At 59.1% G+C, this 57,671-nt stretch carries 52 protein-coding genes and 1 pseudogene (2 of these 53 only partly in view); 32 read left to right on the top strand and 21 right to left on the bottom strand.

Going from position 1 to position 57,671, the window contains the following annotated elements; translation table 11 throughout:
• The 5 genes in view from arsH to BLU24_RS03915 are tightly spaced (at most 47 nt apart) and all read right to left on the bottom strand, a layout consistent with a single transcriptional unit that may run on beyond the window.
• Positions 1 to 691 carry the 5' portion of an arsenical resistance protein ArsH gene (gene arsH / locus BLU24_RS03935; RefSeq protein ID WP_093097711.1) on the bottom strand. Its footprint begins 23 nt before the window's first position, so only the first 691 of its 714 coding nucleotides appear in the window; it begins with the start codon at positions 689 to 691; the stop codon falls past the left edge of the window.
• 47 nt (positions 692 to 738) lie between these two features.
• Complete coding sequence (locus BLU24_RS03930; RefSeq protein WP_093097709.1) at positions 739 to 1,209, bottom strand: arsenate reductase ArsC; 471 nt, start codon at positions 1,207 to 1,209, stop codon at positions 739 to 741.
• 16 nt (positions 1,210 to 1,225) lie between these two features.
• On the bottom strand, positions 1,226 to 2,509 hold the full coding sequence (locus BLU24_RS03925; protein WP_093097706.1) for an arsenic transporter: 1,284 nt from the start codon (positions 2,507 to 2,509) through the stop codon (positions 1,226 to 1,228).
• 24 nt (positions 2,510 to 2,533) lie between these two features.
• Complete coding sequence (locus tag BLU24_RS03920; RefSeq protein ID WP_074848706.1) at positions 2,534 to 2,890, bottom strand: metalloregulator ArsR/SmtB family transcription factor; 357 nt, start codon at positions 2,888 to 2,890, stop codon at positions 2,534 to 2,536.
• Complete coding sequence (locus BLU24_RS03915) at positions 2,887 to 3,309, bottom strand: arsenate reductase ArsC (RefSeq protein ID WP_093097704.1); 423 nt, start codon at positions 3,307 to 3,309, stop codon at positions 2,887 to 2,889. Before BLU24_RS03915 ends, BLU24_RS03920 begins: the two co-directional genes overlap by 4 nt.
• A gap of 141 nt (positions 3,310 to 3,450) precedes the next feature.
• Here BLU24_RS03915 and arsN2 point away from each other — a divergent pair, with 141 nt between their 5' ends.
• The 4 genes from arsN2 (at position 3,451) to BLU24_RS03895 (ending at position 6,107) form a co-directional block, all read left to right on the top strand.
• On the top strand, positions 3,451 to 3,903 hold the full coding sequence (gene arsN2, locus BLU24_RS03910; protein WP_231990189.1) for an arsenic resistance N-acetyltransferase ArsN2: 453 nt from the start codon (positions 3,451 to 3,453) through the stop codon (positions 3,901 to 3,903).
• Between the two features lie 72 nt (positions 3,904 to 3,975).
• Positions 3,976 to 4,344, top strand: coding sequence for a hypothetical protein (locus BLU24_RS03905; protein ID WP_003395050.1), 369 nt, complete (start codon positions 3,976 to 3,978; stop codon positions 4,342 to 4,344).
• 61 nt (positions 4,345 to 4,405) lie between these two features.
• On the top strand, positions 4,406 to 5,578 hold the full coding sequence (locus BLU24_RS03900; RefSeq protein ID WP_093097699.1) for a DUF3800 domain-containing protein: 1,173 nt from the start codon (positions 4,406 to 4,408) through the stop codon (positions 5,576 to 5,578).
• Complete coding sequence (locus BLU24_RS03895) at positions 5,571 to 6,107, top strand: hypothetical protein (protein ID WP_093097697.1); 537 nt, start codon at positions 5,571 to 5,573, stop codon at positions 6,105 to 6,107. The genes BLU24_RS03900 and BLU24_RS03895 overlap by 8 nt, the downstream gene beginning before the upstream one ends.
• A gap of 265 nt (positions 6,108 to 6,372) precedes the next feature.
• On the opposite strand, the gene BLU24_RS03890 is transcribed toward BLU24_RS03895, so the two are convergent.
• A complete protein-coding gene (locus BLU24_RS03890) occupies positions 6,373 to 7,815 on the bottom strand; it encodes a hypothetical protein (RefSeq protein WP_093097695.1) in 1,443 nt (480 codons plus the stop codon).
• On the bottom strand, positions 7,812 to 8,798 hold the full coding sequence (locus BLU24_RS03885) for a nucleoid-associated protein (RefSeq protein ID WP_038443875.1): 987 nt from the start codon (positions 8,796 to 8,798) through the stop codon (positions 7,812 to 7,814). The genes BLU24_RS03890 and BLU24_RS03885 overlap by 4 nt, the downstream gene beginning before the upstream one ends.
• A gap of 330 nt (positions 8,799 to 9,128) precedes the next feature.
• On the opposite strand from BLU24_RS03885, the gene BLU24_RS03880 reads away from it, so the two are divergent.
• The 13 genes and pseudogenes from BLU24_RS03880 to BLU24_RS03825 all read left to right on the top strand — a co-directional run bounded on the left by BLU24_RS03880 (position 9,129) and on the right by BLU24_RS03825 (position 22,547).
• Complete coding sequence (locus BLU24_RS03880; protein ID WP_086793521.1) at positions 9,129 to 9,758, top strand: hypothetical protein; 630 nt, start codon at positions 9,129 to 9,131, stop codon at positions 9,756 to 9,758.
• A 728-nt stretch (positions 9,759 to 10,486) separates the two neighbouring features.
• Positions 10,487 to 11,140: pseudogene (locus BLU24_RS28125) on the top strand (Abi family protein).
• 29 nt (positions 11,141 to 11,169) lie between these two features.
• Positions 11,170 to 11,481, top strand: a complete 312-nt coding sequence (locus tag BLU24_RS27915; protein WP_442965761.1) for a hypothetical protein — start codon at positions 11,170 to 11,172, stop codon at positions 11,479 to 11,481.
• A 154-nt stretch (positions 11,482 to 11,635) separates the two neighbouring features.
• Complete coding sequence (locus tag BLU24_RS03870; protein WP_090286874.1) at positions 11,636 to 12,094, top strand: Lrp/AsnC family transcriptional regulator; 459 nt, start codon at positions 11,636 to 11,638, stop codon at positions 12,092 to 12,094.
• Positions 12,095 to 12,297: 203 nt separating this feature from the next.
• On the top strand, positions 12,298 to 13,980 hold the full coding sequence (locus tag BLU24_RS03865; RefSeq protein ID WP_090286876.1) for a flavin monoamine oxidase family protein: 1,683 nt from the start codon (positions 12,298 to 12,300) through the stop codon (positions 13,978 to 13,980).
• 12 nt (positions 13,981 to 13,992) lie between these two features.
• Positions 13,993 to 14,787, top strand: a complete 795-nt coding sequence (locus BLU24_RS03860) for a carbon-nitrogen hydrolase family protein (RefSeq protein WP_093097693.1) — start codon at positions 13,993 to 13,995, stop codon at positions 14,785 to 14,787.
• Positions 14,788 to 14,825: 38 nt separating this feature from the next.
• Positions 14,826 to 17,240 carry a pyrroloquinoline quinone biosynthesis protein PqqF gene (gene pqqF, locus BLU24_RS03855; protein WP_093097690.1) on the top strand — a complete coding sequence of 805 codons (2,415 nt, stop codon included), beginning with the start codon at positions 14,826 to 14,828 and terminating at the stop codon, positions 17,238 to 17,240.
• A gap of 156 nt (positions 17,241 to 17,396) precedes the next feature.
• On the top strand, positions 17,397 to 17,471 hold the full coding sequence (gene pqqA / locus BLU24_RS03850) for a pyrroloquinoline quinone precursor peptide PqqA (protein ID WP_003444522.1): 75 nt from the start codon (positions 17,397 to 17,399) through the stop codon (positions 17,469 to 17,471).
• A gap of 82 nt (positions 17,472 to 17,553) precedes the next feature.
• Positions 17,554 to 18,465, top strand: coding sequence for a pyrroloquinoline quinone biosynthesis protein PqqB (pqqB, locus tag BLU24_RS03845; RefSeq protein ID WP_073476540.1), 912 nt, complete (start codon positions 17,554 to 17,556; stop codon positions 18,463 to 18,465).
• Positions 18,466 to 18,613: 148 nt separating this feature from the next.
• Positions 18,614 to 19,366: a pyrroloquinoline-quinone synthase PqqC gene (gene pqqC / locus BLU24_RS03840; RefSeq protein ID WP_090286883.1), complete on the top strand. Its 753-nt coding sequence runs from the start codon at positions 18,614 to 18,616 to the stop codon at positions 19,364 to 19,366.
• On the top strand, positions 19,363 to 19,638 hold the full coding sequence (gene pqqD, locus BLU24_RS03835; RefSeq protein WP_093097688.1) for a pyrroloquinoline quinone biosynthesis peptide chaperone PqqD: 276 nt from the start codon (positions 19,363 to 19,365) through the stop codon (positions 19,636 to 19,638). The genes pqqC and pqqD overlap by 4 nt, the downstream gene beginning before the upstream one ends.
• Positions 19,631 to 20,770, top strand: a complete 1,140-nt coding sequence (pqqE, locus tag BLU24_RS03830; protein WP_172833312.1) for a pyrroloquinoline quinone biosynthesis protein PqqE — start codon at positions 19,631 to 19,633, stop codon at positions 20,768 to 20,770. Before pqqD ends, pqqE begins: the two co-directional genes overlap by 8 nt.
• On the top strand, positions 20,736 to 22,547 hold the full coding sequence (locus tag BLU24_RS03825) for an alpha/beta hydrolase family protein (RefSeq protein WP_093097684.1): 1,812 nt from the start codon (positions 20,736 to 20,738) through the stop codon (positions 22,545 to 22,547). Before pqqE ends, BLU24_RS03825 begins: the two co-directional genes overlap by 35 nt.
• A gap of 117 nt (positions 22,548 to 22,664) precedes the next feature.
• Here the strand turns inward: BLU24_RS03825 and BLU24_RS03820 are convergent, their stop codons facing one another.
• Positions 22,665 to 22,823: a YqaE/Pmp3 family membrane protein gene (locus BLU24_RS03820; RefSeq protein WP_003228885.1), complete on the bottom strand. Its 159-nt coding sequence runs from the start codon at positions 22,821 to 22,823 to the stop codon at positions 22,665 to 22,667.
• Between the two features lie 194 nt (positions 22,824 to 23,017).
• Positions 23,018 to 24,301 carry an aspartate aminotransferase family protein gene (locus BLU24_RS03815; RefSeq protein ID WP_093097682.1) on the bottom strand — a complete coding sequence of 428 codons (1,284 nt, stop codon included), beginning with the start codon at positions 24,299 to 24,301 and terminating at the stop codon, positions 23,018 to 23,020.
• Positions 24,302 to 24,470: 169 nt separating this feature from the next.
• Here BLU24_RS03815 and BLU24_RS03810 point away from each other — a divergent pair, with 169 nt between their 5' ends.
• Positions 24,471 to 25,385, top strand: a complete 915-nt coding sequence (locus tag BLU24_RS03810; protein WP_093097680.1) for a LysR family transcriptional regulator — start codon at positions 24,471 to 24,473, stop codon at positions 25,383 to 25,385.
• Positions 25,386 to 25,612: 227 nt separating this feature from the next.
• Here the strand turns inward: BLU24_RS03810 and BLU24_RS03805 are convergent, their stop codons facing one another.
• The 10 genes from BLU24_RS03805 to bioB form a co-directional block, all read right to left on the bottom strand.
• Positions 25,613 to 27,391: an acyl-CoA dehydrogenase C-terminal domain-containing protein gene (locus BLU24_RS03805; protein ID WP_093097678.1), complete on the bottom strand. Its 1,779-nt coding sequence runs from the start codon at positions 27,389 to 27,391 to the stop codon at positions 25,613 to 25,615.
• Positions 27,392 to 27,573: 182 nt separating this feature from the next.
• A complete protein-coding gene (locus BLU24_RS03800) occupies positions 27,574 to 29,370 on the bottom strand; it encodes an acyl-CoA dehydrogenase C-terminal domain-containing protein (protein WP_093097676.1) in 1,797 nt (598 codons plus the stop codon).
• 90 nt (positions 29,371 to 29,460) lie between these two features.
• The gene (locus BLU24_RS03795; RefSeq protein ID WP_093097674.1) at positions 29,461 to 30,750 is read right to left on the bottom strand and encodes a GGDEF domain-containing protein; all 1,290 of its coding nucleotides are present in this window, start codon (positions 30,748 to 30,750) and stop codon (positions 29,461 to 29,463) included.
• A 191-nt stretch (positions 30,751 to 30,941) separates the two neighbouring features.
• Positions 30,942 to 32,747 carry a phenylacyl-CoA dehydrogenase gene (locus BLU24_RS03790; RefSeq protein WP_093097672.1) on the bottom strand — a complete coding sequence of 602 codons (1,806 nt, stop codon included), beginning with the start codon at positions 32,745 to 32,747 and terminating at the stop codon, positions 30,942 to 30,944.
• Positions 32,748 to 33,021: 274 nt separating this feature from the next.
• Positions 33,022 to 33,318 carry a pyrroloquinoline quinone biosynthesis protein PqqE gene (locus BLU24_RS03785; RefSeq protein ID WP_090286910.1) on the bottom strand — a complete coding sequence of 99 codons (297 nt, stop codon included), beginning with the start codon at positions 33,316 to 33,318 and terminating at the stop codon, positions 33,022 to 33,024.
• A gap of 108 nt (positions 33,319 to 33,426) precedes the next feature.
• Positions 33,427 to 34,107: a dethiobiotin synthase gene (gene bioD / locus BLU24_RS03780; protein ID WP_093097670.1), complete on the bottom strand. Its 681-nt coding sequence runs from the start codon at positions 34,105 to 34,107 to the stop codon at positions 33,427 to 33,429.
• Complete coding sequence (gene bioC, locus BLU24_RS03775) at positions 34,104 to 34,913, bottom strand: malonyl-ACP O-methyltransferase BioC (protein ID WP_093097668.1); 810 nt, start codon at positions 34,911 to 34,913, stop codon at positions 34,104 to 34,106. The genes bioD and bioC overlap by 4 nt, the downstream gene beginning before the upstream one ends.
• Positions 34,906 to 35,637 (bottom strand): alpha/beta fold hydrolase, encoded by a 732-nt coding sequence (locus BLU24_RS03770; protein ID WP_093097666.1) that lies wholly within the window; start codon positions 35,635 to 35,637, stop codon positions 34,906 to 34,908. The genes bioC and BLU24_RS03770 overlap by 8 nt, the downstream gene beginning before the upstream one ends.
• On the bottom strand, positions 35,630 to 36,808 hold the full coding sequence (gene bioF / locus BLU24_RS03765; RefSeq protein WP_093106424.1) for an 8-amino-7-oxononanoate synthase: 1,179 nt from the start codon (positions 36,806 to 36,808) through the stop codon (positions 35,630 to 35,632). Before bioF ends, BLU24_RS03770 begins: the two co-directional genes overlap by 8 nt.
• Before the next feature lie 162 nt (positions 36,809 to 36,970).
• Entirely contained in the window at positions 36,971 to 38,026 is a 1,056-nt protein-coding gene (gene bioB / locus BLU24_RS03760; RefSeq protein WP_093097664.1) for a biotin synthase BioB, read from the bottom strand.
• A 90-nt stretch (positions 38,027 to 38,116) separates the two neighbouring features.
• On the opposite strand from bioB, the gene BLU24_RS03755 reads away from it, so the two are divergent.
• The 5 genes from BLU24_RS03755 to rarD all read left to right on the top strand — a co-directional run bounded on the left by BLU24_RS03755 (position 38,117) and on the right by rarD (position 44,001).
• A complete protein-coding gene (locus tag BLU24_RS03755) occupies positions 38,117 to 38,851 on the top strand; it encodes a ComF family protein (protein ID WP_093097662.1) in 735 nt (244 codons plus the stop codon).
• Between the two features lie 179 nt (positions 38,852 to 39,030).
• The gene (locus BLU24_RS03750; RefSeq protein WP_093097660.1) at positions 39,031 to 39,795 is read left to right on the top strand and encodes a TOBE domain-containing protein; all 765 of its coding nucleotides are present in this window, start codon (positions 39,031 to 39,033) and stop codon (positions 39,793 to 39,795) included.
• Positions 39,796 to 39,865: 70 nt separating this feature from the next.
• On the top strand, positions 39,866 to 41,767 hold the full coding sequence (locus tag BLU24_RS03745) for a PhoX family protein (RefSeq protein WP_093097658.1): 1,902 nt from the start codon (positions 39,866 to 39,868) through the stop codon (positions 41,765 to 41,767).
• A gap of 165 nt (positions 41,768 to 41,932) precedes the next feature.
• Positions 41,933 to 42,907 (top strand): serine/threonine protein kinase, encoded by a 975-nt coding sequence (locus BLU24_RS03740; RefSeq protein WP_093097656.1) that lies wholly within the window; start codon positions 41,933 to 41,935, stop codon positions 42,905 to 42,907.
• 206 nt (positions 42,908 to 43,113) lie between these two features.
• Positions 43,114 to 44,001, top strand: coding sequence for an EamA family transporter RarD (gene rarD / locus BLU24_RS03735; RefSeq protein WP_093097654.1), 888 nt, complete (start codon positions 43,114 to 43,116; stop codon positions 43,999 to 44,001).
• Between the two features lie 221 nt (positions 44,002 to 44,222).
• Here rarD and BLU24_RS03730 read toward each other — a convergent pair whose 3' ends face one another.
• The gene (locus tag BLU24_RS03730) at positions 44,223 to 44,741 is read right to left on the bottom strand and encodes a glycine cleavage system protein R (protein WP_093097652.1); all 519 of its coding nucleotides are present in this window, start codon (positions 44,739 to 44,741) and stop codon (positions 44,223 to 44,225) included.
• Positions 44,742 to 45,230: 489 nt separating this feature from the next.
• On the opposite strand from BLU24_RS03730, the gene BLU24_RS03725 reads away from it, so the two are divergent.
• Positions 45,231 to 47,408 (top strand): malate synthase G, encoded by a 2,178-nt coding sequence (locus BLU24_RS03725; RefSeq protein ID WP_093097649.1) that lies wholly within the window; start codon positions 45,231 to 45,233, stop codon positions 47,406 to 47,408.
• Between the two features lie 278 nt (positions 47,409 to 47,686).
• On the opposite strand, the gene BLU24_RS03720 is transcribed toward BLU24_RS03725, so the two are convergent.
• A complete protein-coding gene (locus BLU24_RS03720; RefSeq protein ID WP_093097647.1) occupies positions 47,687 to 48,133 on the bottom strand; it encodes a response regulator in 447 nt (148 codons plus the stop codon).
• A gap of 253 nt (positions 48,134 to 48,386) precedes the next feature.
• Between BLU24_RS03720 and BLU24_RS03715 the strand changes: the two genes are divergently transcribed.
• The 8 genes from BLU24_RS03715 to BLU24_RS03680 all read left to right on the top strand — a co-directional run.
• On the top strand, positions 48,387 to 50,327 hold the full coding sequence (locus BLU24_RS03715; protein WP_093097644.1) for a putative nucleotidyltransferase substrate binding domain-containing protein: 1,941 nt from the start codon (positions 48,387 to 48,389) through the stop codon (positions 50,325 to 50,327).
• A complete protein-coding gene (locus BLU24_RS03710) occupies positions 50,324 to 51,031 on the top strand; it encodes a 3'-5' exonuclease (protein WP_093097642.1) in 708 nt (235 codons plus the stop codon). The genes BLU24_RS03715 and BLU24_RS03710 overlap by 4 nt, the downstream gene beginning before the upstream one ends.
• Before the next feature lie 324 nt (positions 51,032 to 51,355).
• Positions 51,356 to 51,874, top strand: coding sequence for an RNA polymerase sigma factor (locus BLU24_RS03705; RefSeq protein ID WP_090286942.1), 519 nt, complete (start codon positions 51,356 to 51,358; stop codon positions 51,872 to 51,874).
• A complete protein-coding gene (locus tag BLU24_RS03700; protein WP_093097639.1) occupies positions 51,871 to 52,845 on the top strand; it encodes a FecR domain-containing protein in 975 nt (324 codons plus the stop codon). The genes BLU24_RS03705 and BLU24_RS03700 overlap by 4 nt, the downstream gene beginning before the upstream one ends.
• 231 nt (positions 52,846 to 53,076) lie before the next feature.
• Positions 53,077 to 55,503, top strand: coding sequence for a TonB-dependent siderophore receptor (locus BLU24_RS03695; protein WP_093097637.1), 2,427 nt, complete (start codon positions 53,077 to 53,079; stop codon positions 55,501 to 55,503).
• 74 nt (positions 55,504 to 55,577) lie between these two features.
• On the top strand, positions 55,578 to 56,708 hold the full coding sequence (locus BLU24_RS03690) for a PepSY-associated TM helix domain-containing protein (protein WP_093106419.1): 1,131 nt from the start codon (positions 55,578 to 55,580) through the stop codon (positions 56,706 to 56,708).
• The gene (locus BLU24_RS03685) at positions 56,705 to 56,884 is read left to right on the top strand and encodes a hypothetical protein (protein ID WP_093097635.1); all 180 of its coding nucleotides are present in this window, start codon (positions 56,705 to 56,707) and stop codon (positions 56,882 to 56,884) included. The genes BLU24_RS03690 and BLU24_RS03685 overlap by 4 nt, the downstream gene beginning before the upstream one ends.
• Positions 56,885 to 57,093: 209 nt before the next feature.
• On the top strand, positions 57,094 to 57,671 hold the 5' portion of the coding sequence (locus tag BLU24_RS03680) for a glutathione S-transferase (protein ID WP_093097633.1). The gene runs 52 nt beyond the window's last position; 578 of the gene's 630 nt are visible here — the first part of the coding sequence; its start codon is at positions 57,094 to 57,096; its stop codon lies off the right edge, out of view.

The raw sequence follows: 57,671 nt of genomic DNA, 5'->3' as shown, positions 1-57,671 counted from the left end.
GCTTGGAAAGCTCTTCGGCGGACTCCTTACGCTCGGAGTACCGGTCAACCAAATAATCCTGGCGATCCCGCAACAGCAGCGTGAACTTCATCAACTCCTCCATCACGTCCACCAGTCGGTCGTAGTACGAGGAGGGTTTCATACGACCTGCCTCGTCGAACTCGGTGAACGCCTTTGCCACCGAAGATTGGTTTGGGATGGTGAACATACGCATCCATCGACCCAGTACGCGCAGCTGGTTAACCACGTTGAAAGATTGCGAGCCACCGCAGACCTGCATCACTGCAAGGGTCTTTCCTTGCGTAGGTCGTACAGCACCTATCGCCAGCGGAACCCAGTCAATTTGGGCTTTGAATACTGCACTCAGGGAGCCGTGACGCTCAGGGGAGCACCACACCTGCCCCTCAGACCATTGCATCAGCTCGCGCAGCTCAGCGACCTTGGGATGTGTATCGGCAGCGTCATCCGGAAGCGGCAGACCCGATGGGTCAAAGATCTTGGTTTCAGCGCCAAACTCATTCAGCAGGCGTGCCGCCTCTTGCGTGACTAACCGGCTGAATGAGCGCTCTCGCGTTGATCCATACAGCAGAAGAATGCGAGGTTTATGGAGCGAAGGCGTGCGAGGCGACAGTTGCTCCAGCGACGGAATGTCGATCAGGTCGGCGTGTACGTTCGGCAATGTGTCTTGCATATAAACTCCTACGACGGCGACTGGTTGGGTGCCGCCTCGGTTGATCTTTAAAGCGAACCGATGCGGTTCAGTTCAGCTTTCAACTGTTCAGCGCTGATGGTCTTCAGTGGCAGCGCAAGAAATGCGCTCACGCGCTCGTGAATTTTGGCGAGTGTGGTTTCAAAAGCTGCGGTGATCTCGGCTTCCGAACCGCTAGCGTCAGACGGGTCGGCCAGACCCCAATGCGCCTTCAAAGCTGGCCCAAAGAAGATTGGGCATGCCTCACCCGCAGCCCGGTCACAGACAGTGATCACGATGTCGGGAGGCGAGCCTTCAAAAGCATCCGAAGCCTTGCTGCTCAAGCCCGCCGTGGAGATATCCGCCGCCTCCAGCGTTTGCAATGCCCGTTGATTTACCCGGCCACTGGGAAAGCTTCCTGAGCTGACTGCTTCTACACCCTCGGGCGCCAAGTGGTTGAAAAGCGCCTCGGACAGAATGCTGCGGCAGCTGTTGTGGGTGCACATGAACAAGACTTTCATCAGACGATTCCTTGATTCAGAAACTGAGGCGCAGTGCCAGGGCGGACAATGTGGCGACGAGGATGGGTACGGTCAGCACGATCCCAGTCTTGAAGTAGTAACCCCAGCTGATCGTTATGTTTTTCCGGGCGAGCACGTGCAGCCACAACAGAGTTGCCAAGCTCCCAATTGGGGTGATCTTCGGGCCCAAATCGCAGCCGATGATGTTGGCGTAAACCATCGCTTGCTGGACTACACCATCGACTTCAGCGGCATGAATGGATAAGGCGCCTACCAGAACAGTGGGCATGTTGTTCATGATCGAAGACAGCAACGCTGTTAGCAGCCCTGTACCAAGGGACGCGCCCCAAACGCCATAACCGGCGAACACGTTCAGGATCTGCGCAATGTGGTCGGTCAGGCCGGCGTTCTTCAGGCCATAAACAACCAGGTACATACCCAAAGAAAAGATCACTACCTGCCATGGCGCCTCTTTGAGCACCTTGCTTGTGTTGATGGCGTGACCACGAGCCGCGATGACGTAAAGAATGAATGCACAGACCGCTGCAATGGCGCTGATCGGCACCCCCAATGGCTCAATGACAAAGAAGCCGATCAGGAGTAGTGCCAACACCCACCAGCCGGCTACAAAAGTGGCCCGGTCGTGGATTGCCTCGTCCGGATTGTCCAGTTGGTTGAGGTCATAGGTCTTTGGTAAATCCTTGCGGAAAAACCACAGCAGCATGGCTAACGTTGCCGCCACGCTGACGATGTTTACCGGCACCATGATCGATGCATATTCGTTGAAGCCTATATCGAAGTAGTCGGCAGAAACGATGTTGACCAGGTTGGAAACCACCAGCGGTAAGCTCGCCGTGTCGGCGATAAAACCGGCTGCCATGACGAATGCCAAAGTAGACGCAGGAGAAAAACGCAACGCCAGCAACATCGCGATCACAATGGGCGTAAGGATTAATGCTGCTCCGTCATTGGCGAACAGGGCCGACACCGCTGCGCCTAGAAGGACGATAAATGCGAACAGTTTGCGGGTGCTCCCGCCTCCCCACCGAGCTACATGCAGCGCAGCCCATTTGAAAAAGCCTGCCTCATCAAGCAACAGACTAATGATAATGACCGCGATGAACGTTCCGGTAGCGTTCCAGACTATGCGCCATACCTCCGGTATGTCTGCGAGCGTAACGACACCTGCCAGCAACGCCACGATGGCACCGAACATCGCACTCCAGCCAACCCCAAGCCCCTTGGGTTGCCAGATGACAAGGACGATGGTGGCAATAAAGATCAATACGGCAATCAGCATTTCATTAATCCGGTTGGGCGTGAATCAGCTACACACGGCTTGGTTGATCGGACGGTCGTTCATGCCGCAGAGGCGCTTAGCCTCGGTTTCCAGCCATTGCTGATTGGCGTCTACCACTTCCTTCAAAACTGCCGTCACCCACTCGGGCAAATCAGGATTCAGTCGGTAATACACCCATTGGCCTTGGCGACGATCCAACAGCAAACCGGCGGAGCGCAGCAGCGCCAAATGACGAGAAATCTTCGGCTGACTCAGGTCAAGTGCTGCCGTCAGCTCGCATACACACAGCTCACCTTCACTCACGACAAGCAGCGAAATTTTTGCTCGGGTGTCATCCGCCAGGCACTTGAATAAGGTGGTGGGGTTCATGGGTTCTGTCATAGATCCTCCAGGTGTTTCGTCTTGACCAAAACGAAGAGCTTGATGCGCTCGTGGATGTCGTGGAGCGTGTGGCGAAATGCGCCAGGATCATCGCTAGTTACTGGGTCAGGAAAATCCCAGGCAATGACTTCACCTGCATTGGGCATTGGTAGGCACTCGCTTGCGGATTTATCACAAAGAGTGATTACGTAATCGAATCGATCAGCTTGAAACTCGCTGAGGGACTTGCTGCGCAGGCCCGTTGCATCGACTCCAACTGCCTCCAATGCCTGAGTGGTGCGCGGATCAACCTCAGACGGTTCAGATCCTGCGCTGAAGGCCTCGAAGCGCGGGTCGGTGTGCCGCAGCAAAGCCTCTGCAAGCAGGGAGCGGGCTGAGTTGGCAACGCACACGAAAAGCACTTTGATAGCAGGGCTCATGGTGGAACTCGACGCATATGGAAAATCGAATATACGCTTTGGCGAATATTCGGTAAAGCGAATATAATGCCTGCTATTTAGGCATGTGCCCTAACGCTCCATGCGTGTCGGCATAACGGAGATGAGAGGATGGAGGGGGATATGATGATCCAGGCAACGGAAATAGCCGGAGGGCAGTCCCAGCGCTTTCGTGATGCGCTGAAATTGGCTGACCTTCCAGCAGACGATATTGATCTTCCAGGCCGAACCTTTTTTGAGTTCACACTGGACAGTGAGACGGTCGCATGGGGAGGATTCGAAACGCATGGTACGGACGGGTTGTTGCGTTCTCTGGTCGTAGTGTCGACATTCAGATCGAAGGGGGTCGGTGTCGCGGTGCTTCGGGTCATTGAAGCGAAAGCCGCCGAGCAGGGAATCGCTCGATTTCATTTGCTGACAACAACTGCTTCAGGCTTTTTTAAGCAGCAGGGCTATGCAGTAAATCAACGAGGCTCTGCGCCACCTCTTATTTCTCAGACGGAGCAGTTCAGGGGGCTTTGCCCTGGCTCGGCTTGCTACATGTGCAAGGCATTATCTGCGAATGCACGAAAGTAGCTGATCACCTTGGTGATGGCTTTTAGCCTCGATGCCAGCTAGATTTGGAGCTTTCTACGATCAAGGATGGATATGAAAAAGCTCATCGCAGTAATAGGGATCTGTGTCGCACTTGGCGGTTGTGCTACGTCCCACTACACCGCAGGGCGAGACTTTCCGTCGGCCAGTGTAGCGAGCATCACCAAAGGTAAAACGACGACTACTGAGTTGAAGTCGCTGTTTGGTGAGCCCTACGCTAAGAGCGCAGTCAGCGAGACTGACGAGAAGTGGATCTACACCTACACCAATGGCTCAGCGCATGCCCAAAGCTACGTGGTCACCATGAAGGTGACGACTACGGGCACTCAGAAGACCCTCGACGTCTTGATCCGAAATGACGTGGTCATCAACTACACGTTCAGCGAAGGCCCCGCTCCAGGCACTACCACTGCGACGAACTAAGTTCGCCACCTTGTCATTGGGCGACCCGCCGCGCTCAGTACGTTGTTGATGGAGCAAGCTCATGGACAGAACATATGCCTTCGTGGATGAGTCCGGGAATTCCGACCTAGATACGTCAAAGGGTGGAAGCTCGAGCTTCTTCATCGTCTGCTCCATTCTAGTGGCAGAGAAAGACCTGGAGGCTGCTTATGCCCAAGCTGAAGCACTCCGCGAGCGGCATTTTCAAACGGGCGAGATCAAATCCAGCAATCTTAAGCCCAAGGATTCAGATCGCCGTGCCCGGATCCTAAACGAGCTAGCCGATCTGCCATTCAGGCTCTATTTCACCGTCGTTGATAAGTCCCAAATTCGCAAAGACGGTGGCCTTCGTTTCAAGACCTCATTCATAAAATATGTGAATGGGTTGCTCTATGAACGTTTGTTCCGCGCATACCCAAACCTCCAGATGATCGTAGACGAGCATGGTGGCCAGGAATTTCAGGAGAGCCTCAAAAGCTACGTTTCAGAACGGTTCGTCGATGACCTATTTGGCGATAAAGATGCCTTCCAGACGATGGCCAGTAAGGACAACGTCTTGGTTCAGGTTGCAGATTTTTTTGCTGGCTCAGTCGCTCAGATCTACGAAGAGAAAGCATCGGAAGAAGCAGTTCTTGCCTACAAAAAGATTCTACGAAGCCTGACCCTTGGAATGCTTGAGTGGCCATCCAAGTACCAGTCTCTTCTGCCGCCGCCGGCGGATGAATCTGGGTATGCAGACTACCAGGTACACCAAGAAGCTCTCCGCCAGGCTGACCTTTTTAGCGAAAGGGCTGGTGAGCACCCTAATGAGGATGAGCGCCTGCAGCTGAGCATCTTGCGGTTCCTGAGATTCCAAAGCGAATTCGTCACCAAAGACTACGTGCCAACCGCAGAAATAGTCGGCCACCTAAAAGATAGCGGCTTCGGAGATATCAACGACCAGAGGATCCGCTCCAGCGACATCGCCAAGCTTCGCGATTCGGACGTGATTATCACAAGCGCGGCCAAAGGCTACAAAATTCCTCAGACACGGGCTGACATCAACGAGTTTCTGGAAAGGGCGTCAGGCATAGTCGTCCCTCTGCTGGAACGTGTCAAAAAGGCTCGAGAGGTGTATCGGCTGAGTAGTCGAGGAGAATATGACATCGTGACTGCAGCCAACCTGACTGAGCTTGCCAAGCTGCTCACTGCGCTCGAGGCGTTTGCAGATGACTGAACTCAGTCATGGCAACGAACCTCAGCAGGCTGCATTGATCCAGGATGAAATCCTAGAGATCTTGAAAGAGGCCAAGGTGCTCGCGCGTAGATTCTATCGCCTGACCGGCAAGCCGCTGGGCGTGACAGGCGAGATCGCAGAGTACGAAGCTGCCACTAGACTCGGCCTGTTACTACATCCTGCAAGGCAGGCAGGTTACGACGCTACAGAGACGCTGGAAGTTGGCGTCGCGAGAATCCAGATCAAGGGGCGCTGTATCCTGAACCCGCAAAAGATTACGGGCCGTATGGGTGCAATTGATCTACGACAACCCTTTGATACTGTGCTCTTGGTACTGCTTGATTTTGAGTTCAACGCATTTGCAATGTACGAAGCAAGTCGTGCCAAGGTAGAGGCAGCGCTGACCGTGCCTGGGTCGAAAGCCAGAAATGAACGTGGTGCGTTGGCTATTAGGCAATTCATGTCGATAGCTACCTTGCGCTGGGCTCGCCATGAGGCCCGCGAATCAGAGAATCAATTGCCGTCCTAGGGCGGTGCGATGGTGTACGTGGCTATGACTCGCAACGTTAATGTTCCCAATACGGGACATTAACCATCGTTTTTGGGCTTAATGGCCCTATTTGGGTACATTACGCTGAGCAACGGAATGCGACCAATAATGACTATAGCCCCCAACTTCAGCCAGGCTATCTTCTGATGTTGAGGCAACCCCTTGATGGTTCCTGGAATAGTTTCTAAATATCTGTGTAGTAACACTGCACCATAAAGATTCAGCCGCAGTTTTATTTATATTTTCATAAAGGAAAGACTGTGATGTAACTCCACGCGCAGAAAAAATAATAATCGACGTGGTTCGCCACGAAGCTAGGTGCCGCAAGCGATAGGAAGTAGTGGACAATGGCTGCGTATAGACAGAAGCACACAGTCCAAGCAAGCCAGTAAACGGTGCGTCCGGACGATATAGGTTTTTCAACCAAGCGCTTCCAGTCGTCGGCAGACATAAAGTTGTAGATCTTCTTCCGCCACCCTTCTCTACTGCTGTCAGCTAGACTGTTAAAACGCAAGGTTGATAGAGTGTTGATAACTATGCTCAATATGAGAAGTGCAGAGACACCGAGATACAGAATCGTGGTAGCTGTATCGGCCACGCCTGCAGTCGCTATCGGAGCCTTGAGAGCTAAAACAACACCCGCCACCGCGAAATCACGCCAGAGAGCTGATATTAAATCCCTTGTCGCAGTTTGTGTCTTATTAACCTCGTCCTGCAAACCCTTGCGCAGATCCCCTAAGCTTTTGACAGCCTCCTTGCTTTGATCCTGGAGATGAAAGGCGAACGCTTCCTTGGCCCCCGAGAGGCTATTTTTTAAGAGTGGCGTTGAGCCAGAGGGCCACGTCGTCCCACTGTTCCAGTTGATAGCAATGTGGTTGTTGAAAAGTTGGAATTTCGTTTCACACTCCCTAGGGGTGGAGTAGATCCACTGGCAGGTGTCGTGAAGCGTCTCAAAATTGATATCAGCCCAGTTAATAGGCTGGTCTATAGCTATGGGGAGTGAGCGCCCGCCTCGAAATATTACATGAGTCTCATCATCTTCCTTGCGAATCTCGGCTGGCAAGCAAAAGGAAAGCTTTTCCACCGCCACGCGTTTCCAGGCTGTAAAAGGTTCGCTTTCAGCAATTGGCTCAGCAGTCAGCAGCCATGGCTCAAGCGACGGAGGGGTAAGGGAGTGGGTAAGATCCCGTACCATTTTCCAAGGTTTTTCAGGATATTGGGTGGCGGTCGGTAAATTTTTATCTCCACCCATTTTTTTCACTAGGAACTGATGAGTGGAAAATTCAAAGGTTTCACCTGCAACCCACACGCACATTTTTTTCTGTGAGTTCTGTGCTGAAAATTGGTTTGTCCTCAACCAGTTTTCGAAACCTTTTAAAGTTAGGAAATAACACCAGCCATCATCCGTTGGCTTCTCCAAGATGACTGTCAGTCTGTCATTTTCCACATCCTCCAAATCGAAATCTTTGATCTCGATGCTGTCGGAAACTTCTCCAAAAAGCTCCATCTTTCCGATGCCCACAGAACAAACACGCTGGGCAAGATCTTTCAATTCTCGAACAAACCCTGAAGATGTAACGCTTACTTCATCAATTCGAAAAATATGAGTAGTTTCAACCTGCGCAGAACCACCTGACGCCGTAAGTCGCTCAAAGAAGCTGCGAAGTTCCAGCGCTAGCTGTTTCATGATTCACGCAAGCGACTTGTACGAATAGTAATAACAGTTTCATCCTTTCCATTTTCAATAGTTAAGCTTCCCTTTGCCCGCGCAGGCATATTGATGGTTATGCCTTCACTTGTTACGTATTTCTTTGCCTCATTGGTAGGTAGCTCTTCCTCATCATAGGAGAACACCTCACCAGTCAAATTTAGGCTTTCCAATTCTTTGTCAAAGGTCGCCCTGATTTCATCTTGGCCATTGATGCCAAAAAAATCTGTGAAGAATTCGTCGACTTCAAAGTCTTTACGCTTTTTCGCAATCTCAACGACTTTCTCAGCGACCTTCGATGTGATAGCAGGCGGCAGATCACCCAGGTGTGTCCTTACAGTTTTTTTGATTGCCTTAACCAAATCTACCGTCATTTCCTTTGAGTTCCGGAGGCGCTCTACTCCCAGGAATTCTTTGAAGAAATCACTGATTCCTGAGCGGCTCATTTTATCAATGATCACTACTTCTGAGTCTTTGGAATCCAAATCAATAAGAGCTGATTTCTGCAACGCTTTTGGTGATTCAGTAAAGTTGTTAGTAACTGCCTGAAGTATTGCCTGGGCGCCCTTAGTTTCAAATGTCACGACTTTTTCAGAGTCGTACTTGATTAAGGAATAAAACTTTTTAGCCCCTGTAATTAAACCAATTACAATCAACACGCCTGACTTCATCCGCTTATCACCAAGGCGATGAAATTGCCGCGCCAAGCTCTTGGAGATATCGACAAAATTCGACTCGCCCTTTTCCCAACTATTCAATTTGGCCTTTACTTGAGATATTTCAGCGAAAGAGAATTTATTGCCCTTGAGGGTTTCTTTGATGCGGTCAATGAAGAACGGCTCGAAGGTGCTTAAGGGGGTGTCGTCAAAAAGGATCGGATCATCGGCTCGATGATGCACCACGTGAAAAATGAAATTCTCGATTTTCAGGGCTTCGATTTCTTTATCCGTAAGAGTGGCCAAGTTAAATCCTCATCCTTGCTGGTGGCGACATGACATTAAGCATTGATGTAAGCACCTTTTCAGCGTTATGCCTAGCGTCCCCCGCAGGGCATAGCATACGAATTACTGTATGAATGTACACCTATAGAAAGCGGTTGGCTGCCGTTTGGCCCCCCCCAGGATCACTTGTCCGATGGAAGGCTCACTGGTAAGCGTGTTTAAGCGTGCATGAACGCTGAGCACTGGGTTACATTTTTTGAGATTCTTTTTGGTGCTTTTACAAAAAAGCAATATTTGCTTTTATTTTATTGCCGTGGGATGCTTCTTAGCATCTGACAGGAGATCCATCCCATGAACGACATTATTTCGCTCATCGAAAACGCCGCAAAGACGAAGAGTGACCTGGCGTCCGCATCTATCCGCATGCCCAAGGAGCTCTACTCATTTATCGAAGGTCTGGCTGATCAGCTCGATCTGAGTCGCCAGGAGACAATGCTGAAACTGCTAGAGAAGGGGGTTGAAGCTGCCAAGGCTGCTCTGAAGCTTGATGACAAAGAGCAGGCGGCAGTAGACATCGAGTTACTCGAACCGTCGAGCTTCCACCTTCTGAATACGAACAAGCGTCACTCATTGGAAGACCATGACCGTATGCTGAGCGAGGGTAGCGCAGCAGCTTTTTATGCCCCTTGGAAGTACAACATTGACCGTATAAAGAAAGGTGACGTGGTCTTCTTGTACGAAAATGGCAAGGGGATCGTCGCCTTCGGCCAAGGTACTGGCGAAACTGAAAAACGTGAGCATCACGGCTATCTCGAAGAGTGCCATTTTCAGCGACTGATGGATTTCACCATCTTGGATAAGCCGATTTCGGCTGCGGAGATCAAGAAAGCGGTACAGAAAAATGTCGTCTTCTTGCGCACGATGTCTCCCATGCCCGATGGCCAATTGCTGCTGAATCTGATCCAAAAGCGCTCCGCATGAAGCCTGGTGGGCGTAGTCAAAACAACCATCCCAATAGGGGCTAGGATCGGCTCAGTACGCTGCAGGGGTAGCCAACCGCACAGGCTCAATCTCTCCCTAAGTGCGCTCAGCCCATCTCTAAAGGATGGAATGATAGGGAGTCGTATAAATACAACACTCGGGTTGTATTTATAGAAATATGACACGGCAATCAATGAACGCCTGCTTCCCCCAGTGTCTACTGACGATTGACACGATCAAGACCGGACGGACAGTATCCGGACGAACAATTCACGCACCACATAATGGTTCAAGTCCGTGTGGGCCCACCAAATTGAAAGCCGCGCTATATGCGCGGCTTTTTTGTGGGCGGGTGATCAGGCTGCTACCTCGCAAACGCATGCTCAGAAGACTTCCCCAAGACTGTAGGCAAGTTCCGAAGCTGCGATTTTGAGCTCTTTGAAACCTGTTCGGGTTTCCTTGGCTGGAATATTCTGGACAGGTCGCTGCCAGGCAGCGGTCGGGCTTGGAAGCCCGTTGAAAATCTGCACAGTCTGAGAGCTCAGGCAATCAGGTAGCGAGATCACGCATGGATGCCCTACCGTCTCCACCGACTGCCGGAGCAGCAAAAAACTTGCAAAGCAAAGCGCGTGTACCTAGTCTTGCTCGCAACACACCCGCCATGCCTATGACTGCAATAGCAGCCAAGCACAAATTGAGCGGGTTTTTTTTGCCCGGAGGTTTCGGGCATGAGATTTTTTGACAAACCGGTCATTGATGTTCCCGCTCAAATCGCACTGCTCAAGCAGCGCGGACTGCGAATTCAGAACGAGGCCAGGGCTCATCGCTTTCTGGAGGCCGTAAGCTACTTTCGCCTGACTCCCTATATGCGCACTTTCCAGCAAAAGGAGGATCACGATCATCCGTTTCGCAACGGCGTCGGCTTCAAGGATTTAACCAGACTTTATGAGTTCGACCGCCGGTTGCGCTTGCTTGTCATAGATGCAATCGAGCGAGTGGAAGTCGCCGTCCGGTCGCGGATCAGCGATCACATGGGACCTTTGCACGGTGGGCATTGGTATTTAAATGCTTGACTCTTCCAGCACTCCTACGATCACAAACGCCTGCTCGAGACAATTGGCGTCAAACAGGATAAGGCGAAACGCGATTATGAAAGGGAATGTGAGCGGATCGACCGTTTACAAACCAGTGATCCACGTAAGCATCAACTGAAGCGCCAACGCGCCAGAGAAAGCTACGCACGTCATTATCCAGTCAACTACGACAGCCCGTCCCTCATGCCGGGATGGGCGATGCTTGAAGAGCTGACCTTGGGCGACTTATCCCATCTCTTCAAAGGGCTGGCTAAAGATGCAGACAAAAAGCTATCGCCAGGCATTTAGGACTACCTGCGCCGTTGCTACTGTCCTGGATGCATACGCTGACGACCATCCGGAATCTGTGCGCCCATCATGCACGGCTGTGGAATCGGGAACTCGGTATACGTCCTGAATTGCCCAAAAGGCCCTCGTTTCCCTGGCCTCTCGCATTGGTTCAGGAAAGTCATCATCCAAGGATCTACCCGGTGCTTTGCATTCTCAGCCATCTCACGCGCAGGGTAAGTCCGCACTCTCGGTGGGACAGCCGATTACACGAGCTAATGCGCGAATTCCCAGAGGTGGATCAGCGAGCGATGGGATTTCCGGCGCATTGGCATCAAGATGATTTTTGGGGTTTCGATTAGTCCCAACCAAACAAAACAAAAAGCCCCAATGCTTCCACATCGGGGCTTTCTGTAGATCAGCACTGCTGATTTTGCCCTTCTCAGAATGCGTTCAAGAGGTCTCACCTCTTGTAACATGCGCAACCCACCCATCCGCCGCGCTGGAGCTTCCCCCTTGCCCGCCCCCCGCCCCACCCTCGACGAAATCGACCGCCAGCTGATCGCGGCTCTGCAAATCAACGCCCGCGAAAGCGTGGCCATGCTCGCTCGGCAGCTAGGCATCGCGCGTACCACGGTGACTTCACGATTGGCACGTCTGGAAAAAGCCAAAGTCATCACCGGTTATGGCGTGCGCCTTGGTCAGCGTGTGGTTGATGGCGGGTTGCAGGCGTATGTCGGGATCAAGGTGCAGCCGCGGTCCGGCAAGGAGGTGTTGCGTCGCTTGAGTGCGATGGCGCAGGTGCAGCAGTTGTGTGCGGTGAGTGGGGAGTTTGATTATGTGGCGTGGTTGCGGACCGATTCGCCGGAGCAGCTGGATCAGTTGCTGGACCAGATCGGCAGTGTCGACGGGGTTGAGAAGACTACGACTTCGATCATTTTGAGCAGCAAGATTGATCGGGGGCAGCCGGTTTGATTTCGGTGCCTGCCGGCCTCATCGCCATCAGGCTGGCTCCCACATTCATCTATATGTAGCTGATCATCGTCATTTTGATCAGTTTGTTAGCAAAACGACGACACATTGCGTCTTATTAACGTGTTCCATGCTCCCTAGAATGGCTGGCATCTTTTCCTATACTCAGACGCGCATTCCGCGTCGGGTCGCCAGCAAGGTCAGCCATGAACAAGAACAATCGCCATCCTGCAGACGGTAAGAAGCCAGTCACCATTTTCGGTCCGGACTTTCCGTTCGCCTTTGACGACTGGATCGAACATCCCGCCGGGTTGGGCACCATTCCTGAACACCATCACGGCGCAGAAGTGGCGATTGTCGGCGCAGGCATTGCCGGTCTGGTGGCTGCGTACGAGTTGATGAAACTCGGCCTTAAACCGGTGGTTTATGAAGCGTCTAAACTGGGCGGCCGTCTGCGTTCGCAAGCCTTCAACGGTACCGACGCCATTGTTGCTGAACTCGGCGGCATGCGCTTTCCAGTCTCTTCCACGGCGTTCTATCACTACGTCGACAAGCTCGGTCTCGAAACCAAGCCGTTCCCCAACCCGTTGACCGGCGCCTCCGGCAGCACCGTGATCGACCTTGAAGGCGAAACCTATTACGCAGAAAGCCTGAAGGATCTTCCTCCATTGTTTCAGGAAGTGGCCGACGCCTGGGCGGATGCGCTGGAGGCCGGTTCGCAGTTCTCCGATATCCAGCAAGCCATCCGTGACCGCGATGTGCCGCGCCTCAAAGAGCTGTGGAACAAGCTCGTGCCGCTGTGGGACGACCGGACCTTCTACGACTTTGTCGCGACCTCGAAAGCCTTCGCCAAATTGTCGTTCCAGCACCGCGAGGTCTTCGGTCAGGTCGGTTTCGGTACCGGTGGCTGGGACTCGGATTTCCCCAACTCGATGCTGGAAATCTTCCGCGTAGTGATGACCAATTGTGACGATCACCAGCACCTGGTGGTTGGCGGTGTCGAACAAGTGCCGCAAGGCATCTGGCGGCATGTGCCGGAGCGCTGCGCTCACTGGCCCGCAGGCACAAGCCTGAAGTCCTTGCACCGTGGCGCGCCGCGTTCCGGTGTGAAGAAAATTGCCCATGCACCGGAAGGCCGTTTCGCGGTCACCGACAACAACGGCGACACCCGCGAATACGCCGCCGTGCTGACCACTTGCCAGAGCTGGCTGCTGACCACCCAGATTGAGTGCGACGAAACCCTGTTTTCGCAGAAGATGTGGATGGCGCTGGACCGCACGCGCTATATGCAGTCGTCGAAAACCTTCGTGATGGTCGACCGGCCGTTCTGGAAGGACAAGGACCCGGAAACCGGTCGCGACCTGATGAGCATGACCCTCACCGATCGCCTGACCCGTGGCACCTACCTGTTCGATAACGGCGACGACAAGCCTGGGGTGATCTGCCTGTCGTATTCGTGGATGAGCGACGCATTGAAAATGCTCCCGCACCCGGTGGAAAAACGTGTTGAGCTGGCGTTGAACGCGTTGAAGAAGATCTACCCGAAAGTCGACATCGCCGCACGTATCATCGGCGACCCGATCACCGTGTCGTGGGAAGCCGATCCGTATTTTCTTGGTGCCTTCAAAGGCGCCCTGCCCGGCCACTATCGCTACAACCAGCGCATGTACGCGCACTTCATGCAGGACGACATGCCGGCCGAACAGCGCGGGATCTTCATTGCCGGTGACGACGTGTCGTGGACGCCGGCCTGGGTCGAAGGCGCGGTGCAGACTTCGCTCAACGCGGTGTGGGGGATCATGAAGCATTTCGGCGGTTCGACACATAAAGCGAACCCGGGCCCGGGTGATGTGTTCAAAGACATCGGCCCTATCGCCCTGCCCGAGTAAGAGGATTCTTCGATGCGTGTAGCCCTTTACCAATGCCCACCGCTACCACTGGAGCCCGCCGCCAACCTGCACCGCTTGCACCGGGTGGCGATGGAAGCCAACGGTTCGGACCTGCTGGTGCTGCCGGAAATGTTCATGACCGGCTACAACATTGGTGCCGAAGCGGTCAGCACCCTGGCTGAGGTCTACAACGGAGAATGGGCGCAACAGATCGGTCGGATTGCCAAGGCTGCGGGACTGGCGATCGTTTACGGTTATCCCGAGCGTACGGCGGACGGGCAGATCTACAACGCCGTGCAGTTGATCGACTCGACAGGCGAGCGCCTGGCCAATTACCGCAAGTCGCATCTGTTTGGCGACCTCGACCGGTCGATGTTCAGTCCGGGCGAGGCGGATTTGCCGGTGGTCGAGCTGAACGGCTGGAAGCTCGGCTTTCTCATCTGTTACGACCTCGAGTTTCCGGAAAACGCCCGCCGTCTGGCGCTGGCTGGCGCCGAGTTGATCGTGGCGCCGACAGCCAACATGATTCCGTTCGATTTCGTTGCCGATGTCACCGTGCGGTCACGCGCCTTCGAAAACCAATGCTATGTGGCTTACGCCAATTACTGCGGTCACGAGGGCGACATTCAGTATTGCGGACAAAGCAGCATTGCCGCACCGGACGGCAGCCGCATTGCCTTGGCCGGTCTCGACGAAGCGCTGATCGTCGGCGAGCTGGATCGTCAGTTGATGAACGACTCGAGGGCCGCCAATCGTTACCTCAGCGATCGCCGCCCCGAACTTTACGCCGCGCTGAACCAGCGCTAATCCGCTAGCATTGGCACTTCACTGTTCTGGAAGTGCCCATGCCCGCGCCGATTCCCCCCCGCCCCCACACTGAAACCCTGGCCAACGGCTTGCGCGTAACCCTGCGTCATGTGCCCGGCCTCAAGCGCAGCGCTGCCGCATTGCGCGTGGCGGCCGGTAGCCACGACGTGCCGTCGGCGTGGCCGGGGCTGGCGCATTTTCTCGAACACCTGCTGTTTCTCGGGACCGAGCGGTTTCCGGCAACCGAAGGGCTGATGGCCTACGTGCAGGGCCACGGCGGCCAAGTGAACGCCAGCACCCGCGAACGCACCACCGACTTTTTCTTCGAGCTGCCTGTGCGCGCCTTCAGCGGTGGGTTGGAGCGTCTGTCAGACATGCTCGCGCACCCGCGTCTGAATCTGGACGATCAATTGCGCGAACGTGAGGTGCTACAGGCGGAATATGTCGCCTGGTCGCAAGATCCGGCAGCGCAAAAGCAGTTTGCCCTGTACGAAGGTTTACCGGCAGAGCACCCGCTGCGGGGTTTTCATGCGGGCAATCGCGACAGCCTGAAAGTCGAACTGCCGGTCTTTCAACAAGCGTTGAAAGGTTTCCATCAGCGTTTTTATCGCACCGGGCAGATGACATTGAGCCTGACCGGGCCGCAAAGCCTGGAACAGTTGCGTGTGCTGGCCGAACAGTTCGCTGCTGCGCTACCGGCTGGGGATAAAGTTGCCCAGTCAGCGCCTGTGCCGTTGGCGGTGAAAAGTTATCAACAGGTCGACGGGCTGCACCTCAATTTGCTGTTTGCCTTCGACGCATTGCCGCAATCCTCTGCTGAAGCGCTGGCGTTTCTCTGCCATTGGCTCAATAGCGCCAAGCCCGGTGGGTTGCTGGCGCATTTGCAGCAGCACAATCTCGCTGAGGGATTGAAGGCGTCACCGCTTTATCACTTCGACGGGCAGGCGCTGCTGCATCTGCACTTCAACGCAGGCGCCGAATCGCTGAAGGTGATTCACCAGCAGGTGCTGGACTGGTTGAGCTACTTCGCGCTACAGGACTGGGCGGCGTTACGGGAGGAATATGCAGCCGTGCAGCAACGGCAGCAGCAAATCAGCGGTGCGTTGCAATTGGCGCGGCTGGACAGTGAACAGTTGCAAAACGGCCTGCCTGATTGTGCCGCTGAAGCACTGAAAAGCATTCTGCGCGAACTTGGCGCTGTGGATAACTTCGCCGCGCACTGGCACTTGCCAGCCGCCAACCCTTTCCTGCGCGCCAATGAGCCGCTGACCAACGCCGGACTGATTCGCGGCCAGACCAGCGCGCACCGCGGCCTGCGCACGTTCGCTCAGGACCGCTCGCGCGGCCGCCGCGAACGCTCGCCGATGCAATTCAGCCAGACAGTGCCGGGTAACGGTGATGAAGGCGCGATCTATCTGCGTTGGCAGCTCGACGCCGCCGCCAGCGTTGACCTGCAAGCGCGGCTGCAGCGCAGCTTTCAGCTGATCCGGCAAGATGCCAGCGAGGCCGGGGTCGAGGTGTCGTTCAGCGCAACAGGCAACCAATGGCTGCTGAAACTGACCGGCCTGCAAGAGCCCATGCCCAGCGTGCTGGAGCATGCGCTGAAATGTCTGACATCAGTCTCAGCCGATTCCCCGCGTGGCGAGCCGGAAACGCCGTTAATGCCGATCCGCCAATTGCTCAAGGCCTTGCCAGAAAGTTGCCTGGAGCCTGTCGGCGCATCGGATGACGCTGCGCATCTGTGGACAACGGCACGCTGGGACGGCCTCGCGCTGGGGTTCAACCAGCAAAGTCAATCTGCCATGGGCCTGGCCCTGAGCCGCATCCCCGGCCAACCGGATCATCAGCTGTCTGCGCCTTGCGCCATAAACGGTCGGCACCTCTGGCAACACATCGACACGGCATCCAGCGAACACGCGGTGCTGCTTTATTGCCCTAGCGCCAGCCAGGACGTGGCCAATGAAGCCGCCTGGCGCTTGCTCGCACAATTGCTGCAGACGCCGTTCTATCAGCGCCTGCGCGTCGAGCTTCAACTGGGCTACGCGGTGTTCAGCGCATTGCGTCAAATCCATGGCCGCGTCGCGCTGGTGTTTGGCGTGCAGTCGCCCAACGTGCAGCCTGACGAACTGCTCGAACACATCCAGCAGTTCCTCAATAGCCTCCCAGCGCTGATTGAGCAGATGAATGAAGCCAGCCTCAGCCAGCAACGGCAGAGCCTTGCCGATCAATTCGATGCGGCTGAGCTCGGCTTCAAAGAAGCGGCCGAGCTGCTTTGGCAGGCCCGGCTCGCCGGCCATTCGTCGGATTACCTTGAGCGGTTAGTCGCCACCATTGCCGCACTTGACCGTTCGAAACTCCTCAGCGCCGCGCGGCGTCTGCTCGACGCCGAAGGCGGCTGGCTCTGCCTCGCCAGCGCTCCGGCTCCCGCCGCCCCTTGGCAAGCGGTGAAATGATCATTACCGAGGCTGCAAGGAGCTTTCTCAAAGATTCACGGGTCATCGCGTTGAAATTTTGAGTAACATAGCCGCCTAACTAATTGGAACATCACTGCGCTGCCGTGGACTATACCTATGGATAGCGCTATCCCAACCCACAGAAGGAGACATCTCATGGCCTGGACCAAACCTGCTTACACCGACCTGCGTATCGGCTTCGAAGTCACCATGTACTTCGCCAGCCGCTGAGTCCTGCATACGCAGAATCGCAGTGCAACGCCTCGGTTCGCCGGGGCGTTTTTATTTTCCGCATTGAAATGATGGAGCGTTCATGTTCGTCCAGATTCTGGGTTCGGCCGCCGGTGGCGGTTTTCCGCAGTGGAACTGCAACTGCGTCAATTGCGCAGGCTTTCGCGACGGCAGCCTGAACGCCAAGGCCCGCACCCAATCGTCCATCGCGATTTCCGATGATGGCGTGAACTGGGTGTTGTGCAACGCCTCGCCGGACATCCGCGCGCAGTTGCAAAGCTTTGCCCCGATGCAACCGGGTCGAGCCCTGCGTGACACCGGCATCAGCGCGATCATTCTGATGGACAGCCAGATCGACCACACCACCGGCCTGCTCAGCCTGCGCGAAGGCTGCCCGCATCAGGTCTGGTGCACGGACATGGTTCACGAAGACCTGAGCACCGGTTTCCCGCTGTTCAAGATGCTCACTCACTGGAATGGCGGGCTGGACTGGAACCGCATCGAACTCGATCAGAGCTTTACCGTCGCCGCGTGCCCGAACCTGCGTTTCACCCCGCTGCCGCTGCGCAGCGCAGCGCCACCGTATTCGCCGCACCGCTTCGATCCGCATCCGGGCGACAACATCGGTTTGATCGTTGAAGATTTGAACACTGGCGGCAAGCTGTTCTACGCGCCGGGCCTGGGCAAAGTGGACGCGCCATTGCTGGAGATCATGGCCGGCAGCGACTGCCTGCTGGTCGACGGTACGCTGTGGGACGACGATGAAATGCAGCGTCGTGGCGTCGGCACCCGTACCGGTCGCGAGATGGGCCATCTGGCACAGAACGGCCCCGGCGGCATGCTCGAAGTGCTGGAACAGCTTCCCGAGCAACGCAAGGTGCTTATTCACATCAACAACACCAACCCGATTCTCGACGAGGATTCGCCCGAGCGCGCAGAGCTGGTGCGGCGCAATGTTGAAGTGGCGTTTGATGGCATGAGCATTGTGCTGTGAGCCGTTGAGACCGCTGCGCGGTCTATCGCCAGCAGGCTGGCTCCCACATCGGATTTGTGGCGCATGCAAATCTCTGTGGGAGCCAGCAGGCTGGCGATGAGGCCCGAACAGTCACCTAAATTCCAACGGTTGTTTCCGGAGAACCGCAATGACCGACACCCCGCTGTCCCCCGCCGAATTCGAAGCGGCCCTGCGCGCCAAAGGCGCCTATTACCACATCTACCACCCCTACCATGTGGCGATGTACGAAGGCCGCGCCACCCGTGAACAGATTCAGGGCTGGGTCGCCAACCGCTTCTACTATCAGGTGAACATCCCCCTGAAGGATGCGGCGATCCTCGCCAATTGCCCGGATCGGGAAATCCGCCGCGAGTGGATTCAGCGCCTGCTCGACCACGACGGCGCTCCCGGTGAAGACGGCGGCATCGAAGCCTGGCTGCGTCTCGGCCAGGCGGTCGGCCTCGACCCGGATCAACTGCGCTCGCAGGAGCTGGTATTGCCCGGCGTGCGTTTCGCCGTCGACGCATACGTCAACTTCGCCCGCCGCGCCAGTTGGCAGGAGGCCGCCAGCAGTTCGCTGACCGAACTGTTCGCGCCGCAGATCCACCAGTCGCGTCTCGACAGCTGGCCGCAGCATTACCCGTGGATCGACCCGGCCGGTTACGAATACTTCCGCACCCGCCTCGGTCAGGCGCGGCGGGATGTTGAACATGGTCTGGCGATCACGCTCGAACACTACAAGACCCGCGAAGGTCAAGAGCGCATGCTGGAAATTCTCCAGTTCAAACTGGACATTCTTTGGAGCATGCTCGATGCCATGAGCATGGCCTACGAACTGAACCGTCCGCCGTATCACAGCGTCACTGATCAACGGGTCTGGCACAAAGGAATCAGCTTATGAGTTTCGACCGCAGCAAAGTCCCGAGCTGGCGTCCCGGCTACCGTTTCCAGTACGAGCCGGCACAAAAAGGCCACGTGCTGCTGTACCCGGAAGGCATGATCAAGCTCAACGAAACCGCAGCACTGATTGGCGGTTTGATTGATGGCCAACGCGATGTAGCGGCAATCATCGCCGAACTCGACAAGCAGTTCCCCGGCGTGCCCGAACTCGGCGACGACATCGAGCAATTCATGGAGGTTGCCCGTGAGCAACACTGGCTCACCCTTGGCTGATCTGCCGGTCAAACCTGAAGTCGGCCTGCCGCTGTGGCTGCTCGCCGAGCTGACCTACCGCTGCCCGCTGCAATGCCCGTATTGCTCCAATCCGCTGGATTTCGCCGAGCAGGGCAAAGAGCTGACGACCGAACAGTGGATCAAGGTCTTTCGCGAAGCGCGGGAGATGGGTGCGGCGCAACTGGGCTTTTCCGGTGGTGAACCGCTGGTGCGTCAGGATCTCGCCGAGCTGATTCACGAAGCACGGCAATTGGGTTTCTATACCAACCTGATCACCTCCGGCATCGGCCTGACCGAGCAGAAAATCAGCGACTTCAAGAAGGCCGGGCTCGATCACATCCAGATCAGTTTCCAGGCCAGCGACGAGCAAGTGAACAACCTGCTCGCCGGCTCGAAAAAAGCCTTCGCGCAGAAGCTGGAAATGGCCCGCGCGGTGAAGGCCCATGGTTACCCGATGGTACTGAACTTCGTCACCCATCGGCACAACATCGACAAGATCGACCGCATCATTGAGCTGTGCATTGCGCTGGAAGCCGACTTCGTCGAGCTCGCCACTTGCCAGTTCTACGGCTGGGCGCAGCTCAATCGTGTCGGCCTGCTGCCAACCCAAGAGCAACTGGTGCGCGCCGAACGCATCACCAACGAATACCGGGCGAACCTGGAAGCCGAAGGGCATCCGTGCAAGCTGATTTTCGTCACCCCGGATTACTACGAAGAGCGCCCGAAAGCCTGCATGAACGGCTGGGGCAGTATCTTTTTGACAGTGACACCTGACGGCACCGCGCTGCCCTGCCACGGCGCGCGTCAGTTGCCGGTACAGTTCCCCAATGTGCGCAATCACAGCATGCAGCACATCTGGTACGACTCGTTCGGCTTCAACCGTTTTCGCGGTTACGACTGGATGCCCGAGCCGTGCCGCTCGTGCGACGAGAAGGAAAAGGACTTCGGCGGCTGCCGCTGCCAGGCGTTCATGCTCACCGGCGATGCGAGCAACGCCGACCCGGTGTGCAGCAAGTCCGACCATCACGGCGTGATCCTCAAGGCCCGCGAAGAAGCCGAGAGCGCCACGCAGACCATCGAACAACTGGCCTTTCGCAATGAACGAAACTCACGCCTCATCGCCAAGGGCTGAGCCCTTCAGCGCCGCGCAAGCCGTCGCCGCCGGCGTCGATTTCGCCGAGTTGCAGCTCGGCGCCAACGGTCTGTTCTGGAATGAATATCGCCCGCAGGATGCGGCGTGCCGAATCTGGCACTGGCGCGATGGCGAGGCGCAATGTCTGACGCCGGATGGCTTCAGCGTGCGCAGCCGCGTGTACGAATATGGCGGTGGTGCGTTTTGTCTGACGCCTGACGGGGCAGTTTTCGTCAACGAGGCGGATCAGCAGCTGTATCGGCAAAACCTCAATGGTGCGCCTGAACCACTGACCTCCGGCGATTGCCGCTTTGGTGATTTGCAGTATGCGGGCGGGCAGATTCTGGCGGTTGAGGAACAGCACGATCAACATCGTTTGGTGGCGGTTGATCTGGCTGACGGTGTTCGGCACATATTGGCTGAAGGCGCAGATTTTTACGCATCGCCTCTCTTGAGCCCGGACGGCCAACGCCTCGCATGGATCGAGTGGAGCCGGCCGCATCAGCCTTGGACGTCGACTCGGTTGATGACCGCCCAGCGCTTGCCCGACGGCAGATTCGCTTCGCCGCGCTGCGTGGCTGGCGATGACATTGAGGAGTCGATTCAACAACCGCGCTTCGATGCCGAAGGTCGCCTGTATTGCCTGACTGATCGCGGAGGCGTCTGGCAACCGTGGGTGGAAACTGTCGGCGGTTTGGAACCATTGCCGGCTGCACTGGCCGATCATGCTCCGGCGCCGTGGCAACTGGGCGGCTGTACTTGGTTACCGTTAGGCGATTCGTTTATCGCCAGTTGGAGCGAAGGTGGTTTCGGTCGCCTGACACTTGGTGATGAAGATTTCACTGGTGACTACAGCCGCTTCCGTCATCTGGCTGCGGATCAGCAAAACATCTACTGCATTGCTGCCTCGCCGATCAGCCCCTCGGCGATCATTGCCATCGATCGAAAGACGCACGAAGTTACCGTGTTGGCCGGCGGCATAGCGCCGTTGCCCGCCGAACACATCAGCCGTCCGCAAACCCTGCGTTATCCAAGCGGTTCGGATGAGGCGCACGGTTTCTTTTACCCGGCCGTGGCCGCCGAGAAGACTCCGCCACTGGTGGTGTTCACCCACGGCGGCCCGACATCGGCCTGCTATCCGATGCTCGACCCGCGCATCCAGTACTGGACGCAGCGCGGTTTTGCCGTCGCCGATCTCAACTATCGCGGCAGCAGCGGTTATGGCCGGCAATATCGCCAGGCTTTGCATTGGCGATGGGGTGAAGTGGATGTCGAGGATGCGTGCAACGTCGTCGCGTATCTCGCCGACCAAGGCTTGATCGACGGGCAGCGCGCATTCATCCGGGGCGGCAGCGCGGGTGGCTACACCACGTTGTGCGCGCTGGCATTCAAACAAGTTTTCCGCGCTGGCGCGAGTTTGTACGGCGTCAGTGACCCGGTTGCATTGGGCCGGGCAACGCACAAGTTTGAAGGCGACTATCTCGACTGGCTGATCGGCGATCCCGAGCGGGACGCCGAACGCTATGCCGCCCGCACGCCATTGCTTCACGCAGACAATATCAGCGTGCCGGTGATTTTCTTTCAGGGTGAACTGGATGCGGTGGTCGTGCCGCAGCAGACCCGCGACATGGTCGCCGCACTTGAACGCAACGGCATTCCGGTCGAAGCCCACTACTATGCCGATGAACGCCACGGTTTCCGTCGTGCCGTTAATCAGGCACATGCGCTGGAGCAGGAGTGGCAGTTTTATCGGCGGGTGATGGGTTTATCTGACTGAAATACCGAGTCGTCTCGATCGCGAGCAGGCTCACTCCTACAAGGGATGTGTTGTGTTCGCAAACACCCTGTAGGAGTGAGCCTGCTCGCGATAGCTTTCTCTCTGTCGCCGCCGGACTCAGCGCTTGGCGATGATATACACCGCATGCACGATCCCCGGAATGTACCCGCACAGCGTCAGCAGGATGTTCAACCAGAACGCCCCGCCAAACCCGACCTGCAGAAACACACCCAGTGGCGGCAACAGAATAGCGATGATGATGCGAATAAAGTCCATGGGGCAGCTCCTGAATGGGGGTTGGCTCACTTGAGCCATACAAGCTAATCGACCTGCGCCGTTCGTCAGGGTTCAGTGCGTCTGCCATTTCATCGCCACCCTCCCCAAAAAAACGCCCCATGCCAAAAGCAATCAGGCGTGGGGCGTGCGTTATACCGCGAGACGGTTCTGGAAATCGGGTAGGAAATGTCAGCTCAAACAGCAATCCCTTTGCGGCATTGCAACTGTGCGGTGCGCACTCGGGAGAATGCGCGGCCCAGGCGCAGGAGCATTTCGTCGATGTTGGTTTTGCTTACGGTGAGGGCCGGGGTGAAGCGCAGGCAGCCCGCCTGGGGGGCGTTGAGCAGCAGTCCTTCGTGGAGGGCGGCGTGGACCACGGCATTGGCGCAATCGTCTGACAGGGTCAGTCCGTAGAACAAGCCTTGGCCGCGCAGGTCGCCGTGTCCGTAGCGGTGTGCCAATCGGGCCAGGCCTTCGCGCAGGTGCTGGCCGTTTTCTCTGACCTGGGCGAGAAAGCTGCGGTCCTGCACGCTGTCGAGTACGACCAGGCCCGCCGCCGTCATCAAGGCGTTGCCGTGATGCGTGCCGCCCAACTCACCCGCGTCAAAACAACAAGCCTTGCCCCGGGCCAGCAGAGCTGCCAGCGGGACACCGCCGCCGAGGCCTTTGCCGAGCACGACGATATCGGCGCGCACGCCGTAGCACTGTTCGGCGAGCAAGCTGCCGCAGCGGCCGATGCCGGTTTGCACTTCGTCAAGGATCAGCAGAATACCCAAGTCACGGCACAGCCGTTCGACACCTTTGAGGTAATGCTCGCTGGCCGGAATCACGCCGGCATCGCTCTGGATCGGTTCGAGCATGATCGCCACGGTCTGCGCATCGACCGCCGCATGCAGCGCCGGCAAGTCGTTGAACGGTACCTGATCGAACCCCGGCAGCAATGGCGCGAAACGATTCGCCAGGTTGCAGCTGTCCGAGGCGGAGATCGTCGCCAGACTCCGGCCGTGACAGCCCTGCCTGGCAACAATGATTCGCGAAGCACCGCCACGATGCAGTTGACCCCACTTGCGCGCCAGTTTGATCGCCGCTTCACAGGCTTCGCTGCCGCTGTTGAGCAGATAGGCCTGATCGCTGCCGGTGCTGGCACACAGACGCTCGGCGAGGCTGAGCATGCCGCGATTGTGCAAGTTGAAACCGGGATTAATCAGCGCCTGCGCCTGATTGGCGATGGCTTTGACCAGCACCGACGGGCTATGCCCGAGGCTGTTGGCCCCGCCTGCCTGGGAAAAATCCAGGTAGGCACGGTCATGGCTGTCCCACAGCCACGAACCCTGTCCGCGGACGAACACTTGCTGTGGACGCTGAACGCTGGGCATCAGACGCTCGGCACCGAGGTCACCGTCAGCCTCGGTTGTGCTGTTGTCCATAACGAGGTCATCGAGATTCGGCGCCTGGCGCCGCAGACTGAACAGATTCATGGAAAAACACCTCCTTCGAGGTGTTTTGAACTGCCTATGCAAACCCTGTCGAAGCGAACGCTGATCATCGCGCTTTCTGACCCTGCAAGCCCTGTGAATGCGGTTAGACTAGGCTCCCAGAAGGCTTCGGGCCATTTCGATTTACCAGCCATTTCGATAAGCATTACTTATGGATTTCAAACAACTGCGTTATTTCGTCGCGGTCTACGAAGAGGGTCATGTCGGCCGCGCTGCCGAACGCCTGTCGATCTCGCAACCGGCGCTGTCGCAACAGATCCGCCAGCTCGAACAGAACCTCGACGTGACCTTGTTCGAGCGCAGCAGCAAGCGCCTGCTGCCGACGCTTGCCGCGCACACTTTGTACAACCATGCGTTGCCGTTGCTCGACGGTTTGCAACGGGCGCGCGAGGCGCTGGGCAATTTCAAGGGTCAGGCTTTGCGTACGCTGGCGATCGGCGTCCTGCAAACAGTGCACACCAGCCTCGTGCCGCAGATGCTTGAGCGGGTGCGCAAGGCGCAACCGCATCTGGTGGTGCAGATTTACGAGCTGACGGGACTGGAAATCGAACGGCGTTTGCTCAACGGTTCGCTGGACATCGGCATCAGCTATCTGCCCCCGCGCCAACCGGGTCTGCACGGCGTCATGCTCTATGAGGATGAACTGACGCTGGTGATTCCGGCGGACCATCCGTTGCGTGAATTCAAGAAAGTCTCAATGCGCCAGGCAGCCGAGTTGCCGATGTTGCTGCTGGGTGAGGAATTTCAGATTCGCCAGATCTGGCAGGCGCAGCTGGCCAGCCTCGGTCGGCGCCCGCAGGTGCAGGCCGAATTGAACAATATGGTGGGGATTCTCGACAGCCTGCCGCATACCCGACTGGCGACGGTGCTGCCGGGGCAATCACAGCGGCAGTACGACGAGCAGGATCTGCTGTGGAAACCGCTGAGCGAACCGCGGGTGCCGCTGAAGGTCGGCCTTGTGTGTCGCGATGTGCAACGCCAACAGGCGTCATTGACGCTGCTGCGCGGTTTACTCGAAGAAGTGCTGGAGCGCGAAGTGAAACCGGCGCTGGAGCCGCGAGCCTGAAAACTTTTCTTCAGACAAAAGAAAACCCCGCCGAAGCGGGGCTTTGCAGACTGTTTCCCTGACATCCATTTCACTCCGCCACCCTGGCAGAATCCTACGTGTCCGTGTTGTTGCTTTGCGCTTCCTGCGCGACGTCCATGAAATGTAGATTAGCCGTGGATCCAATTGGCGACTATGGGAGAACAGCAGCACGTCATGTAAGCGAATGCTTACATGACGCTATCGCATCAGAATTGAGCGGCATCCAGCAGGAACAGCGACTCGCTGCCGGCCTTTACTGAGGCGCTCAACGAGTGGATACGCGGCAGCAAACGGGCGAAGTAGAAGCGTGCGGTGCCCAGCTTGCTCGCGTAGAAATCTTCCTGCGCTTCTTTGCCCAGAGCGGCTTTGGCCATCAATGCCCACATGTAGGCGTAGGCCGTGTAACCGAATGCTTGCAAATATTCGACAGAGGCCGCGCCGATTTCGTTCGGATTATTTTTCGCCCGATCGAGCAGCCATGAAGTCAGCTCGTCCAGGGTATCGACTGCGTCGTTCAACGGCTTGGTGAATTCGCCCAGATCGGCGCTCGCGGTGGCGGTGAAATGGCGGATCTCATCGGCGAACAATTGATAGAACGCACCGCCGCTGCCGACGATCTTGCGCCCGACCAGGTCCAGCGCCTGGATGCCGTTGGTGCCTTCGTAGATCTGCGTGATGCGCACGTCACGCACCAGTTGCTCCTGGCCCCACTCGCGGATGTAGCCGTGGCCGCCGAAGATCTGCTGGCCATGCACGGTGGTTTCCAGACCCAGATCGGTAAGAAACGCCTTGGCCACCGGCGTCAGCAGTGCGACCAGATCTTCCGCACGTTTGCGCGTCGCCGGGTCTTCGCTGAACTTGGCGGTGTCGAGTTGCATCGCCACGTACGTGGAGAACGCACGACCGCCTTCGTTCGAGGCTTTCATGGTCAGCAGCATGCGTCGCACGTCAGGGTGAACGATGATCGGATCAGCGACCTTGTCCTTGTTCTGCGCGCCGGTCGGCGAACGGCTTTGCAGACGATCGCGGGCGTATTCAACCGCGTTCTGATACGAACGCTCGCCGGTCGCTAGCCCCTGAATACCGACGCCCAGACGTTCGTAATTCATCATGGTGAACATCGCGGCGAGGCCTTTGTTCGGCTCGCCGACCAGGTAGCCCACGGCTTCATCGAAGTTCATCACACAGGTCGCGGACGCCTGGATGCCCATCTTGTGTTCGATCGAGCCGCAGTTGGCCGGGTTGCGCGCGCCGAGACTGCCATCGGCATTGACCATGAACTTCGGCACCAGGAACAGCGAAATGCCCTTCGGACCCGCCGGGGCGTCCGGCAGCTTGGCCAGCACCAGGTGGATGATGTTCTCGGTGAGGTCGTGCTCGCCGCCAGTGATGAAGATCTTGGTGCCGCTGACCTTGTAGGAACCGTCGGCCTGTGGCTCGGCCTTGGTGCGAATAATCCCGAGGTCGGTGCCGGCGTGCGGCTCGGTCAGGCACATGGAACCGGCCCAAATCCCCGCGTACATGTTCGGCAGGTACGCCGCTTTCAGCTCTTCGCTGGCGTGGGCGTTGATCGACAGGCAAGCGCCGGCGGTCAGCATCGGATACAGACCGAACGCCAGGCTGGCGGAGTTGACCATTTCTTCGACCTGAGCCGATACGGCCTTGGGCATGCCCATGCCGCCGTAGGCCGGATCACCGCCGACGCCGACCCAACCACCTTCGGCATAGGTCTGATAAGCCTCGGGGAAACCGGCCGGCGTGGTCACGGCACCGTCGGCCCAGTGACAGCCTTCTTCGTCAGCGGCGCGGCTCAGCGGGGCGATGCTTTTGCTGGTGACCTTGCCGGCTTCTTCGAGAATCGCTTCAACGGTTTCGACGTCGACGGTCTCGGCCAGCGCCGGCAGTTCGGCCCAGAGTTTGGCGACTTCGAACACTTCATTGAGGACGAAGCGCATATCGCGCAGCGGCGCTTTGTAGTCGGCCATGGCAAACCTCGCAGGATCTGGAATAGGTGATTCGTGGAATGATGTTTTCTGTGAGCCGGAGTGTACCTCAACAACTTTTGCGACACATAGGGTCAGGCCATGACTGATTTGTTATTTTTAGTCATCGCAATATTCCCCAAAAAGAAGCCCGCAATCAGCGGGCTCTTTTTTGCCGCAAACCCTTAGAGCGCGAACAGCTCCGCCGGCATTTTCATCAGACAATCGCTGCCCGCCTCGATCGCCGCACGATGTGCAGCGGTGCGTGGCAGCAGGCGCTTGAAGTAAAACTCGGCCGTCGCCAGTTTGCCGCGCAGGAAGTCCGCCTCGCCTGCGCCCGCGTCCAGTTGCGCCTGCGCCACCAGGGCCATGCGCAACCAGAGGTAGCCGAGAATGATGTAGCCGCTGTACATCAGATAATCGACGGATGCAGCGCCGACTTCGTCGGGGTTCTTCATCGCTGCCATGCCGACCTTCAAAGTCAGATCGCCCCACTGCTGATTCAACTCATTGAGCTGCGCAACGAACGCACCCAACTGCGCATGCCCGGCGTTGGCGGCGCAGAACTTGTGGACGATTTTGGTAAAGCTGCGCAGCAACTTGCCCTGGCTGCCGAGCACCTTGCGCCCGAGCAGGTCCAGCGCCTGAATGCCGTTGGTGCCTTCGTAGATCGGGGCGATGCGGCAGTCGCGCACCAGTTGCTCCATGCCCCATTCACGAATGAACCCATGGCCACCAAACACCTGCATGCCGTGATTAGTCACTTCCAGCCCAGTGTCGGTCATGAACGCCTTGCAGATCGGCGTGAGAAACGCCAACAGGTCTTCGGCCTCCTGACGCGCCTCGGCGTCGCTGCTCAAATGTGCGCTATCGAGTAGCTGCGCGGTGAAATAAGTCAGTGCCCGATTGCCTTCGTTGAAGGCTTTCATGGTCAGCAGCATGCGCCGAACGTCCGGGTGGACGATGATCGGATCGGCGGCTTTGTCCGGCGCTTTGGCACCAGTCAGCGAGCGCATCTGCAGGCGGTCGTTGGCGTACTTGATCGCCCCCTGAAAGCTCGCCTCGCCCAGACACAAACCCTGCATGCCGGTGCCGAGGCGTGCGTGGTTCATCATGGTGAACATGCAGTTCAGGCCCTTGTTCGCCTCGCCGATCAGATAGCCTTTGGCGCCATCGAAATTCAACACGCAGGTGGCCGACGCCTTGATGCCCATCTTGTGTTCGATCGAGCCGCAGGACACGCCGTTGCGCTCGCCCGCTTCGCCTGCCGCATCGGGCAGAAACTTCGGCACGATGAACAGCGAGATGCCCTTGGTCCCGGCCGGCGCGTCCGGCAGTTTGGCCAGGACGAGATGAATGATGTTGTCACTCATGTCGTGCTCGCCGGCGGAGATGAAAATCTTGCTGCCGGTGATTGCGTAGCTACCGTCGGCCTGCGGCACGGCGCGGGTCTTGATGATGCCCAGATCGGTGCCGCAATGCGCTTCGGTCAGGCACATGGTGCCGGTCCATTGCCCGGCGGTGAGTTTGCTCAGGTAAGTGTTTTTCTGTTCGCTGCTGCCGTGGGCGTGGATCGCCGACATGGCGCCGTGGGTCAGGCCCGGGTACATGCCCCAGGAAGTGTTGCTGGAGCCGACCATCTCGCTGATCACCAGCCCCAGCGAACTCGGCAGGCCCTGGCCGCCGTAGGTCGGATCTGCGGCCAGGCCGTGCCAGCCACCCTCCACGTATTTTGCGAAGGCTTGCTTGAAGCCTGTAGGCGTTGTCACCACACCGTTGTCGAAATGGCAGCCTTCTTCGTCACCGCTGCGATTGAGCGGCGCGAGCACGTTCTCACAGAACTTCGCGCCCTCCTCGAGGATCGCGTTGATCATGTCAGGACTGGCGTCATGGGCGCCGAGGGCAGCGTAATTGCCGTGGAAGTCGAAGACGTGGTCAATCAAAAAGCGCATGTCGCGCAAGGGAGCTTTGTACTCAGGCATGGTGGCTTCTCCGTCAGCAGATCGATTCAACCTACTGCCGGCCACCCCACCCGACAATCATTGTGCAGACGCTGAATGCGCCGTCATCACTCAACCCGCAGCGGTGCCCATGCGCACCGCGCCACGGCGGTTCTGCCCGAACGCCATCACGCAGTTACGCCCGGCACCCTTGGCGCTGTACAGCGCCTGGTCGGCGGACTTGAGCACTTCTTCCGGCGTGCGCTGCTCGAGCCGCTCGGCGACGCCGATACTCACCGTGACCGACACCGCGGACGCTCCCGATCCTGCGCGGCGCTGGCGGCCTTGCTGGTCGTCCTGCGGGCGGTTTTCCTGGTTGCGTAATTGAATGCTGTAGGAAGCAATCGACTCGCGGATCACCTCCAGATGCGGCATGCATTCCTCAAGGGTCTTGCCTGCGAACACCAGGGCAAATTCCTCACCGCCATAGCGATACGCCCTACCGCCACCGCTGATTTTCGACAGCTTGCTGGCAACCAGACGCAGGACCTGGTCACCGACGTCGTGGCCGTGGGTGTCGTTGAATTTCTTGAAATGGTCGACGTCGCTCATCGCCAATACATAATTGCGCCCCAGGCGCTGCATGCGTTCGTTGAGCGCACGACGGCCCGGCAGACCGGTGAGCTCATCGCGAAAGGCCATTTGATAAGCCTCGTGCGCAACGGCGGCGGCAATCATCAACATCACTTGGCTGCACATGATGTTCAGGGTAAACGGCAGGATGAAGGTTTTCGGCAGCATCCAGAACACGCCGAGCAAGCCGACCAGTTGCGCTGCGTGCAGCGGGCGCGGATGGCGCCAGTACTGCCAGGCCAGCAGCAGGAACGACGAAATGAACACCGGATAGGACAGCTGGATCAGACTCATCCACGCCCCGTGCAGTGCTGGCCAGCGGATTTCCGACAGCCAGATCAGCAGCGCCTGGGGATAACTTTGTTCGAGCCCCAGCGCCACGCTGCCGAAGGCCAGCAGCACGGCAAAGCGCGCGACCATATCCTGAAACAGGTGCGTGCGTTCCTGCCACGCCGCAAACAGGCCGAACAACAGCGGCAAGAGCAGACACACCAGATGAAACACCACCGCAGCGTCTTCACGGACCTTGCCGTTGTCGCGGTAGTAATCGGTCTGGGTGTCGAGCAAAAAGTAGGCGATGTACACCGTGAGCATCAGAAACAGCTCACGCTGACGTCGGTAAACCGCGCAATACGCACCGCCCAACAGCAGTACCAGAGTCGGCAGCACGTTGAACAGCGAAGTGAAGAACACACTGAGGTCTTTGACGTACGCAGCCGCCAGCCCCGCCATTAACAGCAGCAGTGAGGGTAGGAAATGACTGAAACGTACAGCGGAAGAACGCGGCAAGGGTAAAACTCCGACCCGTCATGGCAAAGAGATAGCATTGTGCCTGCAATGTGCGCGTTTAAGCACTCACAATGTGATCCAGATCACATGCTGTCTCTGTAACGGCAGAAGCCCTGACTATCTGAGCGAATCGGCAATAAAAAAACCGCTACCCCTCACAGGGCAGCGGTTTCAGCGGACAGCGGCAGGACTTAGTAGCCCAGCGCGAAGTCTTCTTCTTTCATGTCCATCAGGTTGTTGGCGCCCGACAGCATAGTGGCCACGTGGGTGCGGGTACGCGGCAGGATACGCTGGAAGTAGAAGCGCGCGGTTTGCAGCTTGGCGGTGTAGAACGCCGCGTCGCCAGTGCCTTCTGCCAGCTTCTCGGCAGCCAGGCGTGCCATGTCGGCCCAGAAATACGCCAGGCAGGCATAACCGGAGTACATCAGGTAATCCACGGAGGCCGCGCCGACTTCTTCGCGATCTTTCATGGCGGCCATACCAACCTTCATGGTCAGCTCGCCCCACTCCTTGTTCAGTGCAGCCAATGGTGCGACGAATTCTTTGACGGCTTCGTTGCCTTCGTTGTTCTGGCAGAACTTGTGGACGATCTTGGTGAAACCCTTGAGGGCTTCGCCTTGGGTCATCAGCACTTTACGGCCCAGCAGGTCGAGGGCCTGGATACCGGTGGTGCCTTCGTACAGCATGGAAATGCGGCTGTCGCGAACGTTCTGCTCCATGCCCCACTCGGCGATGAAACCGTGACCGCCGTAGATCTGCACGCCGTGGTTGGCGGCTTCGAAACCGACTTCGGTCATAAAGGCTTTGGCGATCGGCGTCATGAACGCGAGCAGAGCGTCGGCTTTCTTTTTCTCTTCTTCATCGACGCCGTATTTGACGATGTCGACCTGTTTGGCGGTGAAGTACACCATCGCCCGGTTGCCTTCGACGAACGCCTTCATGGTCAACAGCATGCGGCGTACGTCAGGGTGGACGATGATCGGGTCTGCGGCTTTGTCCGGCGCTTTCGGGCCAGTCAGCGAACGCATTTGCAGGCGATCGCGAGCGTATTTCAGGCCGCCCTGGAAACCGATCTCGGCGTGGGCCAGACCTTGCAGCGCGGTGCCCAGACGAGCGGTGTTCATAAAGGTGAACATGCAGTTCAGGCCTTTGTTCGCCGGGCCGATCAGAAAACCGGTGGCGCCGTCGAAGTTCATTACACAGGTGGCGTTACCGTGGATGCCCATCTTGTGTTCCAGCGAACCGCAGGTCACTGCGTTGCGTGCACCGACGGTGCCGTCAGCGTTCGGCATGAACTTGGGAACGATGAACAACGAGATGCCTTTGGTGCCGGCCGGTGCGTCCGGCAGGCGGGCCAGTACGATGTGGACGATGTTGTCGGCCATGTCGTGTTCACCGGCCGAGATGAAGATCTTGGTGCCGGACACTTTGTAGGAACCGTCGGCCTGTGGTTCGGCCTTGGTGCGCAGCATGCCCAGGTCGGTGCCGCAATGCGGTTCGGTCAGGCACATGGTGCCGGTCCATTCGCCGGAGACCAGCTTGGTCAGATAAGCGTCCTGCTGCTCAGGGGTGCCGTGCTCGGAAATGGTGTTCATCGCACCGTGCGACAGGCCCGGGTACATGCCCCACGACCAGTTGGCCTCGCCAACCATTTCGCTGACTGCCAGACCCAGCGACTCCGGCAGGCCTTGACCGCCATGCGCGACGTCATGGGCCAGGCTTGGCCAGCCACCTTCGACAAATTGCTTGTAAGCCTCTTTGAAGCCGGTCGGGGTTTTCACGCCGGACTCGCTCCAGGTGCAACCTTCGAGGTCGCCCACGCGGTTCAGCGGTGCCAGTACCTGCTCACAAAACTTGGCGCCTTCTTCGAGAATGGCGTCAACCATGTCCGGAGTTGCGTCTGCGCAAGCCGGAAGGCTCTGATAGTGCGCTTCGTAGCCGAGCAGTTCGTCACGAACGAAGCGAATATCACGCAAGGGGGCCTTGTAGTCAGGCATAGCGATAAACCTCTGCTGATGTAACTGGGAATGAACGACCGCGTTGAATTGTTGTGGCGGTCAAACAGTTGTTTGAAACATACGTTTACGCCGAAATCTTGTCAAGCGGCGATCTTTTGCCATTTGTCTTCGGGTTTTTTCAGAGGTGCGCACGGCAAATCGCCACAGACTCGAATGAGTCGTGGGTGCCTGGAAAAGATTAGTTGAGAGAGAAGGACTTACAACGAAAACGCCGCGTCAAGGCGCGGCGTTCAATAGCAAAACGAAAAACGGATCAGGCGAAGGTGTCGATGATAGTCCCGAGCATTTCGTCGGAAGCCTTGGCCACTTTCACGCCCAGCTCCGCCTGAATCTTGCCCTGGGACATTTCGACCATATTGCTGGCCAGATCCGATTGTTGAGCGCGATCCACCCCACGCAGGCGATCGACCTGCACTTCGGACGACTGGCTGGTCACCGAACGTTCAATGGTGTTGTTGGCGATCTGGCTGGCGGCCTGGTCGACGCGGTTCTGCCCGCTCTGAATCGAGCTCAGACCTGCATAAAAAGCGGTACTGCCGGAGATTTCCATAACGACTCTCATCCCTTGAAAGGATCAATAGGCGCCATTGAAGCAGAGGCGTCAGAAAAACACCCGTCAAAAACACTAATGGCACAGTGCCTGCCCATAGAGAAAAGCTTAGTCGAGCAAATCCAACTGCAGATGCGCGGCCACGGCTTCGCCGCTCGGCGCCTTGAGTTTCGGCACGCGGCCCAGGCATGGTGCGGGAATCCGCTCAGCCAGTGTCGCCAGGTTCTCTTCCAGCCGCGACGTCTTTGGATCGATGATATTTGCCACCCACCCGGCCAGCTGCAGACCATCCCGGGCAATTGCCTCGGCCGTGAGCAAGGCATGGCTGATACAACCCAACCGCACGCCGACCACCAGAATCACCGGCAGCTTCAGCGCGATCGCCAGATCCGACAGATTATCCTGATCGGCCAACGGCACCCGCCAGCCGCCGGCACCTTCGATCAAGGTGAAATCGGCGTTCATCGCGAGGATCCCGCGCATCGGCGCCAGCAACGATTGCACAGTCAACGCCACACCCGCTTCGCGCGCCGCCAGATGCGGAGCGATAGCCGGTTCGAACGCCAACGGATTGACCTGTTGATAAGTCAGCGGCAACGAGCACTCGGCCAACAACGCCAGCGCATCGGCGTTGCGCAAACCCTTGGGCGTGACTTCGCACCCCGACGCCACCGGTTTGCCCGCCGCCGTACTCAACCCCGCCGAGCGCGCCGCGTGCAGCAAACCGGCGGCGACGGTGGTCTTGCCGACATCGGTGTCGGTACCTGTAATGAAATAGGCTGCGCTCATAAGGGTTTCTCCAACACGGCGTAGACCACCTGATAAGTCGCCGGCAATCCCGACGCCTTGCGGAACCGCTCGTAAGCCTCGACCAGCCCGAGAATCCGCGCGCGCCCGGTCAGACCACCTGGCCGCCCGGGATTGAGATTGTGCGCACCCAGCGCTTTCAGCTCATGAGTCAAACTGCGCACATCCGGGTAATGCAGCACGTGCGGCAGACTCGCCAGACTCAACGTGCGCAGGCCACTGGCTGCGCACGCCTGCTCATATCGAGCAAATTCGCGGAAGCGATTGACGTGCACCAGTCCGTCGACCTGCCGCCAGCTCTCGCGCAGTTCGAACAATGTCCCTGTGCAAAGACTAGCAAATGCAAAAATCCCGCCCGGTTTCAGCACGCGAAAAGCCTCGCTGAGCACCGCCTCGAAATCCGCACACCACTGCACCGCGAGGCTGGAGAAGATCAGATCACAGGTCGAATCCTGCAACGGCAGGCGCTCCGCATCGCCGGCAATGAAATGCTCGGCGCCGCCCAGCGGCCGCGCGTGGTTTAGCATGCCCTGGGCAATATCCAGCGCCAGCCCCTGGCCTTCGGTAAAACGTGAGCCCAGCGCGCGGGTGAAATAGCCGGTGCCACAGCCCAGATCCAGCCAACGTGCGGGGACGAAATCCAGAGGTAGACGCGCGAGCAACTCTGTACCGACATCACGCTGCAACTCGGCGACGCTGTCATAACTGGCCGCTGCACGTGAAAAAGATGCGGCAACCTGACGCTTGTCGGGCAAGCCGCCAGGCAGCACAAGGGACAAATCAGTCATCAGCGCACTCGTGTAGAAAAGCCTGGATCGCGCCCGCCAGTCCGTGGGGGTCTTCCAGAAGAAACGCATGGCTGGCCTGTTCGATCAGGCCAATTTCGATATCCGGCAAAAGCGCAAACAAGGCCCCGGCGGCTTCCTCAGGCACCAGACCATCGTGGCCGGCGAACAGGTGCAACTGCGGACCGCGAAATGCTTGCAGCGCCTCGCGAATATCCATCTGCGCGAGTAACTCGAGCCCGGCCATCAATACGGCAGGCGAGGTGCCTGGTGCCGCGCCGAGCAGCAGTCGGGACAAGCCGCGCGGATCTTGCGCCCCTTGGGCGCACAGCAGCGAAAAGCGTTTGAGGGTCGTGCGCGGGTCGGCCTGGCAACCGGCCAGAAACGCATCGAACGTCTCGGCCGGCATCGCACTCGGCCACTGCTCATGAGCAACAAAACACGGATTGCTCGCCAGCGTCAGCACACCGCAGCAATGCTCGCCACGGCGCGCCGCCAGTCCGGTCGCCAGCATGCCGCCCAGCGACCAGCCGCCAAGCCAGACGTCTTGAGGAATACGTTCATCGAGTTCATCGAGCCAGTCCTGTGGGTCGCTGGAATCCAGCTCAGGCAACGGCTCGATGCTGACCGTCAGATGCTCGTCCAGCCCGTGCAATGCGGCCGCCAAGGGTTCCATTGGCGAAATGCCAAGGCCCCAGCCGGGCAACAGAATCAGACGATCACGCATGGCTTGGCTCCGACGATAGCCGGGCGTAGCAATCGGCCAGCCCCTCTAACAATAGCTGCACCTGCGCCTCGCTGTGGGCGGCGGTCAGGGTCACACGCAGCCGCGCGCTGCCGGCGGGGACGGTCGGCGGGCGGATCGCCGTGACCATCAACCCACGCTCGCGCAGCATCTGCGACAGGCGCAGCGCACGTCCGGCATCGCCAATCAGGATCGGCTGAATCGGGGTGAAGCTGTCCATCAATTGCAGGCCGATCTGCTCGGCGCCGTGGCGGAACTGGCGAATCAACGTCTGCAGATGTTCGCGACGCCAGTGTTCGCTGCGCAGCAGTTCGAGGCTTTTCAGCGTCGCGCAGGCCAACGCCGGTGGCTGGCTGGTGGTGTAAATGTAGGGGCGGGCGAACTGGATCAGGCTCTCGATCAGCTCTTCGCTGCCGGCCACGAATGCGCCCGCTGTGCCGAACGCCTTGCCGAGGGTGCCAACCAGAACGGGCACGTCTTCCTGGCTCAGGCCGAAATGCTCGACGACGCCTGCGCCCGTCCCCCCGAGCGGGCCGAAACCATGGGCATCATCGACCATCAGCCAGGCACCTTTGGCTTTGGCTTCACGGGCCAGTGCCGGCAGATCGGCGATATCACCGTCCATGCTGAACACGCCATCAGTGACCACCAGGGCATTACCGGTGGCTTTCTCCAGACGATTGGCCAGGCTTTGCGCGTCGTTATGCAGATAGCGATTGAAGCGCGCGCCCGACAACAGACCGGCATCGAGCAGCGAAGCGTGATTAAGGCGATCTTCAAGCACCGTATCGCCCTGCCCGACCAGCGCCGTGACCGCGCCTAGATTGGCCATGTAGCCGGTGGTGAACAACAGCGCACGCGGCCGACCGGTCAGGTCCGCCAGCGCTTCTTCGAGTGCGTGATGCGGGCCGCTGTGGCCGATCACCAGGTGCGAGGCGCCACCGCCGACGCCCCAGCGCTCGGCCCCGGCGCGCCAGGCTTCGATCACTTGCGGATGATTGGCCAGGCCCAGGTAATCGTTGTTGCAGAAGGCCAGCAACGGTTTGCCGTCGACCACCACTTGCGGCCCTTGCGGGGATTCAAGCAGCGGGCGCTGCCGGTAGAGGTTGTCGGCACGACGGGTGGCAAGGCGTGCGGCGAGATCGAAAGACATGCAGGCCTCGAAAAAATCAGAACACATGAATCCAGATAGACACGGCACCTGTGGGAGCTGGCTTGCCAGCGATGAGGGCAGCACATTTAACATCCATGTCGACAGTCAGTCCGCTATCGCTGGCAAGCCAGCTCCCACAGGTGCTTGCATCGCTTCAAAAAATCAAATGGCAGCGTTATAGAACTGCTCGCTGCTCTTCTGCTCCACCAACGCCTGCTCGATTGCCGCCTGATGCACTTCATCGGCGTGCTCTTCGCGCGCTTCCGGCTGGATGCCCAGGCGTGCGAACAACTGCATGTCCTTATCCGCCTGCGGGTTGGCGGTGGTGAGCAACTTGTCGCCGTAGAAGATCGAGTTGGCGCCGGCGAAAAACGCCAGCGCCTGCATCTGTTCGTTCATCGCTTCGCGGCCGGCGGACAGACGCACGTGGGATTGCGGCATGAGGATGCGCGCCACCGCGAGCATGCGAATGAAGTCGAACGGATCGATATCTTCAGCATTTTCCAGCGGTGTGCCGGCAACCTTGACCAGCATGTTGATCGGCACCGATTCCGGATGCTCCGGCAGGTTGGCCAGTTGGATCAGCAAATTGGCGCGGTCGTCCAGCGACTCGCCCATGCCGAGAATGCCGCCGGAGCAGATTTTCATACCCGACTCACGCACGTAAGCCAGTGTCTGCAACCGCTCGCTGTAGGTGCGCGTGGTGATGATGCTGCCGTAGAACTCCGGCGAGGTGTCGAGGTTGTGGTTGTAGTAGTCGAGGCCAGCCTTGGCCAGCGCTTCGGTCTGCTCCTGGTCCAGTCGCCCCAGAGTCATGCAGGTTTCCAGGCCCATGGCTTTGACGCCTTCGACCATTTTCAGCACATAGGGCATGTCCTTGGCCGAAGGATGCTTCCACGCGGCGCCCATGCAGAAGCGCGTCGAGCCGATGGCTTTGGCGCGCGCCGCCTCTTCGAGGACTTTCTGCACTTCCATCAGCTTTTCTTTTTCAAGACCGGTGTTGTAGTGACCGGACTGCGGGCAGTACTTGCAGTCTTCCGGGCAGGCGCCGGTTTTGATCGACAGCAGCGTCGAGACTTGAACGCGATTGGCGTTGAAGTGCGCGCGGTGCACCGTTTGCGCCTGGAACAGCAAGTCGTTGAATGGCTGTACGAAGAGTGCTTTGACTTCGGCCAGAGACCAATCGTGACGCAGGGTGGCGGTGGTGCTCGCGCTCATGGGCAATTCCTTGGTTATGCTTGGCTGGCGCCGGGGAAAAGGAATACCCACAGGCGCTACACGGATGTTCGGCATATTTAAGGAAGTGTCATGCGCTGTCAACCACGATACGAAAGGCCGGTTTACATCTGTTTAAATAATGTACAAACCTGCTTGTTATGCGATGAGCGCGCCGAAGCAGAAATGGCAATCTGCGTGGCCTGCGAAACCGAGCTGCCCTGGCTCGGCAGCCACTGCCAGCGCTGCGCTTTGCCATTGATTGCCGATGGCCTGACGTGCGGAGCATGCCTGCTAGAGCCTCCGGCCTTTGCGCAGGTCGCCGCGCCTTGGCTGTATGGCTTCCCGGTGGACAGTCTGATTACGCGTTTTAAACACAACGCAAAATGGCCGTTTGGCCACCTGCTCGCCGACGTTCTCGGGCAATACCTGCAACATCGCTTCGATGAAGATCTGCCGAGGCCCGATGCGTTGGTGCCGGTGCCACTGGCGCGTAAACGCTTGCGTCAACGCGGGTTCAACCAGGCCGCGATGCTCGCACGGTGGTTGGGCAAGTCGCTGAATCTGCCTTGCGAAGAACGGATCTTGCATCGCGTCAAAGAGACCGATGCGCAGCAGGATCTCGACGCCAATGCGCGCAAGCACAATTTGCGCAACGCCTTCGATCTGGCGCCGAATGCCCCGGTAAACGGCCGGCATTTCGCGCTGATCGATGACGTGCTGACTACTGGCGCCACCGCTCAGGCGCTGGCGCGGTTGTTGATGAGCGCAGGGGCGGCGCGAGTTGATGTGTATTGTCTGGCCCGCACGCCGAAACCCGGAAGCTGATCTGCTCACAATCCCCTGTAGAGTGAGCCTGGTCGCGATAGCGGTAGATCAGCCAGCACAGATGTCGCCTTTGATGGCGCCATTGCGAGCAGGCTCACTCCTAGGTTTTGGGCCTGACTTGACTCCGGCGCTCGAAGCCGCCAGCTTCTGTAGCAACTGCCGCAGCAAATCTGACCGATATGTCCCTCCCCTCCCTCCTCTCCCAGCACATCGTGCGCCGTCCGCAGCGCATTGTCCTGCTGCAACACATTGCCGAGCAGGGCTCGATCACCCGCGCAGCGAAAAGCGCAGGCTTGAGCTACAAAGCGGCGTGGGACGCCATCGATGAGTTGAACAACCTCGCACACAAACCGCTGGTCGAACGGATCATTGGCGGCAAGGGCGGTGGCGGTGCCAAACTGTCCAGCGAAGGCGAACGTGTGCTGCGCCTCTATCAAAAGTTGCAAGCCCTGCAGGCGCAAGTGCTCGAGGCGGCGGAAGACGCCAGTGACCTGGACCTGCTCGGGCGGCTGATGCTCAGGACCAGCGCGCGCAATCAGTTGCACGGCAAGGTGGTAGCGATCGGCAGTCAGGGCCGCAACGACCTGATCCGCCTCGAACTGGCCGAAGGCCTGTGCCTCGACGCGCAAATCACTCACGACAGCACCCTGCACCTCGAGCTGCAGATCGGCACGCCAGTGGTCGCACTGATCAAGGCGGGCTGGCTGGAATTGCTCGGCCGTGAACAAGTCGCAACGCCGGGACACAATTTGCTCGACGGCAACATCGAGGCGATTCTCGATGCCGAGGACGGCCCCAGCGAAGTGCGTGTTTCTTTGCCCAACGGCCACATTCTCTGCGCGCTGGCCGAACCGCTGGAGTTGCGCCAACGCAGCTTGGGGGTCGGTCAGCCGGTGCGTGTGCAGTTTTCGCCGAGCAATGTGCTGATCGGCACGCCGCTCTGATCGGGCGCTGCAACGAAAGCGTCATCGTTGCTCATTAAGGTGGCTGCCAAAACCATGCAGGGAGCCTGAGATGAGCCTGTTAGAAGAAAACCAATCCACCGATCTGGAAAAAATGGTCGGCCTCAGCCGTCGCGGTTTCATCAGCGCCGGTGCATTGTGCGGTGCCGCGATGTTTCTGGGCGGCAACCTGCTGAGCCGCAGCGTGATGGCGGCGAGTGTCAGCGCGGGCAACAGCCGTCTGCTCGGTTTTGAAAGCATTCCCGCCGCGACCAGCGACGCGATCAGCCTGCCCAAGGGCTACAAGTCTTCGGTGCTGATCAGCTGGGGCCAGCCGCTGCACAAGAACGGCCCGGCCTTCGACCCGAGCGGCAATGGCACCGCGGCCGCACAGGAAGTGCAGTTTGGCGACAACAACGACGGCATGAGCCTGTTCGCCTTCCCGGATGACCGCAACCGCGCGCTGATGGCGATCAACAACGAATACACCAACTACCGCTACCTTTATCCGCACGGCGGCATGCCGCGGTCGGCCGAAGACGTGCGCAAGGCGCTGGCCTGTGAAGGCGTGTCGGTGATCGAGGTGCAGCGCAAGAACGGCCAATGGCAGTTCGTTCAGGGCTCGCGCTACAACCGGCGCATCCACGGCAACTCGCCGCTGCGCATCAGCGGCCCGGCGGCCGGTCATGACTTGATGAAAACCGCTGCCGACAAGCACGGCAAAAAAGTGCTCGGCACGTTCCAGAACTGCGCCAACGGCAAAACGCCGTGGGGCACCTACCTGACCTGCGAAGAAAACTTCACCGATTGCTTCGGCAGCAGCAACGCCCAGCAGCAGTTCGACGCCGCGCAAAAACGCTACGGCGTAACGGCCGCCAGCCGCGAGATCAACTGGCACCCGTACGATCCGCGTTTCGACATGGCCAAGAACCCGAATGAGCTGAACCGTCACGGCTGGGTGGTCGAGATCGATCCGTTCGATCCGCAATCGACCCCGGTCAAACGCACCGCGCTGGGCCGTTTCAAACACGAAAACGCCGCCCTCGCCGAGACCGACGACGGCCGTGCCGTGGTGTACATGGGCGACGACGAGCGTGGCGAGTTCATCTACAAATTCGTCAGCCGCGACCGCATCAATCACCGCAATGCCAAAGCCAACCGCGACATCCTCGATCACGGCACCTTGTACGTGGCCAAATTCAATGCCGGTGACGGCAATCCCGATCACCCGAAAGGCCAGGGCCAGTGGATCGAACTGACCCATGGCAAAAACGGCATCGACGCCAGCAGCGGTTTCGCCGATCAGGCCGAAGTACTGATTCATGCACGCCTCGCCGCCAGTGTCGTCGGCGCGACGCGCATGGATCGCCCGGAATGGATCGTCGTCAGCCCCAAGGATGGCCAGGTGTATTGCACCCTGACCAACAACGCCAAACGTGGCGAGGACGGCCAACCGGTGGGCGGCCCGAACCCGCGCGAGAAGAACGTCTATGGACAGATTCTGCGCTGGCGCACCGACCGCGACGATCACGCCTCGAAGACTTTTGCCTGGGATCTGTTCGTGGTCGCGGGCAACCCCGGCGTGCATGCCGGTACGCCGAAGGGCGGCTCGTCCAACATCACTCCGCAGAACATGTTCAACAGCCCGGATGGCCTGGGTTTCGACAAGGCCGGACGCCTGTGGATTCTCACCGACGGCGACTCGAGCAATGCCGGCGACTTCGCCGGGATGGGCAACAACCAGATGCTCTGCGCCGATCCGAAGACTGGTGAGATTCGCCGGTTCATGGTCGGGCCGGTGGGTTGCGAGGTAACCGGGATCAGCTTCTCGCCGGATCAGAAAACCCTGTTTGTCGGGATTCAGCATCCGGGCGAAAACGGCGGTTCGACCTTCCCCGAGCATCTGCCCAATGGCAAGCCACGGTCGTCGGTGATGGCGATTACCCGAGAGGATGGCGGGATCGTCGGCGCCTGATAAACCCTTATCGCGAGCAGGCGAAGGCCTACATTTGGAATGCATTCCCCTGTAGGAGTGAGCCTGCTCGCGATAGCTTCAGCCCGGACACCAATCCCTAACTGCCTGCCATCTGCGCTACCATGCCGGGCCGGACGCAGCAGCCTGCTGCGCGCAGGAGTCAGCATGGCCCACCCGTTTGAAACCCTCACACCCGATCTCGTCCTCGACGCCGTCGAAAGCATCGGTTTTCTCAGCGATGCGCGCATTCTGGCGCTCAACAGCTATGAAAACCGCGTCTATCAGGTCGGCATCGAAGACTCCGAGCCGCTGATCGCCAAGTTCTACCGCCCGCAGCGCTGGACCAACGACGCCATCCTTGAAGAGCACCAGTTCACCTTTGAATTGGCCAATGTTGACATCCCGGTGGTAGCGCCGCTGATCCACAACGGCGAAACCCTGCACGAGCATGCCGGTTTCCGCTTCACCCTGTTTCCGCGTCGCGGCGGCCGCGCGCCGGAGCCGGGCAACCTCGATCAGTTGTATCGCCTCGGCCAGTTGCTCGGGCGCATCCACGCAGTTGGCGCGACCAAACCGTTCGAACACCGCGAAGCCCTCGCCGTGCAGAATTTCGGCCACGCTTCGCTGACCACCCTGCTGGAAGGCAACTTCATTCCGAAAAGCCTGCTGCCGGCTTACGAGTCCGTCGCCCGCGACCTGCTCAAGCGCGTTGAAGATGCCTACGCCAGGACGCCGCATCAGAACATCCGCATGCACGGTGATTGCCACCCCGGCAACATGATGTGCCGCGACGAAATGTTCCACATCGTGGACCTCGATGACTGCCGCATGGGCCCGGCGGTGCAGGACATCTGGATGATGCTCGCCGGTGATCGTCAGGACTGTCTGGGGCAGTTGTCGGAACTGATGGATGGCTACAACGAATTCCACGATTTCGACCCGCGTGAACTGGCGCTGATCGAGCCGCTGCGCGCCCTGCGGTTGATGCATTACAGCGCGTGGCTGGCGCGACGCTGGGATGACCCGGCGTTTCCGCACAGCTTCCCTTGGTTCGGCACCGAGCGTTATTGGGGCGATCAGGTGCTGGCGCTGCGCGAGCAACTGGCGGCGCTGAATGAAGAACCATTGAAACTCTTCTGATTCACCTCCATCCTCTGTAGGAGTGAGCCTGCTCGCGATAGCGTTTTATCAGGCAACGAAAATGTTGAATGTCAGAGCGCTATCGCGAGCAGGCTCACTCCTACATTTGTTCGGTGTTCACAATTTCCCGACCTATCCGCTAAGGCATCTGCGGACAAATCTCCTTACAATCCTTCCTTTGTCAGCTGCCAAAGCAAGGATTCTGCATGCAAGCCGCCAACCCGCGTCGCGGGTACATTCTGGGCCTGAGTGCCTACATCATCTGGGGCCTGTTCCCGATCTATTTCAAAGCCATCGCCGAAGTGCCGGCGGTCGAGATCATCATTCATCGTGTGCTGTGGTCGGCGCTGTTCGGCGCGCTGTTGCTGATGGTGTGGAAACACCCGGGCTGGCTGCGCGAACTGCTCGATAACCCCAAGCGTCTGGCGATTCTGGCGTTGAGCGGTACGCTGATCGCGGCCAACTGGCTGACCTATGTGTGGTCGGTGAATAACGGGCGCATGCTCGAAGCAAGCCTCGGTTATTACATCAACCCGTTGATCAACGTGTTATTGGGCATGGTGATTCTCGGGGAGCGGCTGCGGCGCATGCAGTGGCTGGCGGTGGGGCTCGCCGCGGTTGGCGTGGCGCAGCAGGTCTGGCAGGTCGGCAGTCTGCCGTGGGTGTCGCTGGCGCTGGCGTTGACCTTCGGTTTCTACGGGCTGATTCGCAAACAGGCACCGGTCAAGGCCTTGCCGGGGCTGGTGGTGGAAACCTGGATGCTCGTGCCGATTGCGATTGCGTGGTTGTTGTTCAACCAGACCGCGACGAGCGTGCAGCCTGATTTCTGGAGCACCTCGCAAGCCTGGTGGCTGGTAGCCGCCGGCCCGGTGACGCTGGTGCCGCTGGTGTGTTTCAACGCCGCGACCCGGCATCTGCCCTACACCACCATCGGCTTCCTGCAATACATCGCCCCGACCCTGGTGCTGTTGCAGGCGGTGCTGCTGTTTGGCGAGCACTTGTCGTCGAGCACACTGGTCGCGTTCATGTTCATTTGGGCCGGCCTGGCGGTGTACAGCATCGATGCGTGGATAAGTTTGCGTCGACGCAGCTGATCAAAAAACGCACAAACCTCTACAGGCCACGGCTCTCGTGGCCTGTATCGTTCCTTCCCAAGGTTATCCACAGCGTGATCCCCGCCGTTTGTGTGCAAGTCTCTGAATACTGGCGGTTTTTTGATCAATCGCCGCAAAGCCTCGGCGGACGTGGCGTAGCGCTCGGTCTCTACAGGTTATCCACAGGCAGGTGCACGTTTAAACTGGATAACCTGCGCGGCTCAAACTTCCGTGCGTAACACCAACTCGACCATCAAATCATCGGCCAGGGTTTCCAGGCGCGCCTGCAATACGTCCAGCGACAACGTCAGCGGCACGGCGAGAATCGCTTCGGCGTGAAACAGCGGCTCGCTGCTCATCGGCGCCGGGCGCACTTCGGTGACGAGCCTCTCGAGATTGACCCCCTGCTCGCTCAACAGCCGGGTGATGTCGCGGACGATGCCGGGGCGGTCATTGCCGACCAGCTCCATGGCGATCGGCTTCCAGGTGCAGGATTGCTCGATGCCGCTTTCGGCGACCAGTACACGGATACCGTGCGCCGTCAGTGCTTGTAAGGCATCGACTAATTCATCGTAAGCCTCTGCTGGCACGCCAACCCGCAGGATCCCGGCGAACTGCCCGGCCATCCGTGACATGCGGCTTTCCAGCCAGTTGCCGCCGTGTTCGGCGATGCATTGGGCGATGCGCTCGACCTGCGCGGGCTTGTCCGGGGCGAAAACGGTGAGTACGAGATGGTCCATGGCGCAGCCCTCTGTGCATGACTTTTGTGATTGAAGGGCAAGTATAGGCAAGGGCTTGTCTTGCGTTGGATGGACTGGCGCTTTAGCGAGCCGCCGCACCGGCGCGAGATCTGAAAAAAGGAATCGTGTACAACTTTCGATATTTAACTGGAACAATCCAATGCTTTTTTGAGAACATCCCGTTCCGCGACGTGACCGCAATGCGTCATGAGGTCGCAGAACGACGTAATTAGTCTGATTTTCACAAGCGCAACTCATCATGTAGTATGCCGCAGCGCGCACTACATAACGCCGGATCGATGTCCGCCCAGGCCTGTTCGCAACCCTGAAAGCCCCGTCAGCAAGGCCCTCAAGCCGTTGATTGGTCCTAGCCCAGCCGCCAGCAATGGCATGTACTGGTCGGCAGGTTTGTGGTTTAAATGGCCAGAGGCTTCATTGTTTAAATTGAAGAGCTGAAAAGCGAAATAGCTGAGCAGAGTGAGGCAAGCAATGACTGAACACGTTCAAGTCGGTGGCCTGCAGGTCGCCAAAGTCCTGTTCGACTTCGTGAACAACGAAGCCATTCCCGGTACCGGCCTCACCGCCGAACAATTCTGGGAAGGTGCCGACAAGGTCATTCACGACCTGGCGCCGAAGAACAAAGCCCTACTCGCCAAACGCGATGACTTCCAGGCACGCATCGATGCCTGGCATCAGCAGCACGCAGGCCAGGCGCACGACGCCGTGGCCTACAAAGCTTTCCTGCAAGAGATCGGTTATCTGCTGCCAGAAGCGGCTGATTTCCAGGCCACGACGCAAAACGTCGATGATGAAATCGCCCGTACCGCCGGCCCGCAACTGGTGGTGCCGGTAATGAACGCGCGCTTCGCGCTCAATGCCTCGAACGCCCGCTGGGGTTCGCTGTACGACGCCCTCTACGGCACCGACGCGATCAGCGAAGAAGGTGGCGCGGAAAAAGGCAAAGGCTACAACAAGGTGCGTGGCGACAAAGTCATCGCCTTCGCCCGTGAATTCCTCGACGAAGCCGCGCCTCTGGCTTCCGGCTCCCACGTCGACTCGACCGGCTACAAGATCGCTGACGGCAAACTCGTCGTTACCTTTAAGGGCGGCAGCACCAGCGGCCTGCGCGACGACGTTCAGTTGATCGGTTTCCAGGGCGACGCCAATGCGCCGATCGCGATTCTGCTGAAACACAACGGCCTGCACTTCGAAATCCAGATCGACGCCAGCACTCCGGTCGGCCAGACCGATGCCGCCGGCGTCAAGGACATCCTGATGGAAGCGGCGCTGACCACCATCATGGACTGCGAAGACTCCGTGGCCGCCGTCGATGCCGACGACAAAGTGGTGATTTACCGCAACTGGCTCGGCCTGATGAAGGGCGACCTGGCGGAATCGGTGTCCAAGGGCGGCCAGACGTTCACCCGCACCATGAACCCGGACCGCACCTACACCGCGCCGAATGGCGGGGAAGTGACGCTGCACGGCCGTTCGCTGTTGTTCGTGCGCAACGTCGGCCACCTGATGACCATCGATGCGATCCTCGACAGTCATGGCAATGAAGTGCCGGAAGGCATTCTCGACGGTCTGGTCACTTGCCTGGCGGCAATGCACAACCTCAACGGCAATACGTCGCGGCGCAATACGCGCACCGGTTCGGTGTATATCGTTAAACCGAAGATGCACGGCCCGGAAGAAGCGGCGTTCACCAACGAGCTGTTCGGCCGCATCGAAGACGTGCTGGGCCTGCAACGCAACACGCTGAAAGTCGGGATCATGGACGAGGAGCGCCGCACCACGGTCAACCTCAAGGCCTGCATCAAGGCCGCCAGCGAACGCGTGGTGTTCATCAACACCGGTTTCCTCGACCGCACCGGCGACGAAATCCATACCTCCATGGAAGCCGGCCCGGTAGTGCGCAAGGCCGACATGAAGGCTGAGAAGTGGATCGGCGCCTACGAGAACTGGAACGTGGATATCGGTCTGAGCACTGGCCTGCAAGGTCGTGCTCAGATCGGCAAAGGCATGTGGGCCATGCCCGACCTGATGGCGGCGATGCTCGAGCAGAAAATCGCCCACCCGCTGGCCGGTGCCAACACCGCTTGGGTGCCCTCGCCGACCGCCGCTGCGCTGCACGCGTTGCACTACCACAAGGTCGACGTGTTCGCCCGTCAGGCCGAACTGGCCAAACGTGCCCGCGCCTCGGTGGACGACATCCTGACCATCCCGCTGGCGGTCAAGCCGAACTGGACTCCAGAGCAGATCAAGAACGAACTGGACAACAACGCCCAGGGCATTCTCGGTTACGTGGTGCGCTGGATCGACCAGGGCGTCGGCTGCTCCAAGGTGCCGGACATCAATGACGTCGGCCTGATGGAAGACCGTGCGACGCTGCGTATCTCCAGCCAGCACATCGCCAACTGGCTGCGCCACGGTATCGTCACTGAAGCGCAAGTGATGGAAAGCCTCAAGCGCATGGCGCCCGTGGTTGACCGGCAGAACGCCAACGACCCGCTGTATCGCCCGCTGGCACCGGACTTCGACAGCAACATCGCCTTCCAGGCGGCGGTCGAACTGGTGATCGAGGGCACCAGGCAACCGAACGGTTATACCGAGCCGGTGCTGCACCGTCGTCGTCGTGAGTTCAAGGCTGCGAATGGTCTGTAAGTTGCGTTGATGGTTGAAATGTAAAAGGCCCTGATCGAGAGATCAGGGCCTTTTTGTTTGTGAGGTTGATTGAATTCTTGTGGTGGGCTTGAGATCCATCCACCTCACCCCAGCCCTCTCCCCCAAGGGGTAGAGGGGAAAGGGAGCAGATTGGGGAGGCTTCAATTCCTGAGTTCGACTCGGGACTTTCACGTCGGTGTATCTCGAACATCCTACTCGGTCAGTCCCCTCTCCCTCTGGGCGGTCCGACGTTTCGGGAGGGCCAGGGTGAGGGGCTTTTAAGGATCTATCCCCAATTCATGCTTGACCAACCCCAGCAACTTCTCCGTATCAATCGGCTTGAGCAGAAAATCCACCACGCTCAAATGCATTGCTTCGATCGCATCCTTCACGTCGGCATCGCCGGAAACGATGATGATCGGCATCGCCGCCCGCACCGACTCGCGCACCTGGCGAACCAGGTCCAGGCCATCGACATTACCCATGCGCAAATCGGTAATCACCAGTCCGATCGAAGGCTTTTCTTCGAGCATTTTCAGCGCGGTTTCGCCACTGGCCGCGGTCAGGCAGCGGATGCCGTCGAGCGCAAGAATCTCCGAGAGCAACTCGCGCGCGTCCTTGTCGTCATCGACGATCAGGACGCGCTGCGGTGGCAGATCGGGTTCAAGCATGACTGCGCTAAGCGCTTCGCGCTCGGCATCGCTCAAGATATCGTGGTCGGACATGGCGCTCTCTAAGTATTCGTATCAATCACCTGGCACAGTCGTCTGACATCGCCCGGCAGCGCTTCAATGTGCACTTCGTCGGATTTTTTTCCAAGGGGCTGAACAGCGGAAATTCCGACGGTTTGCGTAGGGTATCTCCGAATCCGCGCCGATGATGGCAAAACCTAGACTTACGTCCAATGGGCACCCCGAGCGCAGGGGTCGACCATGGCCGCAACGATCCGACCACAACAATTCGAAAAAGACTGCGGTAATGGTTATGAGTAAAGCGGACGCCTTCACCCAGGCAGGGAAAACCGCGGTTTTGCAGAACATTCAGGGCACCCTGCAATTCCTCCAGCGCTTCCCGCCCTTCAATCAGATGGAACACGCCCACCTCGCCTATCTGGTCGAACAATGTCAGCTGCGGTTTTATGCCCAGGGCGAAAGCATCATCAAACCCGCCGACGGCCCGGTCGAACATTTCCACATCGTCAAACAGGGCCGGGTGGTCGGCGAGCGCCCGCACACCGCCAAGGGCGGCACCGAAACCACTTTCGAGATCACCACCGGCGAATGTTTTCCGCTGGCGGCACTGTTGGGCGAACGGGCCACGCGCACCGAGCACCTCGCCGGCGAAGACACCTTCTGCCTGCAATTGAACAAACTGGCGTTCATCAAATTGTTCGCCCTCTCCAACCCGTTTCGCGATTTCGCCTTGCGCGGTGTCAGCAGCCTGCTCGATCAGGTCAATCAGCAAGTGCAGCAGAAAGCCGTGGAAACCCTCGGCACCCAGTATTCGCTGAACACTCGCCTGGGCGAACTGGCGATGCGGCATCCGGTGACGTGCGCGCCCGACGCGCCACTGCGCGAAGCGGTGAAGCTGATGCACGAGCAGCAGGTCGGCAGCATCGTCGTGGTGGATGAACACAAGGCGCCGCTGGGGATTTTCACCCTGCGCGATCTGCGCCATGTGGTGGCCGAAGGTGCTGCTGATTTCGGTGACGCCATCGAGCGCCACATGACCCGCGCGCCGTTTTATCTGTCGCCGGATCACAGCGCATTCGACGCGGCAATTGCCATGACCGAACGGCACATCGCGCACGTTTGTCTGGTCAAGGATCAGCGCTTGTGCGGCGTGGTCTCCGAACGCGATCTGTTCTCGCTGCAACGGGTCGATCTGGTGCATCTGGCGAGGACCATCCGCAGCGCCCAGCGCGTCGAACAGCTGGTCAGCCTGCGCGGCGAGATCGGCCAACTGGTCGAGCGCATGCTCGCTCACGGCGCGTCCTCGACGCAGATCACCCACATCATCACCCTGCTCAACGACCACACCGTTAACCGAGTGATCGAATTGACGCTCGCCGAAAAAGGCGACCCCGGCGTGCCGTTCAGTTGGTTGTGTTTCGGCAGCGAAGGCCGCCGCGAACAGACGCTGCACACCGATCAGGACAATGGCATCCTGTTCGACGCCCACGACGCCGTCCATGCCGCGGAGATTCGCGGCAAGCTGCTGCCGATCGCCCAACAGATCAACCACAGCCTGGCGCAATGCGGCTTCACCCTGTGCAAAGGCAACGTCATGGCCGGCAATCCCGAGCTGTGTCTGTCGCGGGCGGAATGGGCGCGGCGTTTCGCGGCGTTCATTCGTGAGGCGACGCCGGAAAACCTGCTCGGCTCGAGCATTTATTTCGATCTGCGCGTGGTCTGGGGCGATGAAAAAAGCTGCGAGCAATTGCGCCGCGGGATTCTCGAGCAGGTCGGCGACAACCGTTTGTTCCAGCGCATGATGGCCGAGAACGCCCTGCGCAATCGGCCACCGGTCGGGCGCTTCCGCGAGTTTGTGCTGGCGCGCAAAAATGGTGAAAAAGCCACGCTGGACCTGAAGATTCAGGGCCTGACGCCATTTGTCGATGGTGCACGCCTGCTGGCGCTGGCCCACGGCATCGATACCAACAACACCCTCGAACGCTTCCGCCAACTGGTCGCGAAAGAAGTCATCGAACCCCTCGATGGCGCGGCTTATGAAGAGGCCTATCACTTCATTCAACAAACGCGCATGCAGCAGCATCAACTACAGACGCGCGAGAATCTGCCGTACTCCAACCGCGTCGACCCGGACAGCCTCAACCATCTCGACCGGCGCATCCTGCGCGAATCCCTGCGTCAGGCTCAGCGCCTGCAAAGCAGCCTGACCTTGCGGTATCAGCTATGAGCCTGTTCTCGTGGCTGCGTCCGCCCAGCGCGCCGGTGTCGGCGCAAGTGCAACAACGCCTGGCGCAGTTGCCGGTGATCACCGAGCTCAGCGAGTGCACGCTACGCGAACAGCGCTGGGTGGTACTGGATCTGGAAACCACCGGGCTCAATCTGAACAAGGACCGCGTGTTATCCATTGGGGCCGTGGTCATCGAAGACGGCGCGATCGATTTCGCCCAGCAGTTCGAACGCACACTGCAATGTCGCGAACTGAAAATTAGCCCGAGCGTGTTGATCCACGGACTGGCGCCGAGTGCGATTGCTGCTGGCAGCGATCCGGCCGAAGCGTTGCTGGAACTGATGGAATTTATCGGCACCAGCCCGGTGCTGGCGTTTCATGCGCCGTTCGATCAGCACATGCTCGGGCGCGCCTTGAAGGAGCATCTGGGGCACAAACTCCAGCATGTGTTTCTCGACGTGGCGGATATCGCACCACTGGTTTGCTTAGAGGCGCAGATCCGCGAGGCCGGGCTGGATGAGTGGATCGAGTGGTTCAAACTAGAGGTATTCGAACGGCATAACGCCAGTGCCGATGCGTTGGCGACGGCGGAACTGGCGCTGATCCTGTTCAGCCGCGCGCGGGCGCAGCAGATTCACAGTCCGCGGAATTTGCAGCAGCGCTTGAGTCAGTGGAAGCGGCGGCAGCAGGTGCCTTCGTTTTAAATCAAAAGCCCCTCATCGGAACGCCGCCCGCCCAGCCCTCTCCCGGAGGGAGAGGGGGCCGACCGAGTTGTCTGAGGTTTTCCATCGACCTGAGAAACAGAGTCGATTATGGATTCAGCAGAAATCTTTCACGTCGTCGTATTGCGTCAATATCCCCCGATCAGTCCCCTCTCCCTCCGGGCGGTCCGACGCTTCGGGAGGGCTAGGGTGAGGGGGCTGCCATTAAACGCTCACCTGACCAGTGGCCAATTGCTAACCATTCCCACCTCTGCCAGAATCGCGAACAATTCGCGTTAGTTAATCTTTCCCAATCGGTGATGTCCGGTGTCGTCAGTCCCAAGCCCTCACAGTCAGCTTGTCGGTGCGCTGTATCGCGACCATCGTGGTTGGCTGCTGGCATGGCTGCGGCGCAATGTGGCTTGCCCGCAGCGTGCTGAAGACCTGAGCCAGGACACTTTTGTGCGCCTGCTCGGTCGCGATGAATTGCTGACACCGCGTGAGCCGCGCGCCTTTCTGGTGGCGATCGCCAAAGGCCTGCTGTTCGACTACTTCCGCCGCGCGGCGCTGGAACAGGCTTACCTCACCGAACTGATGCTGATTCCCGAAGCCGAGCAACCGTCGGTGGAAGAGCAGCAGATGATCCTCGACGACCTCAAGGCCATCGACCGCTTGCTCGGCAAGCTCTCGACCAAGGCCCGCGCCGCGTTTCTGTATAACCGCCTCGATGGCCTCAGCCATGCCGAGATCGCCGCCCGCCTCGGCGTTTCGGTGCCGCGCGTGCGTCAGTATCTGGCGCAGGGTATTCGCCAGTGCTACATCGCCCTGTACGGTGAGCCAACATGAGCCCGGCCAGTTCCCGACCGGTGCCGGCGCATGTGCTGGATGCGGCGATTGCCTGGCAATTGACCCTGGATTCGAGCAGCCCGCTGGAGCGCGAGGAGTTCGCCAAATGGCACGCGGCGAATGAAGAACACGCTCGCGCCTGGCGCCAGTTGGGCATGCTCGATCAGCGTTTCAGCGTGGCCAAGGGTCCGGCGCGCAGTGCCTTGCTGCAATCGCGCGAGGGCATTCGCCGGCGCGTGCGCAAACTCGGCAGCGGTCTGGCCAGTGTGGCGTTGATTGTCGGTCTGGGGCTGTTCGCCAGTGAACGCTTTCTGCCGCTCGATTACTGGCTGGCCGATCAGCGCACCGCAACCGGCGAACAGCGCACCGTGCGCCTGGCCGACGGCACCGTGCTCAATCTCAATACCCACAGCGCGGTGGATGTGCGATTCGATGATCAGCGCCGGTTGATCATCTTGCAGGAAGGCGAAATCCTCGTTGAAACAGGGCATGGCGATGCGCGGCCGTTCATTGTCGAAACCCGCGAAGGCAGCATGCGAGCGCTGGGCACGCGGTTTCTGGTCAAGCGTGAAGAAGACGGCACGCGGTTGAGCGTGTTGCAGTCGGCAGTGGCCGCCCATGGGCAAGCCAATCCGCAGGAACAGATTCTGCGTGAAGGCCAGCAAGTGCTGCTGCGCCGCGATGGCCTCGGCCAAATCGCCGCGCTCAATCCCGGCGCCGATGCCTGGACCCGCGGCATGCTGGTGGTGGATAACGCGCGCCTCGGCGATCTGCTGCACGAACTGGGGCGTTATCGTCGCGGATACCTCGGTGTGGCGCCGGAGGTGGCGGACTTGCGCATTACCGGCAGTTTCCCGCTGCACGATACCGATAAAGCCTTGAGCGCACTGCTGCCGACCCTGCCGGTGCAGATCGAGCGGCATACGCCGTATTGGGTCACCGTGGCGAAGGCCGATGCCAAGCCTGAGTAATACGGTGTCTAAGCGGCCGCTATCGCTGGCAAGCCAGCTCCCACAGGGATCTGCGGTGAGCATCAATTTTCTGAACTGCACTGAAACCTGTGGGAGCTGGCTTGCCAGCGATGAGGCCCTTACAGCCTCCACTTCCAGTTAATAAAAATTATTTCCACCCAGCCCTATCACTTTTTGCTTTTCATCCGGCACACAGGCAATTGAGAAATATTTCCATTCAGGAGCCGCCGTATGTCCCGTTCGCTAGACACCTTGTTGCGCCCCAGTCTGCTGGCTGTCGCCATCGCGCTCAGCGCCCCGCTGATCAGCAGCCCGTTGCTCGCCGCCGAGCAAGCGTCCAGCGTGCGCGCCTACAACCTGCCGGCAGCGCCGCTGTCGACCACGTTGAACCAGATCGCCAGTCAGGGCGGCCTGGCGTTGTCGCTGAATCCGGCACTGGCGGCGGGCAAGTCTTCGGCGCCGGTCAACGGCCAATACGATGCCGCCGGTGCCCTGCGCGCCGCCCTGCGTGGCACCGGTCTGCAATTGGAGCAAAGCAGCGCCGGTACCTACACCCTGGTCGCAGTGCCTGAAGGTACGCTGGCCCTCCCGGAAACCGCGGTCATCGGCGTGGAAAATCTGGAAACTGCCTGGGGCCCGGTCGAGGGTTACACCGCTACCCGCACCGCGGCCGGCACCAAGACCGACACCGCACTGGTCGAAGCGCCGCGCTCGATCTCGGTGGCGACACGTCAGCAAATGGACGACCGCAGCGTGCATAGCCTCGACGATGCCGTGCGCTACATGCCGGGGATCACCGCCAGCAGTTACGGCAGCGACACCCGCGCCGACTGGCTGCGCGTGCGCGGTTTCGAACCGACCCAGTTCCTCGACGGCCTGCCGCTGCCCAAAGGCGTGTACGCCAACCCGAAACAGGAAACCTGGAACCTCGACCGCCTCGCGCTGCTGCGTGGCCCGGCCTCCTCGGTCTACGGCCAGACTCCGCCGGGCGGCCTGCTCGACATGGTCAGCCGCCGCCCGAGTGCGGAAGCGAGCAACGAAATCCAGCTGCAATACGGCAGCGACAATCACCGCCAGATCAACTTCGCCAGCACCGGCAAGATCGATGACGCCGGGCAGTTTCTGTACGGCATCAGCGGTGTGGTGCGCGACAGCGGCACGCAGGTCGATCACGTCGACAACAAGCGCTACAACATCGCGCCGAGCCTGACCTGGAACATCGACGACGACACCAAATTTACCCTGCTGAGCCAGTTCACCCGCGACGACACCGGTATCACCAGCCAGTTTCTGCCGATCCAGGGCACAAAGATCAATTCGCCGTTCGGTGATATCTCTCACCACAAGAACCTCGGCGATCCGGACTGGGAATATTACGACCGCACCTACTACGCGCTGGGCTACGCCTTCGAACACCGTTTGAACGATGTCTGGCAGTTCAAGCAGAACCTGCGCTACACCAAGTCGGATCTGTCGTTCCAGTCGCTGACGCCCGGCTCCTATCCATTCACCACGGTGGATGAGCAAGGCAACGTCGGCCGCACCAGCACCAGCGTCGAAGAAGACATCAGCCAGTTCGCCGTGGACAACAATTTCCAGGCCGACTTCGCCACCGGTGACATCCGCCACACCCTGCTGCTGGGTCTGGATCACCAGCGCAGCAATACCAATTACACCTCGATTTTTGGTGACGGCCTGACCACCAACGTGATCACCCCGATCTACGGCCAGCCGATCGTCCGCCCGGCGCGCTCCACGGCGTTTTACGACTACGACCAGAAGACCTACCAGACCGGCCTGTACGTGCAGGATCAGATGGCCCTCGATCAATGGCGCCTGACCCTCGGCGGTCGCGAAGACTGGGTGCACACCAGCACGAAATTCATCAACCAGGGCGACACCACCAATACCCAGCGCGACAAGAAATTCAGCGGCAACGCGGCCCTCAGCTACGTGTTCGACAACGGTTTCGTGCCGTACCTGTCGTACGCCGAGTCGTTCCAGCCAACCACCGGTGCCGACGCCACGTCCACCGGCTCGCTGAAACCCACCGAAGGCAAGCAATGGGAATTGGGCATCAAGTACCAGCCGCCGGGCAGCAAGACCCTGCTGACCGCCGCCGTGTATGACCTCACCCAGAAGAACGTCTCGGTGAACACCTTCGTCAACAACGTTTCGATCACCAGCCAGACCGGCGAAGTCAAAGTCAAAGGCCTGGAACTCGAAGCCGTGTCCGACGTGACCGATAACCTCAAAGTCATCGCCGCCTACACCCTGGCCAAATCGGAAGTGCAAAATGGCGTCGACAAGGGCAATCGCCTGCAACTGATGCCCAACCAGCAAGCCTCGCTGTGGACCGATTACACCTGGCACAGCGGTGTGCTCGACGGCTTCGGCATTGGCGGCGGCGTGCGTTACACCGGCAACACCTACGGCGACAAGGCCAACACCTGGCTGGGCAAGGCCGACGCCTACACCGTGTTCGACGCTTCGGTGCATTACGACCTCGGTCGCCTCGACAACAGCCTCAAAGGCGCGTCGCTGGCGGTCAACGCGACCAACCTGTTCGACAAGGAATACATTTCCACCTGCGACAGCTTCTATTGCTACTACGGCGACCAGCGCAGCGTCGTCGCCAGTGCCACCTACAAGTGGTAAGCGCGTGAGCTGAAACGGGCCCAATTACCAGGCCGTCCCCGGTGGACGGCTTCGGTGTTTTTGAAGGTCATGCAATGAAAAGTAAAACCATCCGCCGCTGGTCGTTCATTCACACCTGGACCAGCCTGATCTGCACGGTGTTTCTGCTGATGCTGGCGCTGACCGGTCTGCCGCTGATTTTCAGCCACGAGATCGATCATCTGCTGGGCAACGCTCCCGAGTTGCGCGAGATGCCGGCCGACACGCCGCAGCTCAATCTGCAGCAACTGGTCGATGCCGCGCAGCAGCATCGACCCGGCGAAGTCATGCAGTACTTCGGCTATGACGACGAAGACCCGAACGCGGCATTCGTGATCATGGCGAAAACCGCCGGCACCGAACCGAACTCGTCGCACACCTTCATGCTCGATGCGCGCACCGGTGAAGCGCTGGAAACCCCTTCGGCCAACGGCGGCTTGATGCTGTTCATCCTGCGCCTGCACGTCGACATGTTTGCCGGGTTACCGGGCAAACTGCTGCTGGCGTTCATGGGGTTGTTGTTTGTCGTGGCGATCGTGTCCGGGACGGTGCTGTACCTGCCGTTCATGCGTCGCTTGAAGTTCGGCACTGTGCGCCAGGACAAATCCACGCGGCTGCGCTGGCTCGACCTGCATAACCTGATCGGCGTCGTGACGCTGACGTGGTGTCTGGTGGTGGGCGTGACCGGGGTGATCAGCGCCTGCGCCGACCTGCTGATCGCCGCGTGGCGCAACGACGCGCTGACCACGCTGGTTGCGCCGTACCGCGACGCGCCGCCGCTGACGCAATTGGCGCCGGCCACGCGTTTGCTCGACATCGCCGCTGAAGTCGCGCCGGGCATGAAGCCGGATTTCATCGCGTTTCCCGGCACGCGTTTTTCCAGCGAGCACCATTACGCGGTATTCATGAAGGGCGGCACGCACCTGACTTCGCATCTGCTGACCCCGGTGCTGATCGATGCCACGACGCTGCAAGTCACCGCCGTGGCCGAACGCCCGTGGTACATGGATGCCATGGGCATGTCCCAGCCTTTGCATTTCGGTGACTACGGCGGCATGCCGATGAAGATTTTGTGGGCCACGCTCGATGTGTTGACCATCATCGTATTGGCCAGCGGCGTGTACCTGTGGGTGGTGCGGCGCAAAGCGGCGAACCGGGTGGCGGAAACCGCGGAGGCCTCGGCATGAAGCCGCGTCAGTCGAGTTTCTGGAAGGTCTTCAGCACACCGATCGTGATCGCCCTGCTCAGTGCGGCGGGGTTGTTTGCGGCGTTGCTGGGGGACGGCATCTGGGATGCGCTGAGCTGGGTCGGCCTCGGCGTGCCGGCATTTCTGGCGCTCAAGGGATTGCTGAAGCGCGGGTGATTTTTGTGTTGTCGGTGATGGCCTCATCGCCGGCAAGCCAGCTGCCACAGGGGTTTACGCTGAATCTGAAATTTGTGTTCACTGCAAAACACTGTGGGAGCTGGCTTGCCAGCGATGGCGATCGCCAAGACACCATCATTTCCCTCGCCAGCCACAGAGGTTGTGGCTAGGCTAACCTCCTGCTCTTCGACGATCACCGAGGTTTGCCCATGTCCGCCCCCAGCATGACCCTGTACCACAACACGCTCTCCCCGTTCGTGCGCAAAGTGATGGTGTTGCTTCACGAAACCGGGCAGCAGGATCGCGTGGCGTTGCAAGACTGTGTGCTCAGCCCGGTCAGCCCGGACCCGGCGCTGATCGCCGACAACCCGTTGAGCAAGATCCCCGCCCTGCGTCTGGCCGATGGCAATGTCATCCATGACAGCCGCGTGATCCTTGAATACCTCGACCAGCAGCACGTCGGCAATCCGCTGATCCCGCGTGAAGGCGCGGCGCGCTGGCGGCGTCTGACCCTGGCCTCGATGGCCGACGGGATCATGGACGCCTCGGTGATGGTGCGTTACGAAACCGTGCTGCGCCCGGTGGAAAAACACTGGGAGCAGTGGCTCGATGCGCAGCGCGACAAGATCCGCCGCGCCCTCGCCGTGCTGGAGAGCGAGGCGATTGCCGAGCTGACCAGCCACTTTGACGTGGCCGCCATCAGTGTCGCCTGTGCGCTGGGTTATCTGGATCTTCGCTTCCCGGACATGGACTGGCGCGCGGCCAATCCACAACTGGGCAACTGGTA

It is taken from the genome of Pseudomonas sp. Z003-0.4C(8344-21) (assembly GCF_900104975.1).
GTDB classification, from domain to species: domain Bacteria; phylum Pseudomonadota; class Gammaproteobacteria; order Pseudomonadales; family Pseudomonadaceae; genus Aquipseudomonas; species Aquipseudomonas granadensis.
Note: the sequence above shows the minus strand (reverse complement) of the source record. Positions and strands in the feature narration are given on the sequence as shown.

Coding starts and splice junctions, on each gene's coding strand:
- BLU24_RS03930 (WP_093097709.1), bottom strand. CDS start 1,209: ATGAAAGTCTTGTTCATGTGCACCCACAACAGCTGCCGCAGCATTCTG.
- BLU24_RS03925 (WP_093097706.1), bottom strand. CDS start 2,509: ATGCTGATTGCCGTATTGATCTTTATTGCCACCATCGTCCTTGTCATC.
- BLU24_RS03920 (WP_074848706.1), bottom strand. CDS start 2,890: ATGACAGAACCCATGAACCCCACCACCTTATTCAAGTGCCTGGCGGAT.
- BLU24_RS03915 (WP_093097704.1), bottom strand. CDS start 3,309: ATGAGCCCTGCTATCAAAGTGCTTTTCGTGTGCGTTGCCAACTCAGCC.
- arsN2 (WP_231990189.1), top strand. CDS start 3,451: ATGATGATCCAGGCAACGGAAATAGCCGGAGGGCAGTCCCAGCGCTTT.
- BLU24_RS03905 (WP_003395050.1), top strand. CDS start 3,976: ATGAAAAAGCTCATCGCAGTAATAGGGATCTGTGTCGCACTTGGCGGT.
- BLU24_RS03900 (WP_093097699.1), top strand. CDS start 4,406: ATGGACAGAACATATGCCTTCGTGGATGAGTCCGGGAATTCCGACCTA.
- BLU24_RS03895 (WP_093097697.1), top strand. CDS start 5,571: ATGACTGAACTCAGTCATGGCAACGAACCTCAGCAGGCTGCATTGATC.
- BLU24_RS03890 (WP_093097695.1), bottom strand. CDS start 7,815: ATGAAACAGCTAGCGCTGGAACTTCGCAGCTTCTTTGAGCGACTTACG.
- BLU24_RS03880 (WP_086793521.1), top strand. CDS start 9,129: ATGAACGACATTATTTCGCTCATCGAAAACGCCGCAAAGACGAAGAGT.
- BLU24_RS27915 (WP_442965761.1), top strand. CDS start 11,170: ATGCATACGCTGACGACCATCCGGAATCTGTGCGCCCATCATGCACGG.
- BLU24_RS03865 (WP_090286876.1), top strand. CDS start 12,298: ATGAACAAGAACAATCGCCATCCTGCAGACGGTAAGAAGCCAGTCACC.
- BLU24_RS03860 (WP_093097693.1), top strand. CDS start 13,993: ATGCGTGTAGCCCTTTACCAATGCCCACCGCTACCACTGGAGCCCGCC.
- pqqF (WP_093097690.1), top strand. CDS start 14,826: ATGCCCGCGCCGATTCCCCCCCGCCCCCACACTGAAACCCTGGCCAAC.
- pqqB (WP_073476540.1), top strand. CDS start 17,554: ATGTTCGTCCAGATTCTGGGTTCGGCCGCCGGTGGCGGTTTTCCGCAG.
- pqqC (WP_090286883.1), top strand. CDS start 18,614: ATGACCGACACCCCGCTGTCCCCCGCCGAATTCGAAGCGGCCCTGCGC.
- pqqD (WP_093097688.1), top strand. CDS start 19,363: ATGAGTTTCGACCGCAGCAAAGTCCCGAGCTGGCGTCCCGGCTACCGT.
- BLU24_RS03825 (WP_093097684.1), top strand. CDS start 20,736: ATGAACGAAACTCACGCCTCATCGCCAAGGGCTGAGCCCTTCAGCGCC.
- BLU24_RS03820 (WP_003228885.1), bottom strand. CDS start 22,823: ATGGACTTTATTCGCATCATCATCGCTATTCTGTTGCCGCCACTGGGT.
- BLU24_RS03815 (WP_093097682.1), bottom strand. CDS start 24,301: ATGAATCTGTTCAGTCTGCGGCGCCAGGCGCCGAATCTCGATGACCTC.
- BLU24_RS03810 (WP_093097680.1), top strand. CDS start 24,471: ATGGATTTCAAACAACTGCGTTATTTCGTCGCGGTCTACGAAGAGGGT.
- BLU24_RS03805 (WP_093097678.1), bottom strand. CDS start 27,391: ATGGCCGACTACAAAGCGCCGCTGCGCGATATGCGCTTCGTCCTCAAT.
- BLU24_RS03800 (WP_093097676.1), bottom strand. CDS start 29,370: ATGCCTGAGTACAAAGCTCCCTTGCGCGACATGCGCTTTTTGATTGAC.
- BLU24_RS03790 (WP_093097672.1), bottom strand. CDS start 32,747: ATGCCTGACTACAAGGCCCCCTTGCGTGATATTCGCTTCGTTCGTGAC.
- BLU24_RS03785 (WP_090286910.1), bottom strand. CDS start 33,318: ATGGAAATCTCCGGCAGTACCGCTTTTTATGCAGGTCTGAGCTCGATT.
- bioD (WP_093097670.1), bottom strand. CDS start 34,107: ATGAGCGCAGCCTATTTCATTACAGGTACCGACACCGATGTCGGCAAG.
- bioC (WP_093097668.1), bottom strand. CDS start 34,913: ATGACTGATTTGTCCCTTGTGCTGCCTGGCGGCTTGCCCGACAAGCGT.
- BLU24_RS03770 (WP_093097666.1), bottom strand. CDS start 35,637: ATGCGTGATCGTCTGATTCTGTTGCCCGGCTGGGGCCTTGGCATTTCG.
- bioF (WP_093106424.1), bottom strand. CDS start 36,808: ATGTCTTTCGATCTCGCCGCACGCCTTGCCACCCGTCGTGCCGACAAC.
- bioB (WP_093097664.1), bottom strand. CDS start 38,026: ATGAGCGCGAGCACCACCGCCACCCTGCGTCACGATTGGTCTCTGGCC.
- BLU24_RS03755 (WP_093097662.1), top strand. CDS start 38,117: ATGCGCTGTCAACCACGATACGAAAGGCCGGTTTACATCTGTTTAAAT.
- BLU24_RS03750 (WP_093097660.1), top strand. CDS start 39,031: ATGTCCCTCCCCTCCCTCCTCTCCCAGCACATCGTGCGCCGTCCGCAG.
- BLU24_RS03745 (WP_093097658.1), top strand. CDS start 39,866: ATGAGCCTGTTAGAAGAAAACCAATCCACCGATCTGGAAAAAATGGTC.
- BLU24_RS03740 (WP_093097656.1), top strand. CDS start 41,933: ATGGCCCACCCGTTTGAAACCCTCACACCCGATCTCGTCCTCGACGCC.
- rarD (WP_093097654.1), top strand. CDS start 43,114: ATGCAAGCCGCCAACCCGCGTCGCGGGTACATTCTGGGCCTGAGTGCC.
- BLU24_RS03730 (WP_093097652.1), bottom strand. CDS start 44,741: ATGGACCATCTCGTACTCACCGTTTTCGCCCCGGACAAGCCCGCGCAG.
- BLU24_RS03725 (WP_093097649.1), top strand. CDS start 45,231: ATGACTGAACACGTTCAAGTCGGTGGCCTGCAGGTCGCCAAAGTCCTG.
- BLU24_RS03720 (WP_093097647.1), bottom strand. CDS start 48,133: ATGTCCGACCACGATATCTTGAGCGATGCCGAGCGCGAAGCGCTTAGC.
- BLU24_RS03715 (WP_093097644.1), top strand. CDS start 48,387: ATGGTTATGAGTAAAGCGGACGCCTTCACCCAGGCAGGGAAAACCGCG.
- BLU24_RS03710 (WP_093097642.1), top strand. CDS start 50,324: ATGAGCCTGTTCTCGTGGCTGCGTCCGCCCAGCGCGCCGGTGTCGGCG.
- BLU24_RS03700 (WP_093097639.1), top strand. CDS start 51,871: ATGAGCCCGGCCAGTTCCCGACCGGTGCCGGCGCATGTGCTGGATGCG.
- BLU24_RS03695 (WP_093097637.1), top strand. CDS start 53,077: ATGTCCCGTTCGCTAGACACCTTGTTGCGCCCCAGTCTGCTGGCTGTC.
- BLU24_RS03690 (WP_093106419.1), top strand. CDS start 55,578: ATGAAAAGTAAAACCATCCGCCGCTGGTCGTTCATTCACACCTGGACC.
- BLU24_RS03685 (WP_093097635.1), top strand. CDS start 56,705: ATGAAGCCGCGTCAGTCGAGTTTCTGGAAGGTCTTCAGCACACCGATC.